This window comes from Kitasatospora sp. NPDC058184, assembly GCF_042883725.1.
GTDB lineage: Bacteria > Actinomycetota > Actinomycetes > Streptomycetales > Streptomycetaceae > Kitasatospora.
Genome location: NZ_JBHVVE010000039.1, coordinates 1 through 55,947, shown reverse-complemented (window position 1 = coordinate 55,947; position 55,947 = coordinate 1). Strand labels below are relative to the sequence as shown.

The window sequence follows — 55,947 nt, the reverse complement described above, 5'->3', positions numbered from 1 at the left end:
TTCAGGTCACCGGATGAGACTCCGCAGGACAGGAATGCTGCCGCCCGCGCTCATCAACCCGGCGATGGGAGCCGCGGCTATGGGAGCGCCGGTGAGTGCTGTCAGCCCTCCGATGATGAGGCCGATGACGAGCGCGGCGAGCAGGACCACCGTTGTGTGCAGCGACAGAAAGGGCGGTTCGGGCGGGCCTGGCTCGTCCGGGGCCGGCGAAGTGACGGGCGGTCGATGCTGAGTACTCATGCCCCAAATATTTCTGGATGCTCTGACCTGACGCCCCCTCAGTAAACCCGTTGCCCCTGAAAACCTCGACGGGGCGAGAGCACCACCTTGGCGGGGCGAAACTCACCGGCCGGGCGTGACCTTGATGGCGCTGGTGAGTTCACCGGTCATGACGAACCTGACTCCCCTGCCCGGCGGCCAGCACCACCGCGACGAACACGTTGGCGGTGGTGGCGCGGTGTCGGTCTTCGCCGCCGAGCGGGCCGCCTTCGAGGCCGCCCGCGCCGCCCGGGCGCAGCAGGACGCGGCGGAGGCGGCCGAGGCCGAGCGGGTCGAGGCGCAGTACCGGGCGCAGGTCGCGGCCGCGGTGGGGATCGCGGCGGCCGCGGCCGGGCGGGCGGCGGCGTGGGTGGAGGGGCTTGCCGCCCGTACTGGCAGTCGGCGCCTGGCCGAGTACGCGGCCGCGGTGCTCGCTTGCGGCCGGGACCTGGACCCCGAGGACGATGAGGACGGCGGTGTGGACGAGGACCTCGTCTTCGTGCTCAGCGGGCTGGTGCTGGTCCACGAGAACAGCCTGACCACCGACGAGGGCCTCGCCCTGGCGGCGGTGGGCGCGATCGCCTTGGCGATGCCCCGCACCATCACCGTCGACAGCGACCCGATCGGGCAACTGCCCGAACTCGCCCACCACCTCGACCGGGCCGTCGCCGCCGGACGGCGCGCCGCGGCATAGCGCGCCCGGACCGCTGACGGCCCGCTCCCTCGGTTGGGGGCGGGCCGTTGCCGTGACCTGCGGTGGGGCATTCGGCGGGGCAAAACTCCCCGGCCGTACGCCGGTGGCCGCCGAGCCCGCCGCCGAGAACGAGGACCAGGAGCAGCGGGAGCAGCAGGCGGTGAACGAGGTGCTCGCCAAAGCGTCGGAGGCGGGGCGCCGCGTCGGATGTCTCCGGGTCGACGGCGAGCAGCACGCGGCCGCCGTAGGCGGCGACGATCTCGGCGACCGCGACCAGGTCCACGACGGCGGGGACCTAGTCGACTTGGTCGAGTCGGTCGACCGGCACGCGGCGCAGCAGCTGCTCGGCGAGTTCGGCGTCCGGGCGCTCGGCGTCGCCGGGGTAGCCGTAGCCGGCCCGCAGCGCGGCTCGCAGTTGTGGCTGCGCTGGCCGGCGGCCCGGTGGCCTCGCCCTGGTCAACGATGACGTCCAGGCGGCCTTCCCCTCGTGGCCGGTCAGGACCGGTGGCCGGGTCGGCGGAGACCCTGTCGAACGCTCGGCGTACCCGTCGCAGACGGTTTGAGCCGCTTGGGAAGCCGGATACGGGTGCGCCCGGGTGTCGCGGGCGCACCCGAACCGGTCACCTCTGGATGAGTAGGACGATGGCGCCGATGAGGGCGGTGCCCGCCGCGGTGGCGGCTCCACGGACAAGCCCGAGGACGGCCGTTCGACGGATGGCGCGCAGCATCCGCGCACGTCGCCGCCGGGTGCCGCAGCTGTCGGCTTCCTTCGTGATGGTTTTCCCCGTAGTCTCGGAGTAGGTGCTGATGGTTGCTCCCTTGTGAGGCACTGTCGGACATGACGATGACGGCTCCCTGTTGGCGCAGGGGGCCGTCGCCTTTTTCGGCGACGACCCATGCCGTCGGTTCAACGTTAGCGGACGGGTACCCGGAAATTTTTTGTCATGGGACATCAGCTCCGTGGAGCGCGCTGACCTGTGACGATGGGCCAGACAGTCGCCGGTATCTAGCCTGTCGGCATGCCCGCGCGCCGGAAGCCCCTCCAGACCGACGACCCGAGGATGGTCGCCTTCGTCCGTCTGCTCCGCGAGGTGGTGGCGAGTACCGGGCTCCCGGTCGCGGAGCTCGCTGAGCGCGTGCGGCTCCCGCGTTCGACCATCTACCGGGCCCTCGGTGGGACCCTGCCCAAAACAGAATTCCTCGCCTGCCTGCTGGACCGGGTAGGCCCCCTCAGCTCCTGGAGCCCCGGTGCACTCCGTTCTGCCCAGATACAGCTGGAGCAGCTGAGGGGCGCGATCGCGGAACGGCGGCGCGCCGTCCCCCGAGCTCGGGCGCCTCGTGTGCGGGTGCCGCCGGTCCCGGAGCAGGTTGACTTCGCCCTCCGCTTCGCCGCCTACCTCGACACCCTGGAGCGGCGAGGTGTGGACCTGGGCTCCGTCGGATCCGAGGCCTGGCTGAGGCGGTACGCCAGCGGAGCAAGCCTTCCCGGCCCTGAGATCCTGGAAAGCCTGAGCTGGATGCTGTCCCGCGTCTACCGCATCGACGACCGGGAGGTACTCGCTGAACTTGTCCGACTCGCCGAAGGGGCTTGCCGGGCACGCACCGAAGCCCGCCGCTGGGATCGAGTCCTGCGGGGCGGGTCCCCTTGAGCGGAAGGCTCACCACTTGCCCGCCGCCGCGGGCACGGCTCGGCTGGGGCCGGGGAGCCAGCCGGGGCGGCTTCCGAGCGGCGTCGCCAGTGGGTGCCGCCCCGGAACGCGGCGCCGCTCCGCTCGGCCGCCCGGCGGCGCCGAAGATCCCCTCGACCGAGCTGCGCCAGCGCCCCTACGGCGGGACGGCAGCCACCGGGGTGCCAGCCGCCCGGACCGCGAGCTCGGTCACGCACGCCCCGTCCGGCGGGCGTGCTCCAGGACGGCGGTGCGCTGGGCGGGCGCGTGCCGCCACTCGGCGGTGGCCGAGCCGACCTCGTCGAAGGCGCCGGCCAGCAGCAGCACCAGCACCGCGGCCAGGGTGTCCGGGTCGGCGAGGGCCAGCACCGGCAGCGGCTCGGCGTCCTCGTCGTCCCCCAGCGGGTCGCTCTGCTCGTCGAGCGGCAGATAGCCCCAGCCGCGCTCGGTCCAGGACAGCTGGAGTCCGTACTGCCAGTGCTCCAGGTCGGGGGTGAGCGGCACGGTGCCGTCGGGCCGGGGCACGGGCTGGTAGGGGCGGAAGTAGTAGTCAGCCCGCAGCCCGCGGGTGTCCTCCGCGATGTACCACTCGACAGGTTCGGCGTTGGCGGCGACCAGGGCCTGGTGGACGGCATGGGCGTACTGGACGTGCGGCAGCGGCTCGGCGCCGGCGGTCGGCGGGGAGAAGTAGTTCATCGGCAGTCCTACCTCAGCAGGGTCATGGGATCGGTAGTCGGGGTGGTCGGCCCGGTGGAGGCGGGCGGATAGGCCGCACGAGGCCGTCGATGGGCCCGGAGTCGGCTCCCTCGGGGCGGGCCGCCCTAGGCCCGCCTCGCGGTGCGGCGGGGCGCAGGGACGGCGGTGGTGGAGGCGAAGTGCATCTCCTTCCCGCTCTCCAGGACGTCAGCGATGATGCGTTCCATTACGGCGGCGCGTCGCTCGGCCGGCAGCTGCTCGGACATCCGCTCCGCGGTCAGGAAGTACCCGTTCAGCACGGGCTGGTTGAAGAACTGGTTCAGCTGCTGCAAGGCGCGCTCGTAGGTCTGCATGTAGGTACGGCTGAGGTAGGCCGCGAAGGCAGTACCAATCGCGGCCGCCGAGCCCACGAAGATCCGGTCGGCAGAGCCCTGGAAGTTCCAGCCGGCCAGCACCGCGGCCACCAGGATCGCCAGGCCCACGGCCATGGCCACCTGGCTGCTGCGGTAGGCCTTCGTGGCCTGCTCGGTGGCGATCCCGTGGTACCGGTCCAGCAGAACACGGTTGAAGTTGACCAGGCTGGCCAGCTCCATCTTCTCGCGCAGCCGTTCAGCAGCCGTCTCCAGGGCCTCGCGCTCCATGGCAGCTTGTTCCCTGGCAGCACGCCGCTCCCAGGAGAGAGCCAGGACGAGCGTAGAAACCGCAAGGGCGGTCAGCCCACCGGCCACTGGCAGGCCCCACCACGGCACCCTCTTGTCCCCGTCCGATGTGCCAACACCTAACACGCCAGCAGCCACAACGCCGAAAACAAGTACGAACACGGGGTAGCCCGGGCGGTCACCGGGCCCCAGCCGACGGCCGACGGGCCTGGGCATCCGTCCGTGCCTGTCCGCCCTCTTCCTGGGGTCGTCCCCCGCTGCTGCTCTCGCCTCCGAACCCCCAGACCCGCCGTGGCCAGCACGCAGCGCGGCGCGCAGTTCCTGCACCGTTTCCATCGACGGCGGGCCCGGACGGTCCCTCTCGTGTCCGTGTTCAGCGGGCTGGGCGCCCATCCTCAACCGTCCCCTCTCCGTGTCGACCCCTTGGTACTGGGCCGAGCCCTTGTGGCGTCGACGGTAGCGACCCCGGATCCGGCCGTGGGCCGTTCAGGTGGTACTGCCTCCGGCGACCGGGGAGTGACACCGAAACCCTGGGTCGGTCCGGAGGCATGGCTGGTCGCGGACAACCTGCCCGGGCGGTCAGCCAGCGGTCGAGGCGACCTGGGCGCAGAAGGAGGTGCTGGTGTGCCGGTACCGGAGTTGACTGTCGTCCGTCTCACCGGGCGGGGGCATGGCGGACACCCAGTGGCCGGTGGTCGGCAGGCCGCGCCGCCGCCCCCCACCCGCCGGTTCAGCGCCCGGCGCCCTGAAGAACGCCGGCCTCGGCGACGGCCGGGCCGGTGCGGTCGGGCCGCGGGCAGACGCGTGCCTCCAACTGCTCCAGCTGCTGCGCGCTGTCCCGGCACTCGGCGGCGTCGTCGCCAAGGCCTCGCGCGTCCAGCTCGCGGCCGATCGCGAGGACGCCGCCGCGCAGGCGCAGCAGCGCGCCGCTGGTGCGGGCCGGCTCGCGGGCCGGGGCGGGGTTCTTCTTGGTGGCGGGGAAGGTCTTGGTGTCGAGGTGGTCGACCGCGTCCTGCACGCTCTCCCAGGCATCCAGGAGGAGGGTCTGCTGGGTGCTGAGCTGGGGGAGCAGGGTGACGGGAGTGCCGTCGGCGGTGTGGCTGACCGCGCCGTCGATGCCAAGGGCCATGCTTCCGTGGACGGCGGCCAGGGTCTGGACGGCGGTCAGCAGCGTGTCGGCGGCCTCGCGCAGGGCGGTGCGCGCCTTCCGGGCCCGGCGTCCCTCGGGCGTGTCCTCCTTCTCGGCCGCCAGCAGGGACAGCGCCTCGTCGCCGAGCTGGTCGTGGCACGCCAGCAGCGCGGTCACGGCTTCGGCGAGATGGCTCCCGTGGGTGGTCTGCTGGTCGGTCACCGGACTCCTTCGCTCTTCGATGTCTCAGGTCCGGGCGCGATTCGCTGTGGCCTGGGAAAATGGCCTGGGACTGTCCCAGCAAACCGGACATAGCAGGCGCGGTGGGACAGTACTGGGACAGGGGTGTCCCAAGCCTGTCCCAGCCCCCCGGGCGGCCGGGGCCGGCCCGCTGCTGGCGACGCTATCGGCCCGCGCCGCGGCCTGGGGGCCGTTCCGGTCGACATCACCCCGCCGACGCGGGCACGGCGCCGCCGGTCGCACGGGCGTGCGACCTACGATGGCCGCATGTCCGACTCCTCCGGTTTTCCCGAAGACCTGCTCGCCCTCCAGCGCCGCTGGTACGCCGCCGAGACCGCCTGGAGCGCCGACCCGACCGAGGAGAACCGCTTCGCGCTCACCGAGATCGGCGCCGAACTGCACGCCCACCCGCACTGGGCCAAGACCGGCAACCGGCACGAGGCCCTCATGAAGCTGAAGAAGGCCGCCCGGCCGGACACCGCGCAGGAGCCGGCGGTCTGACCGTCCGCGGCCGGGTTCCGGCGCCCGGCCCGGGGAAGGGGTCGGGTATGGGCGCGCGCGACCAGCACCAGGAGGTCGGCCCGGTCTCGCAGGCCGAGGCCCGGCGGCTGACCGGGGAGCTGCGGGATGCGATCGAGGAGGTCCGCTCCGCCGTCCTGGTCCTGGCCGCGCGGGTGCGCGCCGCGCACCGGGCGCGGGTGTGGACCGCACTTGGGTACAGCGGCTGGGCCGCGTACGCGGGCGCCGAGTTCGGGGTGAGCCGCTCGACCGCCTACCGGCTGCTCGACCTGGCGGCCGCGGCCGAGGCGATCGAGGACGTCGTCGCCCGCCAGACGGGCCCCGAGCTGTCCCACGCGTGGGACACCGGCCTGGTGCTGCCGGTGCGGGCGGTCGTCGACCTCAAAGGCCGGCTGGCGGAGCTCACCGACCTGATCGCCGAGCGCCTGGTCGAAGCCCAGGCCGAGGTCGGCAGCGCGCCGCTGGAGCCCGGCCGGGTCGGCGAGGTCGTCGCCGGGGCCGTCGCCGAACTGCGCGAGCGGTCCGATGTGCCGATCGCCGAGCTCGCCGTCGCCGGCGGGCCGGACGGGTACGACACCGAGGCATGGCGGCGCCACGTCACCACCGGCCGGACCCTGGCCGCCGAGCAGCAGCGCAGCGACCGGGCACTGGGGGAGATCGCCCTGCGCCTCGCGCCCGCGCACCTCTCCGACCGCAGCGCCCTGACCGTCTTCGCGGTCTACGCCGACGATGTCGGGGAGGACCCGGAGCTGTTCCTGGCCTGCCGCCGGTACGTCATCACCGGCGACTGGCGCGCCGTCGAGGACGACTACCGCGCCCGCCAGGCCCGCAACTTCCTCGCCCGGCACAGCGGGCAACGGTGAGCACCGCGGGGCGTCGGGCACAGCCGCCGGTCCCGGCCGCGGGGCGGTCAGGGTGCCGGGACGGTTCGGACGTCGTAGGCCCAGCCGCGCGGTATCGGCCTTCCCTCGTCGGCGAGCAGCGCTTCGTAGATGTCGCATTCGAGGCGCTCGGCGGCGTCGGCCGCGGTGATCAGGTCGATCGGGTAGGGGCCGACGACCAGGACGGGGCGCTGCCGGCCGTGGTCGCCGCTGTCCCGGCGGAAGTCGATGCTGAAGTGCTGGGCCTGCTCCTCATCGGGCACCCGCAGCCGGGGGCGGACGGGCTGCTGGAGCCGGCCCGTGCCTTGGGTGTACTCGTCGAAGTGCTCGATGACGTCCCGGGCCTCCTTGCCGCCGGGAACGGCGGCGGTGAACGCGGCCAGGCCCTCGTCGAGGATCGCCCGGCCCTCGGCGGTGGTCAGGTGCTTGCGGCTCATCTGGGCGCCGCGCAGGACCATCCGCAGCGCCATCACCAGCTGGCGGGCGTCGATGATGCCGCTCTCGCCGTCGTCCTCGTGCAGGATCCTGCGCAGCTGCAGCCGCACGGTGCGCCCCCAGCACCACGCCTCGGTGTGCCCGATGGTGGCGCCGTGCTCGGTGCGCAGCCACGGCCGCTGCTCGGCGCCGGCGGTGTCGGTCGTCATCTTCCCCCCTGGTCCGCGGATCGGTGAGCGGCAGCGTAGAGGCCCGGCCCGCTGCCCGGCGACCGGATTCCGCTGCGAACGCCCGCCCGGGCGGGCGCGGGGCGCAGCGCGGCCGGGTCCCGGGGAGACAGGGGATGGTCCGCGGGGCCCGGCCGGTGGGAGGCCAGCAGCGCCGGGGTGGCGTGGCGCGGCTGCTCTGCTCGGCGGCCCGATGGTGCTGTGGTGGGGCCGCCGTGGCGGGAATGCTAGACCCGCCGGTCGGCGGGTGGCCAGGGCTTTGACCTGGGTTTTTTCGGCTGCGGACATGCCATCTCGGTCCAGGTGTCCCGGCGCGGCGGGACTTGGGCGAGGCAGCTGCGGTCGGGTGGGCCGCCGCTCAGGCGGTCGCCGCTTCGGCCTCGCCGAGGCGCTTGTGCAGCGCGGTCAGGAACTTCGGGTACCGGCCGGCGGCCCTGGCCTCGCCGAAGGCCGGATGCTCACCCGCCTTCGTCCAGGCGGTGCCGGCGTCCTCCCGCAGCTGCCGCAGCCGCTCGGTGAGCTCCGGCGGCCAGAACGAAGCGGCGGGCCCGTCCTGCAAACCACCCGCCGGCGGATCTGCCGGCCAGCACAGCCGCTCCAGCCACTGCTCCGGAGCAGGGAATCTTGTACGGGCCTCCGCCGCGATCTCGGCGGTGAACTCCTCGACCGCGCGCTGCGCGGCCCGGGCCGCCAGCTGCAGAGCGATCAGGTCGTCGGGAACAAGGATGTCATCAGGCACAGGAAAGGAGCCTACGGGGCAGGAAGCCCCACCGGACAAGACCGCAGGGTCAGCCCGGCTACTGGACCTGGCGGCCGCCACCGAGCGTGTCGACGGCGGCCGACGGCGATCATGCGGTCCGCCGCCGGCTCGCACCCGACCTCGGCCGGCGCATCGGTCCGGTCGGGCAGCACCTACTGGTGCGGGCCGATCACCAGCACCGTGATGACCGAGACCGGCTCGCCCTGGTCGGTCTTCTCGTCCGGCCCGTACATCCAGTAGATCCGCCAGGCGGACGCGTTGTGGTTCTCCACGTAGGAGTCCCAGACCTTCTCCGCGGTGTGCCCGGGGAAGGCCTCGTACTGGTGGGAGTGCAGGCCGGGGTAGCGCGGGTCAGCCTGGAGCAGGGCGAGGGCCTTGCGGACCTTCCTCAGCTTGACCGGGTCGGCCTTGGCGCCCGCCGCCAGGCGCCGCAGCGTCTCGGCGGCGTCTTCGGTGAACCGCAGAACGTGCACCGTGCTCTATTCCTCACCGTCTTCGTGGTCGAGGTACTTCGAGAAGTCGCCGAGATCGACGGTCTCGCCGCGCTGCGCCTGCTCGATGCCGGCGCGGATGCGTTCGGCGAGCAGCGGGTCGGTCCACACCTGCATCTCGCGCTCCGGGATGGAGACGACGGGGGTCAGCAGCAGGACTCCGTCCGGGTTGGACTCGACCCGGTAGCGGCGGCCCGGCTTGGCGCCGGCCCGGCCGAGGGACACCCGGCCGCGGCTGTCGACTTCGGTCTCGGCGACTGTCTCGAACTCCTCACTCTGCATGATCGTCATAAAGCCCTGGCTCCCTGGTGGGCCCCCTGGGCGTAGAGCTAAAGGGGGTCGGTTCGTTGTCGGTAGAACCCACAGTACCCACTCCGGGCAAGTGGGTAAATCCCACTTACCCCAACTCGACCATAGCGGACCCAGCGGCAGACTCGGCCGGTCAGCGGTGCGGGCCGATCAGCAGCACCGTGAGCACCGCGCCGTTGTCCTGGCCGCCGGCCCCACGGTGGCCGGCGCCAGCGTCCTCGCCCCAGGTCCAGTAGATCCGCCAGGCGTCAGCGCCGGTCTCCACGTAGGAGTCGAAGACCCGCCGTCCGACGTGGCCGGGCAGGGCGTGGTAGCGGTGGGTGCGCAGGCCGGGGTGGCGCGGGTCGGCGGCGAGTTGGTCGAGCGCGCGCCGGACCCGGCGCAGCTTCGCCGCACCGGTGCGGCGGCGTTCCAGGCAGTGCAGGGTGCGGGCGGCGGCGGGGGCGTAGTGCAGTGTCGGCAGTGTGGTCTCCTTCGTCGGGGCATGCGGAAGGGCCCACCCCTCCGCGGGGACGGGCCCTTACCTCGGCAAGCCAGTTACTGGGCGGAGCGGCCTGGCCGTTTGCCCTGGAAGTCGATTCCTTCTTCTTCAGGTCCGGACCGGCTGGCCTTCGCGCCGCGCTCGGCGTCCGGCTGGCCTGCGAGATCGGCCAGTACGGTGCACAGCCCGCTGGCTGGCGCCGGGCCCGTGCCGGGTGCCGCGCGCGGTGCCCGCTCGTCCTGGACCACGGCGATGCCGCGTGGCGGGTGGTGACGGCACCGGGCCAGGACGGCCGGGACGCCGTTCTGGTCGCGGTGTACACGGACCAGGAACGACTGCTCGCCGTCACCGGGGGTGTGCTGCTCGTTTCAGGAATTTCCTCCATTCGAATTCCGGAAATTCGGGCGGCCGATACATAAAAGCTCCGGCCGCCCCTTTCGGGGCGGCCGGAGCCGGTATTTCGGCGACACGGGGTCGCCGCGGGGTGGTCAGCGGGGTGCCGGGCGGGCGCCGCGGCCCCGGTTCCAAGGCTGGCCGGTGCAGCCGGTCGCGGCGCAGAGCCGGGCGGTGCCGACCTCGTCGGCGAAGAGCAGCCCGTCCTCGGCCAGGCGGTTCGCCCGGCCGCAGCCGGCCCACGGCGCGCTGCTGCGGCCGATCAGGACGGCCAGGTGCAGCACGGCGGTGCGGCCGCCGATGGCGGGCGCGTACACGCGCTGACCGTCGACCAGGTACGGCGAAGTCAACGCAGCCTCCAGGAAGTCGGGGAGGCACCGGTCGGTCGGCCTTCGCCGGTGCCGGTGCCGGTGCCGGAAGCAGGACTACAGCCCCTCCAGGTCCATCCAGGCGATGTCGTTGAGCTCGACGTCGAGGCCGCGGCCGCGGCGGCCGCCGTCCTTGAAGTATTCGTCGCGCAGGGCCTCGGCGAGGATCGCTTCCTGCTGGGCCTGGGTCGCTCCGGCGTCGCGGGCCTCGTAGAGGCGCTGGGCGACGGAGCCGGGCATCTTCTGCGTGATCATGCGCTCGCGCGGGTCGTCGGTCGAGCCGCCGGCCGCCGAGTAGCCGAAGGTCGCCTGGATGTGGAGCATGAACCCCTTCGTCTCGGCGTCGCGGCGCACCCGCTGCCTGACCCGCGGCTGCCAGGCCGCCCGGACCGCTTTCTCGATCTTCGCGGCGTTGGCCTTCGTCATGGGGATGTCGCCGGTCAGCTCGCCCTCGGCGAGGGCGGTCAGGGCGTGGGCCCAGCGCTGGGCGGTGCGCACGGAGACGCCGGCGGCCTGGGCAAGCAGTTTGGTGTCGTTCTTGGCGACCTTCTCCCACAGGAACCGCACGCGGGTGTTCAGGTGCACCGGGATGGGGCGGGTGCGCTCGGCGCGCTCCAGGCCCTCGTCGATCTCCCCCATCGGGCTGTCCTTCCTCGGGGTGGTGGTGGTGGTGGTGGGGCCGCCCGGTGCCGGGCGGCCCAGGGTTCAGCGGGTCCAGCCGATGAGGGTGAGGCGGTGGCCGCGGTCTTCGAGGTCGCGGCGGGAGACGGCTTCCTCGTGGGCGGTCACCAGCGGCAGTGCCAGGTCGCCGCCGGCGCTGGTCGGGACGTCGTTCCACACGCCGCCCTGGTCGTCCAGCCACAGGGCGGTGTGGTCCTCGCTCGGCGCGGCGGCCGGCGCCACGATGCCCGCTGACAGGGCGGCGCGCAGCCAGGTGTCGGCCTGTCCGGTCAGCTCGGCCCGGACCTCCGGCTTCAGGCGGCTCCAGGCGGCCGAGTTCGTCCGGGTGTGGTTCCAGTAGGCGGCGGCGAGCTGTTCGGCGCGCGGGTCGTGCTCCATCGGGTCCTCCCCATTTGTCCGGCCGCCGGTCCTGGCGGCCCGCTGCTGACGGGTCGTGCGGTGCGCGGGGCCCGGCCGGGGCCGCGTGGCGCGGGCCCGGCCGGGGTGCCGGCTACTCGTCGGCGGAGACGATCCCGCCGGTCTTGATGTGCCGGGCCGGGTTCGTGTCGTCGGCGAGCAGCTCGGTGATCTCCGGCATCGGCCGGGAGCCCTCGAACTTCACCAGGCCGGGCGACACGCCGAGGCGCAGCGAGGTGGTGAGGGTGCCGTCCTGCTTGGTGAGGATGTCGAGGGCGCCGGGGCCGGGGGAGGCGAAGACGGCGCAGTCGGACAGGACGGCGAAGCAGTGCAGGCCGGTGTCGCCGGCCATCTTGCGGAGCTTGCGGTGGAGGTTGACGGTGGCGGTGTCGACGATCAGAGCGCGCATCAGGGGGTCCCAGGTCGGGCGCTCCAGGGCGGCCCAGCGCTCGCCGGGTTTGTAGCCGTGGCCGCGGGGGCGTTCGCGCATCTTGCCGATGGTGCCCTTCGCGGTTTGCTTGATCGCGTGCAGGACCGCGAGCTCCGCCGGGTCGCCGGTCGCCTTGAGGTTCGCCATGGCGTCCAGGAACGCCACCGGATCGGTGTCCGCCATGTTCAGCGGGACGCCGAGGGCGGCCATCGTGTCCAGGTAGGCCTTGCGCAGGTGCTTGTGCCACGGGTCCAGGTACGGGCCGTGCTCGTAGCGCAGGTACGCCTCGGTCGGCCGCACGGTGGCGCCGAGTTCCACCGCGTACGCCACCTTGGCGGTGGAGTACCAGGCCGGCCCCGTCGGCCGAGACCCGTCCGCGGTGAAGGGCGAGGGGAGCAGCGGGTCGGTGGCCACGCCGGACAGGTCGACCAGCCAGGACCCGGGGATCTTCGGGTCGAAGGCGGGGCCCCGCTCGTGCACCGGGCCGGACAGCGGCAGGGTGAGGCGGCCGGCGGCGGCGAGGAACGCCATGTTGACGTCCAGGCCGACCGCGAACGGTGCCGCCTGCTCCTGCTCGGTGAGCTCGCGGTACCAGTCCCACGCCTCGGTGACCAGCGCCCCGCCCGGCTCGCGGCCCTGGGCGAGCGGATGCATGTCCGGAACCTCCGAAGGCGCCGGATCGAACGCCGTCTTGGGCCGGGAGCCCTCCACCGGCCCGGACGTCCAGCCGGCGTCGGTGCGCACCGCGCGGGTGGGCGGACGCTGGGCGCCGACGAGGTCGAGGCCCGTCACGGCGGTGGAACCACGGGGGGTGATAACACGCTTCGCGTAGGTGCCGAGCAGGCGGGCCAGGCCGGGGTCGGCGAGGCCGTCGGGCATCTGCCAGCCCCCGGAGGCGAGCGCGCCCCAGCCGGGGATGCACAGCTGCACGCACTGGCGCTTGCCGTCCTCGGGGGTGCGGTAGACCCGGGCCCACGGCCCGAGGCCGCGCTGGGTGAGCAGCCAGCCGGCCTTCTCGATCTGCTTGACGGCCTTGTGAGTCTTCGGGAGCCGGCCCAGGCGGGGGACGAACTCCTTCTTCTCGTCCCGGCCCATCGGCGGCAGGCCGATCTCCGCGAGCGCGGCGTCGGTGAGCACGACCAGGGCGTCGCCGTCCTTGCCGTGCCGGTGCAGGCGCGGCGAGCCGAACCGCTGCTCCAGCGCCCACTCGACGACGTCGACCAGCCTGCGCCCCACCGGCGCGGTCGACGCCTGGGTGCCGTCGGCGAGGTAGGCGACCAGGCCCTTGCCGGACGGAGCGATGTCCACCACCGCGAGAGGCCCGGCCGGGAACCTGGCGGCCGCCGCGGCCTCCCAGTCGGACGGCCCGGCTTCGGCGGCCGGCTTCCTCGCCGCCGCCTTCCGCCCCCGCGACACCGCGCCGGAGGCCGGGCGCGACGGCGTACCACCCCGCGCCGCCGACGACGGCGTCGCCGCGGGGACTGCAGGGACGGCCTGGCGGGGCGCAGCGACCGAAGCGACCGGGGCGGCCAGCTCCGGCGCAACGGCTGCGGCGGCCTGGTCGACGGGGGCGGGCTCCTGCGGGGCGGCCGGGACCTGGACGACGGGCTGCTCCGCGACGGGGACGGCGGCCGCCGGCTGCCCGACGGGGGCGGGGGCGGGGGCGCACCAGCCGCCCATGTGCACCGGGCGGCCCTGCGAGCGGTACGGCGTCGGCCGGCCGCACCGCACACACGGCGCGGGCTCGGCGGCGACCAGGTCCCCGGCCGTCGTCCGGTCGAGCTCCACCACGGCCTGATCCGGCTGCCCGCCGCCGAACGCGGCCGGCGCCACCGGCGTCGACTGCCCGGCCACCGCGGCGGCGGTGAACACCCCGGGCTCCGGCGGCGGGGCCACTGCAGCGGCGGCGGACTCCGGGGCAGCCGGCTGCCGCGCCGTCTCGGCGGGTACGGCGGCCGCGGCCGGGGCGGTCGGCGGCTGGTCGAGGGGCCGCACGAGGCCGGCGGCCTGCGCGCGGCGCAGCCACTCGGTGGGCTCGACCGTGCCGTGCTGCAGCGCCAGCGTCGCGAGGAAGGCGATGTACACCTCGCGCTTGGGCGGGCGGGGCTCGCTCGTCCCGGCCTCCCAGCGCACGATCGTCTCCCGCCGGGTCTTCAGCGCCGCGGCCAGCTCCTCCTGGGTGTAGTCGCCGGCCTTGCGCAGCCGCTCCCGCTCGGCCGGGACCGGCAGGTCTTCCACCGGCTTCGGCCGGGCCAGCAGCGCGTCGATCGACGCGAACAGGTCCTCACTCATCGACACCTCACCTCCACCACACACCCTAGCGTGAAAGTAACTTCTGGATCGCACATTTCAAACGAACGTCACTGATTCGGGGCATGCCGAGGGCACGCTGCTGACGGCAGGGGGTCTGGTCACCAGCCGGACGGGGGTCTACCCACCACGCGGACGGGGGTCTACCCACCAGCCGGACACCCTTAAGAGAAGTAGTAGAGAAGTCGCGGCGAGCCCCTCCCGGACGCCGAAGGCCACCTGCAGGTGGTCTTCGCGCGCGAGGCAGACGGCGCCGCGGCCGACTCGTTCAGGCGGCAGGGGTGGCCGCACCACGCGGACACCATTAAGAGCAGTTGGCAGAGAAGTGACGCGAGCCCTCCCGGACGCCGAAGGCCACCTACAGGTGGCCTTCATGCGCGGCGCGTACCCGGCCGGGCGCGCGCCCGCTACACCGTGATCACCGTCTGGGTGCCACCGACGACGGCGCGGCGCTTGTCCGGCAGCAGCTTCAACGCGTGGGTCGGGCCGACCACGAGGTCGACCACGGCGATGCCGTAGTGCACCGAGAGCCGGTCGAGGTCGGCCACGGCCCAGCCGTGCCGGCCGGACAGCTTCCGGCTGACCTGCGCCTGGCTGAGCCCGAGCCCGTAACGGGCCTTCCGACGGCGGCACCGCCCGTGGGCCCGTCAGCTTCCGGACGGGAGCGGGCGCGGCTCGGTCGGCTTGTCGGCGGCGAGGTAGGCGCCGGCGAGCTCGGCCAGGTCCCGCGCGAGCTCGTCCGCCGCGGCCCGGTCCGCGTCCTGGCCGGCGCTCGTGCCAGCCAGGGCGATCGCGGTGTCGAGGTCGGCGGCGTAGCGCACCACGGAGTCGTAGATGCGGGCGGTGGTCATCAGGTCCAGCGGCACCTCGCCCCGCACGCGCCACATCCGCACGGTCTCGGCGACGTGGCGCAGCAGGGCGGTGACGTGGGTAGCGGGCAGCATGAGTTCGCCGTCGTGCCGGTACAGCACCAGCGGGAACCGGCCGCCGTGGGTTCCGTCCGGTGCGTTGCCGTTGTGGTCGGTGGTGCTGGTCAAGGCCGGTCTTCCTCTCGGTGGGTAGGGGAGCGGGTGCGGCCGGGTCAGCAGCCGGTGCTGACCACTGCGGCGACCGCGGCCTGCTCGGTGAGGGTGTAGGCGCGCCGGTCGCCGGTGCGGGTGGTCGGGACGGCGGCGAGGTCGCGGCCCGGAGGCCGCTTGGCTACGGCCGGATACCGGCTGCTGCCGCGAGCTGGTGGACGTTCATCACCGGCTGGAGCGGGCCGGGCTTCCAGCCGATCGCGTCCTGGATGAAGCCGTACCCGGCATCCTGGCCGCCGGTCTGCCAGCGCCGGTCGACGACGGGAAGGCGCAGCCAGTTGGCGCGCTCTCCGGTGACGCTGTGGACCGGGTGGGTGTAGTGGGTCAGGAAGTCTTCCGGGTCGGGCAGGGACTTCTGGAAGGGGCCGCGCTCGTGGTGCGGGGCGTACTCGGCGATGCCGATTGAGGTCGGTGTGCTGATGGTCCAGGTGATGTGGACGTCGCCAGTCTGGTACCGGGCCGGGTCGTCGGCGTGGAGGTCGTCGGCCACGTGGTCCGCCCACTGGCGCCACAGCGTCAGCGCGTCGATGTCCGTCGGCGCGTTGTCGCGAAACTGCCGCTCACCGTGGGCTTCCCACCGCAGGACGAGTTCGAAGGTATTCGGGTAGTTGTTCCTCACCGCGTTGAACAGCCAGGTGGTACCGGCCGGGTACGGGTGGGGTTGTGCCTTCTGCACGGGCGCTCCGTTTGGGTGGTCCGGGATCATTTCGTGTGCTGCACTTCGAGCAGGATCGCGCGGTATCCGCCGTTCCGTCCGGCGAACCGCCAGATCGCCCTCGCCGAGGTGGGCGAGGGGCCAGCGGGCGCGGGCGGCGTCCAGTCGGCCAGCGACGACGTGGTCCAGGACCTCCAGGACGGCCGGCACCTCGATCAGGACGCCCCCACCCCGGCAGGTGCCCGCGCTCGGGACGCCAGTCCTCATGGACGTCCCCGCGGCGCAGCCGGATGTTGCCGATCGGCTGGCCGTCGATGTCCAGGTCTGCGTGCACTGCGGCTCCTTGCCGGAGGGCGTCGTGGGGCGGGACGGCTACGGTGCCGAGCTGGCCGGGGCGGCCGGGTCAGAGGCCGGTGGTGACCGCTGCGGCGGCCGCGGCCTGCTTGGTGAGGGTGTAGGCGCGGCGGTCGCCGTTGCGGGCGGCCGGGACGGCGTCGAGGTGGATCAGCAGCACGCCGGCCGGGATGGTCCGAGGTGCGGGTCCGGCCCAGCGCAGCCAGATCGCGATGTGGCCGCTGGCGGCGGCGCGGGCGAGTTTGTCGACGGTGGCGCGGCGGTTGCCGCGCTCGATCTCGATGACCAGATCGGGCAGGGCCGGGTGGCGGCACAGGAGGTCGTGCTCGCCGTCCTCGGGGCGTTCGGCCGGTGCTTCCCGCTCGGGCTGCCAGCCGTTGCGGGTGGCCCACTGGCCGACGACGCGGGACAGGTACTCCCGGACCCGGTCGGCCGGCAGGCTGCGGAAGTGGACGTGCTCGCGCAGGTCGACCGCCAGTGACTCGGCGATGCCCTCCCCCGGGACCTGGCCGTCCACCGGTTGGAGGCGGGCGTCGGGCTGGGGCGCCGGCTGTACGGCCCGGGGCCCGGGCGCCGGCAGCCAGCCCTTGGAGCGCAGCCGGGTGACCGCCTGGTGGTGTGCCAGTCGCAGCCGGTGCTGCTGGGCGTCGGTGCTCACCGCTTCGGTGTCCCTGGTGACGAACGCGACCGGGCCGCGGAGCCGGATCTTGCGCAGGTCCGGGTCGAGCGCGGTGGCGTCCCGCGGGTCGGTCGGCGCGGTGAGTTCCCAGTACATGCTGTCCGCGGTGGTGTTCACGCGCCGGGCGTCCCGGTCGTAGGGCACGAAGTGGTAGACCGCGATCGGGTAGCCGGCGCCGGGGAGGTACTCGAAGCCGGCCTCCCCGATCCCGGCGCCTTCCTCCAGGCGTCGGCGGATCTCCCGGAGCGGGGCGACGCCGCACGTCAGTTCCCCGTCCGGGGTGACGAGGAGGTAGTGCCGGGCGGGGTGCGCGGACTCGTGCACGGTGTGTCCGATCGGTCGGGGGGGCCGCGGTGTGGCGGTAGGCCGCCGCCTGCAAGGCGATCAACGACCCGGTCGCGGGATTCGACGCGGGTGGGGCCGTTGATCGCCCTGACGGGCCTTCAGTGCCCTTCTCGGCCCTGCTACAGGCCGAGGTCCGAGGCCAGGTTGGCAGCGGGGCCCTGTCCGGTGCTGCCCGGGCCCGGCGGGAGGTGGGCGCCGATCGGGGTGAAGTCGGGCTCGTACGCGTCGCCGTCATCGTCGGGGAAGCGCCGGCCGACTTCGTCGTCGCGGGTCATGTCGATGAAGCGGCTGTAGTGGCCCTGGAAGGCGACGGTGACGGTGGCGGTGGGGCCGTTGCGGTGTTTGGCGACGATCAGGTCGGCCTCGCCCGCGCGGGGGGATTCCTTGTCGTAGGCGTCCTCGCGGTGCAGCAGGATGACCATGTCGGCGTCCTGCTCGATGGAGCCGGACTCGCGCAGGTCGGAGATCATCGGCCGCTTGTCGGTGCGCTGCTCGGGGCCGCGGTTCAGCTGGGACAGGGCGATCACGGGCACGCCGAGCTGCTTGGCGAGCAGTTTGAGGTTGCGGGACATGTCGGAGACCTCCTGCTGGCGGTTCTCGGCGCGGCGGCCGGAGCCCTGCAGGAGCTGGAGGTAGTCGACGACGATCAGGTCCAGGCCCCGGCGCTGCTTGATCTTGCGGCAGCGGGCGGCGATGGACAGCGCGGACTGCACCGGGTTGTCGTCGATCAGCAACGGCGCCTCGGGCATCCGGGCCACCGCCCGACTGGCGCGCAGCCAGTCGTCGTCGGTCATGTCGCCGGAGCGCAGGTGGTGCAGGGCGACGCGACCCTCGGCGGAGACGGCGCGCAGCTGGATCTCCTGGCGCCCCATCTCCAGGGAGAAGAACGCGGTGGTCAGGCCGTGGGTGATGCTGGCGGAGCGGGCGATGTCCAGGGCCAGCGTGGACTTCCCGATGGCCGGGCGGGCGGCGATGACGATCATCTGGCCGCCCTGGAGGCCCTGGGTGAGCTGGTCGAGGTCGGCGAAGCCGGTCGGCACGCCGGTGATCCGGCCGCGGTTGTGCTTGCGGTCCTCCACGTCGCCCAGGGTGATGTCCATGCCGTCGATCAGCGGGGCGCAGTTGTCCTCGCCGCGCTGGTCGGCGAGCGCCATCACCTCGGCCTGGGCGGCGTTGACCAGCTCGTCGACGTCGCCCTCGGCGGCGTAGCCCATGCCGGCGATCCGGGTGCCGGCCTCGACCATGCGGCGCAGCACGGCGCGCTCGTGGACGATCTGGGCGTAGTACTCGGCGTTCGCGGCGGTCGGGACGGAGTTGACCAGGGTGTGCAGGTAGGCGGCCCCGCCCACCCGGACGAGTTCGCCGCGCTTGGTCAGCTCGCCCGCGACGGTGATCGGGTCGGCCGGCTCGCCGCGCCCGTACAGGTCGAGGATCGCCGCGTGGATCATCTCGTGCGCGGGCCGGTAGTAGTCGACCGGCTTGAGCACCTCGACCACGTCGCCGATGGCGTCCTTCGACAGCATCATGCCGCCCAGGACGGACTTCTCCGCGTCCAGGTCCTGCGGGGGCACCCGCTCGAACCCGTCGCCGGCCTCGGCCTCGGCCTTGCCGCGCCGGGACCGACCGGAGCGGGGAGCCGGCTCGGAGTCGGCGTCGTCGGGTTCCCGGCAGTCGGGCTCCTCATCGCTCCAGGCGTAGTCGTCCGGCCCGGCCTGGATCGTGGCCGGGGCGTCGGAGCCGGTGCTGTTCTGACTGGGTACGCTCATAGTGATCTCTCCAACGGGATCGGACGGCCGCCGGGCCTGGCGAGGTACACCGGCGGCCGTCGTGCTGTTCAGAGGGAGGATGGTCAGCCGGCCAGGAACCCGGCCCGCTTGGCGGACTGCCGGCGGGCCTCCTCGGCCTGCCGCTGCGCCGCGTCGCGTCGACGGTCGGCAGGGGTCCGGGGCTGGCGGGCCTGGGCGAGGAACTCGGCCATGAACCGGCGGCTGGACTCGTCGTCGATGCCCATCTGCTCGTCCAGGGCCCGACGCTGCCGGTCCACGACGGCATCCGCTGCGCAGTGTCGGCAGCCGGCCGCTTCCAGGTTCGGATGCGACGGGCACGGATCGGCCACCGTCCGGGGGGCAGGACGCTTGGTGAACGGCTTCTTCGACTTCGCGCAGTGCTTCTCGAGGTCCTCGCCCCACTGCGGCAGCTCACCGGCCCGCTCGACCAGCCACCACAGCGGCCGCACCCGCAGCAGCTCGGTCGCCTGGCCCAGCAGCCGGGCCCGCACACCCGGCAGCGCCGGCCCGCCCAACGCCGCCTCGTACGCCGCCAACACCTCCTGCGCCTCCGGGCCCGGCTGCCCTCCGGTCTCCCGCTGCGCCGGGACGTCCACGGACGCCGGGGTAAGGGTGGCCGCACAGGTGTGGTCACCTCCCGCGCCAGCGGTTGATTCCTGCGGCGCAGCCTGACTCTCTCTCTCGTCCGGTGCCTGAGTGGCAGCAGCGGTACGGGTGCCCGCGCGGGTGGAGAGAGAAGAGGGAGAAGAAGAGGGAAGGAGAAGGGGGTCGGATTCCGACCCTGCACCCCCGGCGGATTCCGACCCCCCCGGGTCGGATTCCGACCCCCCCGGGTCGGAATCCGCCGGGGGGTCTGCGAGGGTGTGCCCCACCCCCAGGTCGGATTCCGACCCGGGGTCTGAACTGGGCGTTTCGTGCGGATCGGCGAAGGTCAGCTCCTCCACGAGGGACGGCCCGTAGTCCGTGCGGGCGCGCTTCATGCTGGCGAGCAGCGGGAGGTTCACCCGGTACAGGTCGGCGATCTGGGCGCCGTTCTTCGGGCTGTACCGCTGCTTCGCCGCCAGCAGCCCGCGCTTGATCAGCTTCTGCTTGTTGGACTTGGCGGCCGTCTCCTTCATGTGCGCCTCGTCCGCCAGTTGGCGCATGGAGGCGATCACGTAGCCGCGGTCGTCGGTGTGGTTGCAGCACGCGAGCAGGAACGCGCCCTCCCCCGTCGACAGGCCGTCGGCCATGAAGACCATGTTCATATGCTGGATCACCGCGTACCGCCCCGCGCTGCGTTGTCGGCCTGCGGGGCCCGGCGGGCGGCGCAGCCGGCGGGCACCCGGGTCGGCCCGGCCTGGGCGGCCGGACGGTGGGAGGGACGGATCTGGGCATGGGTGTGGTTCTGCATGCCCATAGAGGTGAGGAGGCCGGGCGCGGTGTGACCCAAGAAGAGGTGACGTGCGTCACCGATGGGCGGCGCGGCCGGAAGGGCACGGCGACGCCGGGGAGCGGGGCGGTGCAACGAGTGCTCTCTTTCCCGCTGTTGCCAGTCCGACGGCACCAGGTGATCGCCCGGCCGGGCGAGGAGACAGGTGTCTCTCGCCGGGAGCCGGGTACGACTGGTACCGTCGGACCGACAACAGCTAATTGGTTAGGTCAACGAGAGCGGCCCAGTTTCTTGGCGGAATCGGGGGCCGCTTTCGCATGTCCATGTTCGGTTGTGGTGGTACAGCTCGTCAGGAGCCTAGACGCCAGGCGAGACCGTCCCCGCATCGATGACGGCATCGGGCGTGTCCGCCGCCAGCAGCACCAGGGCCTGCTCGACGGTTAGGGCCGTGTCCTTCGCCGAGTTCCAGCGTCTGAGCGTGTCCGCTATGGCGCGCAGCACCTCGTCCGGCAGCCCCGCTGCCTGGAGGGTATCGGCGGCCTCTTCCAGCTCTGGTGCCCACCTCCAGGCCCTGGCTGCGGTCTTCGGGATGTAGTCGGTCTCGACCAGGTAACTGGCCTGCCGCTTGCCGGCCACCTCCAGCAGCGCCTGGTCGACTTGGTGGTGCTGCGCCAGACCGTAGGAGAGCGCGGCCAACACGCGGCTGGCCTTCTGGTAGGCCGTGTAGGAGATTTTCAGCGCGGAGGCCTGCCCGACCTCCTCCCCTAGGACGGTCGGCGCCACCGCGGTGCTGGCGAACAACGCTTCCACCAGTGTGGTGGCTCCGGACAGGCCGGAGAGGTACAGCCGGGCCGTCTTGCCAGCGATCGGCGGGGAGCCGATCACCGAGCCGTCGACCACCGCCCGAGCGCTCCGACCCACCAGGTCGGCGATCCGCTGCGCCCTGTCCGGGCTGATCGCGTTGCCCTCGACGTAGACGCCGGTGAACCGGTGCTCGGCGACATCGCGGGCGACGTCCTCGGCGGCGTCGGGCGGGCACAGGCTCAGCACGACGTCGGACTGCTCCAGCAGCCGGGCGAGCTCGGCTACCGGTTCCAGCCCGGCCTGCTCGGCGCGGTCCCTGGTTGCTGTGCTGCGTCCGATCGGGCACCACAGCACCCGGGCCCCGGCCGAGACCGCGCAGGCCGCCACGGCCGCCCCCATGCTTCCTGGGTGGAGCACCCCGAGAACCAGTTGATTCGATGTCACCGTGCACCGCCGTGGACGTGAGCGAGCGCCTCGACGATGGTCTCGGTGATGAGGTCCGGCTTCGGCCCGTCAGGCCAGGGACGGCCGTGTGAGATCCAGATGGTGCGCAGCCCGGCGTCCCTGCCGCCGACGACGTCGAGGGCCGCGTTGTCCCCGATCATCCACCCGCCCAGGGCCAAGTCCCGACCGACGGCGGCGGCCGCCGCCTCGAAGATCTGGCGGCCGGGCTTCCTGACGCCGGCTTCCTCGGAGATGCACACGGCGTCGACCATGTCAGCGATGCCGGAGGCCATGAGCTTGGCCCGCTGGATTTGCGTGCCACCGTTGGTGACGACGACCACCTGGTGGCCAGCCTCCCGTACGGCGGTCAGGGCCTCGACGACGCCGGGGAAGGGTTGCACCAGAGCGGCGAGCTCCGGCTCGTACCGGGACCAGAACTCGTCAGGTGAGTCGGGAAGGCTGAGGTCCGAGCAGAGGCTCTCGACGACGTCCCGGTCGGCCCGGATGCGCATGGCCTCAAGCATCCGTTGCTCGACGTCCGGCGCGAGGCCGTGGTCGGCGCAGTATCGGGAGACCCAGGCCGTCACGGCGGTACGTCGGTCGATCAGCGTGTCGTCGAAGTCAAGCAGCACCAGCTGCTGTTCGCGCTCGGCGAGTGCCTGGCGAATCCGCTCGGCGGCCTCCTCGGGCGAGACGGCGTCGGTGCGGATCACCAGATCGAATCGGAAACCGGCATTGGTCTGCAGGTCCGTCAGTGTCGCATCCCACGCGGAGAGCCGGGCCTGCGTGTCGCTGTCCCCGCGGCCTGCCGATCGGATGGCCGTGATCTCGCGCGGGCACCACAGCAGGACGGTGAGCCACTGCGCCGGGTATCCCTCGATCAGGGCCCGGACGCCGTCGACCTGGCCGAGGTGGACGACCGGCACGCCAGCGGCGACCGCATCGTCCAGTCCCGGTCGGTCGACCACGTAGGTGCTGTCGTACCTGCTGTTCTCGTAGATGACCGCGCCGGCGGCGCGCAGATCTTCGAGCTGCTGCTGGGAGCCCATCCGGTAGCCGGCCGACCGGCCCCGGCCGACCTTCACCCTGGAGAACAGCGCGAAGGCGGGGTCGAGCGCGGTCAGGGCGGCCGCCACCGTGTCCTTCCCGGTGGCCGGCGGCCCGTAGAGGATCACTCCGCGCCGCGTCACCTGCGTACCGACCCGAGAGCGAGTCGGGCCTGGTCGGCCATCGCCACCGCGGCGCCGAACCGGTTGTCCACCACCAGGTGCGGCACGACCGGCCGCAGGTCCATGTCCAGCCCCGCCACGTACTGCTCCCAGTTATCCAGTTTCCAGGTGTCCCGGGCCGCCGAGCGGTGGCCGATGTAGTCCCTCATCGACTCCACGTCGCACTTCACCCACACCGGAGCCACCTTCACCTTGCGGGCGTCGCAGCGGCTCTGGAGCCGCCGCATCCAGCCCTCGTCACGGAGCTCGGCGACCAGCGGAGCCGTCACGATCGAGGAGATCCCGCAGTCGATGTTGGCGTTGGCCGCGGCCAGCAGCGACTCGTACTCCAGCGGCCGGACCTTCGATACGTAGGTCTCGGTGTGCCGGTCGTTGCGGTCTGAGCCGAGAGCGGTCAGCAGCGACTCCACCAGCGGGCGGCACATTGGGTCTTTGTCCAGCAGCGGCCACCCGCTGATCTCGGAGAGGAAGCGCGCGAATTCGGTTTTTCCCGAGCCCGCGTAGCCGCCCACCAGCACCAGCGTGGGCCGGTGCGGGTCACCTCCGGTGTGGCGGCGACGCCAGGCATCCATGATCCGCTGCTGGATCCCGAGATGATCAGCACTGGTCGTGCCCGGCGCGATCTGGAGGAGGGCGCGCTCGACGGCGAGGGCGTGAGCTCCGGTGTGCTGGTCGGTCGACGGTGTCAGCCCGAGCTTGCGCGGCTCGTCGCTGGGCAGCGGGTTGCGGAAACCGAGTTCCCAGTCTGCGGCGCCGTACATCAGGCAGTACGCCCGCTGGTAGGCCACGCCCGGGTAGACCTCGCCCTGCTCGTGCTGCCACAAAGTCTGTGGATTCGCAGCCGGGACATCCTTCAACCTTGCGGTGGTTGCGACCCCGCGCAGCTTGTCGCCGGCCTGCTCAAGTGTCAGGCCATGGGCTTCACGTTGCTCCCGCAACTTGTCAGGGCGCCAGCCCGGACGCGCCTTCGCCATGGCCTCTACCTCGGCTTTCGTCATATTTGGGAGCCTACGGTTCAAGCTCCGGAACCCATGTGTATGGGGATGTTGAAAACGTGTTGATAGATCTGAGTACGGATCTCACCACGGGGATGTGATGGCCCGTCACCGCAGGGTCGGATTTGATCTGAGTGTCGAAATCCGACCGAGGGAGTGCCCCATGGATCACGTGCGGAGCAATGCCTGCTCGACCTTCTCGAGGCGGTTGCTCAGCGCCTTGAGCTGCTCCCTTAGCTCTTGGATCTCGGGCGCCGTCGAAGGGGTGTCCAAGGGCGGCTGTTTCACGAAGGAGCCCTTGCCCTGATGCGAGTAGATCACCCCGGCCGCTCTCAGCTCGGCGAGGGCCCTCTGCACGGTCCCGGGGGCTACGCCGTAGTGAGTGGCTAGCTCCCGCGTGGTGCCCAGCTTGTCGCCCGGTTGGAGCCGGCCTAGTCGGACCTGATCTTTCACGTCCTGCACGATCCGCTGGTAGGGCTGGGCGTGTGGATCAGTCATGAGCCACATCGTAGGACCACCTCCTCGTCAAAGACAGCTTCACCAGCTTAGTTGACACAGCAGTGACTGTATCAGTTAAGCTGGCTAAGCCAACACGGAAGCGCTCGTGAAAACGGCGAACCCCGGTGCGCCTGGACAGCAACCACCGGGGTTCCCACGGACCAAGGGAGATCCGTAGTGAACAGCATCTCGCACACCCTCAGGCTCAGGCCCCAGGGGATGGCCAGCCTTGAGATCGTCAACAAGGTCGCCGGCCACCGCGCCGAGGGCTCCTCCGCCTCCACCGGCCTGGTGGACGGTGACGAGTACGGCGCCGGCCTCCAGGGCCAGTACGAGGAGCAGGTCGTCGCGCTCGTGATCCGGGACCTGACGGCCGCCGATCCGGCCGCCACCGTGGGGGCGGTGAACGCGGTCGTCGCCCAGGTCTGGGCGCAGGCCGCGGAGCACGTCCGGCGGGCCGGCACCACCTGGACCCACATCAGCTGGTTCGTCCAGAACGCCATCACCGAGTTCGTCGGCGGCGCGCGGCCGCAGATGGCGGGGTGCTGACGATGTCGCAGCCCGACGCGGTGCAGGCCGCGGCCCTGGACGCGGTGATCGCGGAGCGCCTGCGCTCCGCCCAGGAGGCCGCCGCGGCCGCGGAGCGGGCCCGCCAGGAGGCGGACCGGCTGCGCGGGCAGATGGCGCAGCAGGCGGGGGGTCGGTCCTGATGGCCCTGTCCTTCCGCCGGTCCGAGTCCCGGCCCGCCACCCGTACGGACACGCCCGACCACGTCGCCGCCGACGGCCGCTCGTGGGCCGGTCCGGACTACGACGAGGCCCGCGCCAACGGCCGACCGGTCCTCGCTCCCCGGACCACGGGCAGCGCGGACGGGTTCGGCCGGTCCTGCGACCTGCACGACGACGGGGGTGCGCGGTGACGATCGCCCCCCTCTGCCGCAGCTACGCCGGCGGCGGCACCCCCACCCCGCCGAAGACCCCGCCCCCCGCCCCGAAGGGAGGCAGTCGGTGACCGCCGAGGAAGCCCAGCGCCAGCAGCAGGACGAGCAGCTCCGGCGGGCCCGCGAGGCCCACGCCAGGGCGCAGGCCGCGAAGGCCGGCGGCTCCGGCAAGTAGCCCCTCCTCCTCTCTCCCCTCTCTACGCAGTTCGGCAGTCTCCCGCCGCCTGCCTCTCGGAACCGTTCTGGCATGCCCATGTCGGAATGGCGCCGGGAGTGGTGCGGCGGGCCCCAGGGCCCAACACCAATCCCGTTCCCCGCCCGATCCAGGAGGCACCCGTATGTCCCGCACGCTGACCGGCCGCCGCCAGGCCGAGCACGTCGCCCAGATCACCAGCACGACGTCGACGTCGGCCTGGGCCTGGGTCGCCGAGGCCCAGGGCCCCGAGCGCGTCCGCCGGGCGGCCGCCCGCCGCCTGGCCCGCCTGACCGGCACCACCCTGGTCCGCTGGGACGGCGTCCTCTCGGACTCGGACTGGGACACCCTGCTGTCCGCCGGCGCCGACGCGCTGCTCGCCCAGGCCGCCACCGCCGACGACGAGGATCGGCCGTACAGCCTGGGCCTGGTCGACGCCGCCGCCGAACTCGCGGCCGAGGCCGCCGCCGCGGACGACGGCGTGATCGAGCGCACCACCGTCCTGCCCGACCTGCCGGCGCCCGGCCAGTTCGTCGACGCTGCCGCCGCCGAACCCGAGCGCCTGCCCGACGAGCAGCAGGCGGTCGAGCGCTGGTCGCCGTTCGAGGGCGGCCCCCGCCACATCGTGCGCTGCGCCGACGGCACCCGCCGCTACGGGACCGGCCAGCTCGCCGACTAGGCCGCCGGCCTCCACCAGCTCCACCCGTCGCCCCGCCCGGGGCCCCGTCCTTCCGGCTCCGCCCGGAGCTGCTCTGACCGTACGGCCGCCCGCTCGGCGCCCGCATCGGCCCCGTTCCACCGGCTCCGTCCGGAGCCACCCGCCAAGACCCGTTCACCACCGCACAGACGAGGAGGCCTCGATGGCCGACCCGAAGTTCCCGATGACGCCCGCCGAGTACGACGCCTGGCAGGCCGACCTCGACCGTATGCACGCCGCGTACGAGGCGGCCGACGAGGCCGAGTACGAGGCCTACCTCGACGGGCTCGACGCCCGGGACGGCTGACCCTTCGCCTGTCCGGGAGCCGCCCGCCACGGCGGCGCGGCTCCCGGACAGGCCACCACCCCTCGCACCACCACCCAGTCCCGCATGGAGCCGGAGGCCCACGATGAAGCACCGCGCCCGCACCTCCTCCCCCGCCCGCCGCGCGTACTACGAGGCGGACAGCACCCGCCGCTGGATCGCCCGCGCGATCGGCCCGCGCCGCGTCGGCGGCACCTACCGCGGCGCCTACCGCGGCGACACCCCCTACGAGGTCCTGGCGATCGACCCGGGCCCGCGCGAGGGCTGGCCGGTCTGGCAGATCACCGTGCGCACCGTCGGCGAGGACCAGGTCCGCCCGCACTGCACCGCGTGGGACCACGAGCGCGACGTCGTCGTCGCGCAGCCCGAGGACGAGGACTACGCCCAGGCCTGGGCGGCCTGGCAGCTGACCCACTCCCCGGCCCCGTGGACCCGGCGCGAGTCGGACAGCCCGGCCTGGCAGCACGTCCTGGACGAGATCGCCCACCCGGTGACCACCGCCGCGTTCCAGCACCTCGCCGCCCGGATCAGCTGACCGTTCGACCGGAGGTCGTCCATGGACCAGTTCTTCTTCACCTTCTTCGCCGGCAGCGCCGCCACCGCCTTCCTGGTGCTGGTCGCCGAGGCCGCCACCGCCTTCCTGAACCCGACCGAGGAGGAGGACTCCGATGGCTGACCAGCCGATCGAGCCGACCCGCGTCGTCCTGGCCGGCGAGCGCGACGGCGCCACCCCGCCGCCCCCGCCGCCCCCCGAGCCGCCGACCGTCGGCATGCCGGACGCGTTCCTGCCGCCGCCCAGGCGCGGCGGCGCCCCTCCGCCCCCGCCGCCGTCGGGCCCGCCGCCGGGCTTCGGTGGGCCGGCCGGGGGAGCACCGGAGCCGTGGGAGCCCTGGCGCAAGCCCGGCGGCGGGCGCGGTGGCGGGGTGGCGACGGCCCCGGCCCCGGTGTACGCGCCGCCGGTCGAGGTCCACCACCACTACTACCCGGCCGCCCCCGCGCCGGCCGCCCCCGCCGCGCCGCGGTTCGATGTCCGGCGGATCCACCCGGTCGCCAACGGCCTCGCGGCCGCGACCGGAGTGGTCCTCGCCCGCGGGCCGGTGAACGAGGCCTTCCACTGGGTCTCCGACCCGATCGGCCTGCCCGTGTGCGGCCTGGTCGTCGCCGGTGTCCTGGAGTGGTGCTGGCACCGCTACCGGGGCCTGTGCTGGCTGGCGCGGGTCTTCACCTTCTCGATGGTCGCCTCGACGGTCATCACCCCGGCCGGGCAGCAGCTGATCGGCTATCTCATGACGCGGGCCGCCTGGTGAGCCCGGCCCAGCTCTCCCTCGGCGGCCTGGCCCTGGCCGTCGCCGTCCTGGTCTTCACCGTCGCCCGCTGGTGGCGCCGCGGCTGCGAGATGCCCGGCGCCGCCGCCCTGGCCGGCGGACTGCTGACCGGCCTCCTCGCCGCCCTGTGCTCCGGAGGCCTGCTCGGCTGGGCCGCGCACCGCCTGGTCCGCGAGGCCACCAACCCCCTCGGCAACCGCCTCGCGGGCACCGGCTCCGCCCAGCTCCTCCCCCAGGCCGCCCCGGCCGGACTGAGCATCGGCGGCGGCGTCGCCACCACCGTGCTCCTGGCCGTCGTCGCGCTGGCCTGGCGCTGCTGCGACTACCAGCTGCGCCGCCAGCTCACCGCCGGGATCGTCTCCGGCTCCGCGCTCGGCCTCGCCGGCGGCATCTCCGGCCTGGCCGCCATCACCCTCGTCCCCGCCGTCAACTCGCTGGGCGGCCAGATCCTTGCCGCCTTCCACTGACCGTCAGGAGACCACAGTGGACCTGCACCTGCTGTCCCCCGTCCCCGTACCGGCCGGCCTGCTCCTCGCGGGCCTCGCCGCCCCCTACCTGACCAACACGGTCCGGATCCTCACCCGGCGCCCGCGCCCCGCCGACAGCGGCGCCCGCCTGCTGAGCAACGCCCCCGGGCTCGGCATGGTCGCCGGCGTCGCCACCATCTGGTCCCCGTACCTGGCCGACGACGTGCCCCTGCCGTCCGGGCCCGCCGCCGTCGCCGCCGTCTACCTGCTGGGCGCCTGCGTCAGCTCCTGGCGGATGCCGGCGCAGCCCAGCCCGGCCCGCCGGGCCGTGTACCACCGGCTCGTCACCCCGCACGCCTGGATGGTCGTCGGCACCGGCCTGCTCACCGCCTCCTACCTGGCCACCGGCCTGATCACGGCCCTGAGCGGGATGTGAGCGGCATGGACCACCTCGACCGCCTGCCCCTGGCCGTCGCCCTCGGCGCCGTGTACGGCGCCCTCCTGCACCACTTCTCCCCGCGCCCCACCTGGAAGACCACCCGCCTCGGCCGGCTGCGCCCGGTCCTGTGGGGCGCGGGCCTCGGCGCGGCGGCCGGCGTCGTGCGGTGCACGCCGGTCCTGCGGCACGCCGCCTGGGTCGTCCTGATCGACCACCCCTGGTGGATCGACCCCGCCGTCTGCGCCGTCGCCGCGGCGGCCGTCGCCGCCCTGGCCGCCCGGATCCGGCGCCGGGAGCGCGACAACCCCGAGCACACCCGCCAGCCCTGACCCTCTCGGCCCGCAGCGGCCGTCCTTCTCCTCGTCTCTCTTCTCCGGAGGTCACCACCGTGTTCGTCCCCGCCACCACGTTGACCATCGGCGGCCTGTTCGTCGGCATGGCGCTGCCGCTGTGGCACATCAGCAGGTTCGCCGTCGGCAGCATCAAGGGCAGCGCCGGCGCGACCAAGGGCGCACTCGACCTGCTGCCGCTCGGCGTCGGCATGCTCTACGGCGGCATCGCCACCGCCACCACCTCGGGTTTGATCGGATTCTCGACCGGCGCGATCACCTGGTTCGGCAACGCCGCCGGGAGTCTGACGATGTGGGGCGGCACCGGCGGCCACACCACCCTCAACGCCCGCTCCAGCCACCTGGAGCTCACGGGCATGGGCAACCTCGTCCTGCTGCTGCTCACCGTCGCGGTCCTGGGCGCCTGGAAAGCCGTCCCGAAGAAGGCCAAGCCGAAGATGCGCCTCGGCATCATCAGCGGGATCCTCCTCGGCCTGTCCGCCACCCTCGGCGGCCTGGTCATGGCCACCGTCATCCCGCTGGTCAACTCGGCCGGCGCCGCCCTCGTCGGCACCATCGCCTGACCAGGTCCGGACGCCACCAGTCGCCCACGCCCCGCACCGCGCCCCCAAGCGCGGCCGGCGGTGCGCGGGCGGCCGCAACCGCCCGGACCGAACCCGCCCAGCAGAGCGCCCTGGAGACGCACCATGACGATCTATCCGCCCGAACGCGTCATCATCGACCTCGCCGACGAGGGCGAGTTCCTCGGCCCCGACGACCCGGGCCCGGACACCCGCACCGGCGCGGGCACCGACAGTCCGACCGCCGAGAAGGCCGGCTCCGGCCGGGCCGCCCGCCTCACCAAGACCATCGGCGCGGCCGTCACCGCGCAGGCCCGGCGCGAGTACGCCGCGTTCCGTGAGGGCTTGACCGTCCTCAAGGACGAGACCGGTGCTTGGGCGGCCGCCTCCCAGGAGACGCCCGCCCACCTGCGCGCCGCCCTGCTCAACCGCCGCTACTCCACCTGGCAGGTCAAGCGCAGCTCCGAGATCGAGGCCTTGGAGGAGAAGGCCGCCGAGTTGGGGAAGCAGGCCCGCCGCGCCGCGGCCGCCGGCCAGGTCGACGACGCCACCGCCGCCGACCACAAGCAGGCAGCCACCGCCGCCGCCGTGCTGCGGGACGAGGCCGCGGCCTGGCGCCAGCGGGTCCGCGAGATCCACCAGCAGCCCTACACCGGCCACATCGACCCCAGCGACGACGAACTCGAAGGGCAGCGCCGCCGCACCGCCAACCGCCGCTGGGCCGCGCTCGCCACCCTCGGCCTCGCCGTCGGCGGATTCGAACTGGCCGTCGGCAGCCTGCTCCTCCCGGCGCTCACCACCACCGGCATCCTCCTCACCGGCTGGGCGAAGGGCCGCCTCCCCGGCTGGCGCCGGGCCCTCCCGGACGTCCCCGCGCTCGCGTACGAGACCGAGACCGACAAAAAGAAGGAGAAGAAGAACAAGATGGAGAAGACCGAGCAGGCCGAGCAGACCGCGAGCGTTGGCACCGACGCCCAGCCCCTGCGGATCGGCCAGGCCACGACCGAGGAGGAGGCCGGCACCGCCATCCTGCGCGCCCTGATCGGGGAGGGCCTGGCCATCGGGTCGGTCACCGACGTCACCCGCGAGAAGTGGGGCTGGAAGGCCACCGCCCACCTCACCAAGGGCAAGCCCGCCGACCTGGTCCTGCGCCTGCCGCAGCTGGACGTCGCCCTCGGCGTGCGCCACGGCGGCGTGATGGCGCAGCCGCAGATGGCCGCCGCCGGATCGGTGGTGCTCCGCATCCTGCTGGGCGACCCGTTCGACCCGATGCCGCCGCACCCGCTCTACGCCCCGCACTCGAACTCGATCCTCAAGCCGTTCTCGCTCGGCCCGTCCATGGACGGCAGCCCCACCCAGGTCACCATCGCCGGGCAGAACATCATGGTCATCGCCGTCCCCGGCGGGGGTAAGTCCGCGATCGTGCGCACGCTCGCGGACTACATCACCAGCTGCACCGACGCGATCGTGGTCGACGTCGACCCCACCGGCCGCGGGCTCGGGCCGCTGCGGCACCTGGCCGCGATGACCGCCTACGACGCGCCGCGGATCGACGACGTCCTCGACTGGGCGATCCGTGAGGCCGAGATCCGCACCGAGCGGATGGGCGACGACGTCGACAACTGGCAGGTGACGGACGACTCGCCGGCGGTGTTCGTCATCGTCGACGAGCACCCGCAGCTGACCAAGACGCAGAAGGCCAAGGTCATCAGGCTCGGCCGGATCGGCCGCAAGGCCCGCGTCACCGTGGTCCTGCTCAGCCAGGACGCGACCAGCGACGTCGTCGGCGACGCCATCGCCGACGTCTTCGGCATCCGGATCATGCTGCCGTGCCGGAAGGCCGACGTGCCGTTGGTGGTCGGCTCGGACACCGCGATCTCCGAGGGCTGGATGCCGCACCGCCTGGTCCCCAGCCCCGGTGACTGGGACCTCGCCGACGCCGGGGCGTTCTACATCATCGCCCCCGGCCTGCGTGACCCGATCCTGCGGAAGGCCACCTTCCTCGACGCCCCGACCGCCACGCTCCGTACACAGGAACGGCTCGCCGCCGGCGCCGTCACCATCACCCCGGAGCCCGCCGACGGAGGCGACGACGAGAACCTGCCGCCGGTGCTGATGTCGATCCGGGCCGCGTTCGAGAAGCACGGCGACCCGGACTTCCTGCTCACCGACCAGATCCTGGACCACCTCGCCACCACCGGAGACGAGTGGCGGCAGTGGGACGACAGCGAGCCGGAGCACCGCCGCCGGGAGGTCAAGAAGAAGATCGCCAGGGATCTCAAGAAGGCCGGCCTTCCTCCGCTCAAGACGGTGCGCCGGAGCGACCTGAACAAGGACAACCCGCCCTCCGGAACCTGGCGCTCCGATGTCGAGGCCGCCTTCGAGGGCCTGCCGGAATGACACGCAACGTCACCAGCAGCGGCCTCCCGCGATCCGTCGCCTGATCCGTCCGCGATCCGTCGCCGATCCGTCCTGATCCGTCCCCGCGACAGATCGGCGACGGATCAGGAAACGGATCGTGAGCTGCGAAAACAGATCAGACGGATCAGATCCCCCGCACCCCCGGAAACGGCCCCGACACCCCCGGTCGGGGCCGTTTCCACCCCCTGGCCGCCCCCCGCCGCCGGGCCCCTTCCCTGGCCGCTCAGGCCGCCACGCACCGTCACCACGACAGACAGGAGCCTGCCGCCATGTCCCCGGCCAGCCGCACCCGCGGCACCACCAAGAAGGCCACCCAGGCGTCCTCCGGCCGCGCCCGCACTCGGGCCGGCGCCGCGCCGAAGACTCTCGCCCCGCCCACCCTGGCGACCCCTGCCGACCCGGCCCCGACCCTCCCGGCCGAGCGGTCGGCCGACGAGATCCGGGCCGACGCCGCCGACCGCGCCGCCGACATCCGCGGCCTGGCCGAGGAGGCCGCCGCCGCCCTGCTGACCGCCGCCACCGAGGAGGCCGGCCGCGAGCTGGCGACCGCCGAGCGGTGGGCGGCGGAGGCCGAGCAGCTGCGTGCGGACGCCGCCGCCGAGGCCGAGACGGTCACGCAGCGTGCCGATCTGGCGGTCCGGCGGATCCTCGACCTGGCCACCGACCAGGCCGACCTGATCCGCCAGGCCGCCGCCGAGGACGCCCAGGCGCGGCGCGAGGAGGCCGACACCGACGCCCACACGGCGGCCGACCGGCTGCTGGAGGACGCCACCGCGAGGGCCGGCCGACTGCTGGCCGACGCCGAGCGGCGCGCCACCGCCGTCCGTACCCAGGCGCAGCAGGACGCGACGCGGATCGTCGCCGACGCCGAGGACCGCGCCCAGGCCGCGGCGGCCGGCATCACCGCCACCGCTGAGGAACAGGCCGCCAAACTCCACGGCGACGCCGAGCGCGCCGCCGCCTCGACACTGCGCCGCGCCGCCACCGACCTCACCGACATCCAGGAACAGACCGCCGACGCCCGCCACCAGCTGGCGCGCACCCGGGAGAAGGCCACCACCGACCGCGCCCGGGCCGAGCACGAGCTGACCGGCGCCCGGGAACTCGCCGCCACCGTCCAGCGCGACGCCGCCTCGGCCGCCGACCGGACCCTGACCGAGGCCGCCACCGAGGCCGAGGCGATCCGCACCCGCGCCGCCGCCACCGCCCGACAGATCCTCAAGACGGCCGAGGACCGGGCCGAGGAGACCCGCGAGGACGCCGAGGCGACGGCCGGGCGCGTCACCGAGGCCGCCCGAGCCGAGGCCGACACCGTCCGCGGTGACGCCCAGGACGAGGCCCGCCGACTGCGGGAGGCGGCCGAGGTCGACGCGCGGGAACTGCGCGAGGAAGGCGCCCGGCAGGCCGCCGAACTGCGCGAGCGCGGCCAGGAAGCCGTGCAGCGGCTGCGCCAGGACGCCCAGGCCGCCATCGACGAGGCCCGGGAGACCACCGGCGAGGAACTGCGCCAGGCCAGCTCGAAGCGAGGCAAAGCGGAGGCCGACGCCCAGCGAATCCTCAACACGGCCCGCAAGGAAGCCGACCAGGTCACCGCCGACGCCCTCGCCGAACTCGCCGAGACCGAACAGCACGTCGCCGACCTGCGCGCCGAGCAGCAGCAGCTGGAACAGAAGCGGGCCGACCGGCAGAAGAGCCGGCTCCGCCAGGCCTGGCGCCGGTGGGAGGCCAACATCCCGACGTTGCTGCCGAAAATCGCACTGTGGGCGGGCGTCGCCTACACCGCGGCCGGCGAGCACCGTCTCGCCGTGATGGCCGGCATTGACACCAGCTTGGCCTGGTTGTTCCCCGTCGCGGTGGACGTGTGGGTCGTCGCCGCCACCCGCGCCCACGCCAAGGCCCGCACCGAGGAGAGGCGTAAGCGGATCACCCAGGAAGTGATCGCCGCGCTGGCGGTGATGATGGCCTGCCAGGTGGCCGCGCTGCTCGCCGAGCTGCACCTGGCCGGGGTCGAACTGCGTAACGGACAGTGGCGGGTGGAAGGGTGGCTCGCCGTCCCGCTCGCGATGGTGGTGCCGGTGGTCATCTGGCGCGTGCACGCGCTCATGGGCCACGGCCCCTCCGCGCACGCCGATTCCGATGCGCAGCCGGACGCGCCCGCCGCGCCCGCCGAGCAGCCGGACGGCGCCCACGACCACCCCGGCCCGCGCCCGCCGCACGGCGGCCACCCCCTGCCCACCGCACACGGTGCCCTGCTCCCCGCGCAGGCCACACCCGCCGAGCGCTCACACGAGCGCGGGATCACCGCAGGTCGCGGAACGAATGGCGCGCACCGCGCTCTCCCGCCCGCGCGCCCGCAGGACGCCGACGCTCACCCGTCCCCGGCCCCGACCGGCGCCGCGCTCCTCTACGCCCGCAAGGCGCTCGTCCGCCCGCTGTACGACGCCCTCGGCCGCCGCCCCCGCGTCGCCGAGATCCACGCCGCGCTCACCGCCAAGGGCCTGCTGACCGGCGACGAGAAGACCACGCGCAGCACCTGCCAGCGCGTGCGCGACGCGGTCGAGGAAGCCGAGCCCACACTCAAGCCCGCCGTTCGCTCTGCGTAACCGAGCGCTCAACGCGAGCGGCCTCCGGGATGAAGAACGCACCCCGGAGGCCATGGCACCCCGAGGGCGCCGGCGGGCCGGTCTCGCCACCGGCCCGCCCCCATCCTCCCGCACCACCAACCCGCTCACCGAACCGATCCCGGAAGAGGCCACCCTGTTCGCCATAGACCGTGACGCCCGCATCGCCAACCTGCGCGAGCTCCTCCACGAGCGCAGCCAGACCCTCGCCAACATCCCGCCCGGCTCCCGCTCCCACACCCGGCTGCTGGCCGAGTGCGAGGCGATCAGCGACGAGATCGCCCGCCTCCAGCACTGCATCAACATCCCGCGCCCCGTCGCCATGGCCGTGCCCACGCTGCTCGCCGTCCTGCTGCTCGCCCTCATCAGCCGCTGACCGGAAGGGAATTCCATGCGCTTCGTCTACCTGCTCGCACGCTGACCGGACGACCGGCCTCGCCCCCGGACCGCACCCGCCCGCCCGGCACCCAGCCCGGCGGGCGGCGCGCTTCCGGGGACGGGGCCGGCCGACCGGCCGACCTTCGACACCCCCTCAGGGAGCACCCACTGCACGCGGCCGGCATCCACACCGAGACCGGCGACGCCCCGGACGGCGAGGCCCGCTACCGCGACCGCGAGGGCCGGGAGCTGGAGCGACACGACACCGTCCTGCTGCCCGGGCCGGACCCGGTGCCGCACTACAACCGCGGCCGCACCCGCCTGACCCCGAGCAGCTGAACAACCCGCCGCCCCCGCCCGCCAGCAGAGAAGGAGAAGCCGCCGTGCGCGCACCCGATCTCGACCCGACCGGAGAACACCACGGCGGCCTGCCGACCTGGCCCTGGCGCTACGCCGACCCCGGCCTGCACACCCGCCGCCAGCTGCGCGCGATGGGCCTGCGCCCCGGCGGCCAGGAGCCGGCCGCGTGACCGCCACCGACCGCGCCGCCCGCTTCGCCACCTCCTACGCCCTCCTGCGGGCCGCCGGAGCGATCGGTGACATGTGGGTCCAGACGGACACCTGCGCCCGGATCAAGGGCGCCACCGACACCAACCCCGTCGTCGACCGCGACGAGGAGACCGGCGCCGAGAGCGTGCACGGAACCCGCGAGGGCCGGCTCGCCTGCGCCCACCACTGCGCGACCTACACCGCCACCCAGGCCGGCGCCCTCCTGATCGGCTCGCGCCTGCTGGGCCTGCGCTTGAGGCCCAGCCGCGTCGCCGCCGCGCTGGCCCTGTCCTTCGCGACCCACTACATCGCGGACAGGCGCCAGCCCTTGGCCCGCCTGGCCAACGCCACCGGCAAGGGCGCCTTCTACGAGCGCCTTTCCCCGGTGTGCGGGTCCTTCGAGCTCGACCAGGCCTGGCACCACGGCTGGGAAACCGCAGCCGCCCTGTTCCTGGCCCGCTGACCGCGCCGGGCGCTCACGCTGCCCACCACGACGCTCCGCCCCCGGCCACCCAGGCCGGGCGGTCGCAGCGCCGTGGTGCGCGGCGCGGCTGTCCGGCCGGACCCAACACCGAGAAGGGAACCGATCACCGTGTCGGTCTCGAACTGCGCCTTCTGCGCCATCGTCAGGGGCCATGCGCCCGCCGACGTCGTCCGCGAGTGGAGCGACGCCATCGCGATCCGTCCGCGCAGCGGTGGTGTCGCCGACGGGCACCTGCTGGTGATCCCTCGACAGCACGTGGCGGACGTCGGCACCAACCCGCTCGTCTCCGCGGCCACCATGTCGCGCGCCGCCGAGCTGCCCGCCGCCAACGTCCTCACGAGCCGGGGCGCGGCGGCCACGCAGACGGTCTTCCACCTACACCTGCACGTCGTCCCCCGCACCGACGGGGACGGCCTGCCCCTGCCCTGGGCCCCGCAGCACGCCGCCCGGAACGGAGCCACCGCGTGAACCTCCACCTCGTCATGGCCCGCGAGCCCATGCCCACCCGCGGCCCGTCCGTGTTCCTCGCCGGCCCCACCCCCAGGCTCGGCGGCCCCGTTGACTCCTGGAGGCCGGCCGCCTACGCGGAGCTGGGTACCCAATGGGCCGGCCCCGGCCCGCTGACCGTGCTCTCCCCCGAGTCCCGGGGCGGGCGCCGAGCCGCGCACTACGACGACCAGGTCGACTGGGAGACCGCCGCCCGGGCCAGTGCCGACGCGATCCTCTTCTGGATCCCCCGCGACCTCGAGCACATGCCCGGCTTCACCACCAACGTCGAATTCGGGTTGGACATCCCGACCGGCCGCGTGGTGCTCGGCTGCCCGCCCGACTGCGCCGCCCCCGAGCGCAACCGCTACCTGGTCTGGGTCGCACACCGCCACAGCGCCCCCGTGCGCGACACCCTCAGCGAAACCGTCGCCGCCGCACTCGCCCTCGCCTCCAGCCGCACGCCCAGCCAGCCCGGCCCCGCCGACAACCCGGTGCCCGACGACCCCACCGGCGCCTGGCTCTGACCACCCACCACACCACCTCGGAGGCCCTCGCGATGACGACCACCACCAGTCCCGCCGACACCACGGCCTGACGACGCCCACTACCGAACCCCGTCCCCTACACCGGCCAGGCCGGGACGGCAGCGCGCGGTGGTGAGCGGCGCGCCCACCCCGGCCCACCCTTCCTCGATCCGAAAGGCACCACCCGTGAACACCACCTTCGTCCCCGTCCCCGGTTCGCTGATCGTCCTGGTCGGCGGATCCGGCGCTGGGAAGACCACGTTCGCCGGCCGCTGGCCGACCACCTGGCGCCTGAGCCTGGACGACTACCGGCAGGTGGCCACCGACGACGAGGCCGACCAGTCCGCGACCACGGTCGCCGAGCACGTCCAGACGCTGCTGCTGGACGCCAGGCTCTCCCGCAACCTGACCACGGTGGTCGACTCGACGGCACTCCTGCCTCACGTCAGGGCCAGCCTGCTCGCCCGCGCCCGCTACTGGCAGCGCCCGGCCTGCGCGGTGCTCTTCGAGGTCCCCCTCGAAACCCGCCGCGAACTCAACGCCGGCCGGGAACGCGTCGTCCCGGACCACGTCCTCGTCGACCAGGAGCAGCAGGTACCCACCCAGGCGCAGCTGCTCGCCGAGGGTTTCGTCCGCGTCGACCGCGTCACCGTCGACCCGGCTGTGCGTGTGACCGACTCCGGCTCCACGTGCGAGCCCCGCGACAGCCTCGACCTCGCGGCCCGGGTCTGACCAGCCGCGTTCGCCGCCCGGACCACCACAGTGCGCACCGACCCGCCCCCTGGCCCGGCCGACGGCCGGCGGTGGGCGGCTCGGTGCGTGCCGCGGCCGTCCGGCCGACACCACGACATCACGGAGCCTTCGTTGACCACCGAGACCACCCCGAGCACCCAGGGCGCCGAGCAGTACTATGCCGGCCACATCCAGGACCTGCACGACTACGCGGCCCGACTCGTCACCAACGGACCGCACCCCGACCACGCCCTGGCGTTCACCCTCGTGGACGGCGGTCACTTCCTGCCGTTCCCCAGCCAGGTCCGCACCGGCACCGCGCGCGCCGCCGTCCGCAGCGCCCGCAAGCACACGGTCTACGAGTACGACACCACCGACCGCAGCGGCGCCAAGGAGCGCATCGTCTACATCCGCTACGCCGCCGGCACGTGGAGCAACGTCCGGGACGTCGTGGACATCTACGTGATCCCCCAGGAGGCGCCGGGCCACCGCACCGCCAACTGACCGCCCGCCCGACCGGCCTCGTCCCCGGCCCGCATCGCCCGCCCGGCACCCAGCCCGGCGGGCGGCGTGCGTCCCGGGGACGGGACCGGCCGTCCGGCCGACGCCACCAGCGCCACGCCCCGGGCCCTGCCGCCCGGTCCCCGCACCGCCAGCCGACCACCTGACACCCGATCGGAGAACCCGATGACCGACACCGCCACGGGCACCGTCCCGCACGAGATCCACTGCGCCGAGGGCCGCCGGATCGTCCAGGCCGAGCTCCTCACGAGCGCCCCGGGCCTCTACCTCTACGAACTGCCCGCCGACATCGACCGCGGTGGCCCGTGCCGCTGGCGCATCGGCCACCACTCCGGCCTCCTGCTCGCCGCGTTCCGCACCGAGGACGCCGCCCGCCAGGCCGCCGCCATCGGCACCTGGACCGACTGGGCCCTCCACACCGACACCCTGCGCCAGCACCACCTCGGCGACAGCCACGACCGGGACGCCCTCGACCGCCTCGTCGACGCCATCACGAAGGCCGGCGGACACCTGGAGAGCTGCGCCGCCTACGGCCCGTACGGCTGCTGACCACCCTCTCAGTCCGATCGCGCCGCCCGCCCGGCACCCGGCCCGGCGGGCGGCGCGCGTCCGGGGACAGAGGCCAGCCGTCCAGCCGACGTCAACGCGCCCGCTGTCCCCGCCACCCAGGGCGGGGCGGCCGTGCCGCCACCCGGCGCGGCCCGGGCCGCAACCCCGCCGCGACCCGACCGAGAAGGAGACACACCCCTGATGATCAAGAGCAACGAGACGGCCGTCGCCGACCTGCTCGCCTCGGGCCGGGGCTCGGGTGAGATCCGGCTGACCGGCACCGTCACGCGAATCCAGCGGCACACCACCCGCGCCGGCCACGAGTGGGCGACCCTGACGGTCGCCGACGGCACCGGGCGGATCGAGGCCCGGGCCCTTCCGCGGGCCTGGGCCTCGTCGGACCGGGATGCCGTGGCGGTCGGGCGGGCGGTGACGGTCACCGGCCTGATCAACGCCGCCGGCGGCGACGGCCCGGTGGAGATCTACTGCACCGGCCTCGCCCCGGCCCCCACCGTCCCTGCCGCGGCGGCGGCCACGCCGTGCGGACCCGTGGCCGTGGACCCGCCTGTTACTTGGTACGCCGACGTTGACCTCGACGGCGCCGTCTACCCGACCCGTACCCGGGTGGACGGGCCCGAGTGGGCCGTACCCGACAGCGCCCACTTGCTGCACGGCCTGACCCGGCGGGAGACGGTCCTGCTGGACGCGGTGCACGAGGCCGGCCACGCGGTGGCCGCGCTCGCGGTGAGCGCCCACCTGCACTACGTCCTGGTCGGCGCCGTCGCGCACAACGCCAGCGCCCGCGGGTACACCGAGGCCTGCGGCCTGGCCCGGGGCCGGGCGCTCGCGGCGTACTGCGGCGCCGGGGAGCGCGCCGCCGACCGCTGGCTGCGCGAGAACGGCCTGTGGACGCCCGTCCGCGGCGTCGCGGTCGAGCTGGAGGCCGCGGGCGACCGGCGGACGTACCGCGAGCACCACCCCGACGTGTCCTTCGGCGGCACCGGCCCGGACTACCGCGGGGTCCACGACGCCGCGGACGCCGTGCTCGACCGGTACTGGCCGGCGGTCCGCGCCGTGGCCGCCGCGCTGGTGGAGCACCGCCGCCTGGACGGCGACGCCATCGCCACGATCACGGGCCTGCCCAACGGCCCGCGCACCCACGCCGACCGGCACGACCGACGCATCCCGATCACGATCCGCCCCTACACCTAGGAGGTCCCCTCTTGACCGTCATCCCCCTCAACCCCAACTCCCCCGCCTCGCACGCGGTCGGTATCGACTTCGACCAGACCCTGGTCCGGCACGACCGCGGATGGCAGGACGGCCGCATCTACGGCTCCCCGATCCCCGGAAGCCTCAACGCCCTCCGCGAGCTGCTGGCACGCCGCGCCGTCTTCGTCTTCACCGCGCGCCCCCGCACGTACCACCCCGACATCGCAGACTGGCTGACCCGCCACGGCTTCGACGCCATCGTCGACCAGGACCCGAACCGCGCCTACTGGACCCAGCGCCGCCAGGTCCTCGTGACCAACAAGAAGCTGGGCAGCGCGCTGTACGTCGACGACCGCGCCCTGACGTTCACCGGCGACTGGGACACCGCCCTCACCGAGGCGCTGCGCCGCATCGGCGAGTCGCCCGACCTGCCGGAGCAGCCCTCCGCCGACATCCCCGCGCTGACGATCCGCCAGCCCTGGCTCGCGGCGATCCTCGCCGGCGACAAGCGCACCGAGAACCGCAGCTGGCCGACCAAGCACCGTGGCGCGGTCGTCCTCCACGCCGCCCGCGCGCTCGCGCGCGACGGCCAGGCCGACCCGCTCGTCCAGGCCGTCCTCGCTCGCCCCGGCGCCCCCGCCCTCACCACCGGCGCCCTCGTTGCTACCGCCTCCATCACCGACTGCCACCGCGACACCGGCTGCTGCCGCCCCTGGGGCCTGCCCGGCCTGTGGCACTGGACCCTCGCCGACGTCCAGGCCCTCGCCGACCCCATCCCCGCCGCCGGCCGCCTCGGCCTCTGGCGCCTCGACCCCGGCCAGCACGCCCTGCTCCACCGCCGTCAGGCCGGCACCCGGCCCTCCCTCGCACGCCACTGAGGCGTCCCGGCTGCTGACGTCCGGGCCCTGACGCCCGGTACCGCCGCACGCCGCCGCCGAGCCCGCCAGGTCCGGACGGCGGCGCGCGGCGGTACCGGGCGCGGCCGCCCGGCCGAACCCCGACCTCGTACCAGGGAGAGCACACTCATGGCCACCACCCGCACCCTCACCGCCGCCACCGCCGGCGCGACCATCGTCGACCTGTCCCTGCTCGGCATCCACGGCCGGGTCGACGTCCAGGCCGTCCCTGGCCTCGCCACCGCCGAGATCACCATCAGCACCACCGACGACACCGGCGAGGCCGCCGACGCCGTCACCAGCGCCGACCTGCGCTGGGACCCGCGCGGCGTTCTCGTCGCCCGCGTCCAGGGCCAGGGCGTCGGCGAAGGCACGACCACCATCGTCTCCCGCTCCGGACGCACCATCACGATGCAGGGCATCGGCACCGTGTACGGCTCGGTGACCGGCATGGTCATCGACGGCGACCTGACCATCGTGGGCGGCCGGGTCGTCGGCGGCCGCGGCGCCGCCCTGATCCAGGGCCCCGCCCCCGTCGTCGTCGCCGCCCGGGTCCCGGAGGACAGCTCCGTCATCGGCCGCACCCAGTCCGCCGACCTGACCACCACCGGCCGCCTGACCGCCGTCGCCGCGACCACCCAGTCCGGGGACCTGCGGGTCACCACGACGAACACCTTCGTCGACCAGGTGACCGCGACCACCCAGTCCGGCGACGTGTCCGTCGGCACGGCCAGCACCGTCAGCGCCCGCACGATGTCCGGCGACGTCGTCCTGGAGCGCGCCGTCACCGCCGAGGCGCACACGATGTCCGGCGACATCCGCGCGAGCTGGCTGGGAGCGGGCGCCGACCTGCAGACCATGTCGGGCGACATCCGGGCGCGCGCGGCGAACCCCGGCGCCGTGACCGCCGGCTCCATGTCCGGCGACGTCACCGTCACCGCCTCCCCCGACGCCCCGGCCGGCGGACCGGACGTCCGCGCCACGTCCACGACCGGCCAGGTCTCCATCCGACGCTGACGCCGCGCCAAGCGCCCACTCTTCCCGCCGCCCCCGCGCCCACCCGGTCGCGGGGGCGGCGGCACCACCGCGACCAACACCCGGATCCGATCCGCCACACCCGAAGAAGAGGACCATGAAGCTGACCATCGTCGTCCAGAACCTGCAACGCGGAGGCCTGTTCGACGCCGACGGCGGCCGCGAAGACCGATGGCCGCCGCTCGCCGAGCGCATCACCGCCGTCGACCCGGACCTGGTGCTGCTCCAGGAAGCCGAGGGCTGGGCCGACGCCGGCCACCGCCAGCTCGTCCGAGCCGAGCACGACCTCGGCATGGACGGACTCCTCGCCCCCTCCCGCTCCGGCCGCGGAACCGCCCTGCTCTACCGCCGCGACACCCTCGGCCGACGCACCGCCTGGAACACCGACTACACCGACACCGAGACGCACCACGGCTTCGGCGTCGCCGCCTTCACCATCCCCGGCCTGCCCGCGCCGCTTGCCGTCACCAGCGTGCACCTCACCCCGTACAGCGTGGACCGTGCGATCACGGAGGCGGACTTCGCAGCGTCGCGGAGCTACCGGTACGGCCCCTACTGCATCCTCGGCGGCGACATCAACTACCCGCCCGCCGCCGGCCCCGGCCCGGCCTGGGACCGCATGCGTCCCTACAACCGCGGCGCCCGTGCCACCCTCACCGACCCCGCGCTCCACCAGCAGACCGCCCCGGTGCCGGACCGCCGAGTCGCCTGGAAGCTCGCCGCCAATGGACTGGTCGACACCGCCTGGCACCTGCACGAGCAGACCGGCGACGAGGCCCTGCTGCGGCGCACCGGCAGCGACGACCGGGTCGACCAGCTCTGGGTCTCCGCCCCGCTCACCCCGGCCATCGTCTCCTACACCCTGCTCGACGCCCCGGCCGACGCCAGCGACCACCACGGCCTGGCCGTCATCCTCGACGCCGACCTCATCGACACCAGCCAGCCGTGGACCTACCGCTGACCATCCCGGTCACCGACCACGCATCCCGAACTGACCCACCCCGGCCCGGCCACCCACCCGCGTGGCCGGGCCGGACCCGTTTCAGTAGGACGAAGGAGAACAGTGGAAACCGAACAGATCGCGGCCGCCCTCACCACCGTCACCAGCGAGATCGGCAAGGCGGACAACAAGGCGAACATGTTCCTCGCGGTCGACGGCATCCTGGTCGCCGCCGTCGCGAACCTCGACAACCTCCACACCCCCGGCCGGATCCTCGCCGCCGCCGGCGTCCTCACGCTCGTGGCCGCCATCGTCGTCGCGATCCTGGTCGTCCGCCCCCGACTCGCTTCCACCCCCGGCACCACCTCGTTCGTGCACTGGGCCAAGAACGACCCCGCCATCCTCCAGGCCCGCCTCGCCCAGGAAGACCAACTCGTCCGCCTCCAGCACCTCTCCCGAATCTGCACCACCAAGATGCGACTGCTGACCGCCGCCGCCGACCTCACCCTCGCCGCCGGCACCGCCGTCGCCCTGGCGGCGCTGCTCTCGGCGATCTGAGTACAGCCAGGGTGCCGAGAAGGCCCACATCCCACCGGGGATGTGGGCCTTTGTCGTGTCTGGACTACATGCCACCGCTGGGGTGGAAACGCCGTTTCCACCCCCAACGGCCAAGCGGGGACCTGACATGCCGACACGCTGCCTCAGTTCGTGACTGATCGTCCCGCGTCAGTATGCTGACGCCATGGCATCCCCGAATTCGGGAGGTGACCGGGAAAAGCTAACGTCGAAGCTGCCCGCCTCCCTCCACCAAAGCCTCAAGGTCCGCGCCGCTCAACTGCGCATCGACCTCCAGGACGCCGTAGCCGGCGGCGTCATCGCTTGGCAGGCTCACACCGCTCCCCTGCCCACGATCGACACGTCCGGGGCCGATTCCTTCGGAACCTGGCTCCCCGAGGGTCTCTACGACGCATTCAAGGGTGACTGCATCCAGCGCGAGGTGTCCTACATCCAAGGACTCGCGCAAGCGGTGCAGCTCTGGCTCGACCAGCACACCTCCGACGAGCCGAAGGCCGGACACCAGCCCGTCCGACGGATCATCATGGCCAACCAGAAGGGAGGCGTCGGCAAGACCGCCCTCAGTGCCGGCGTCGCCCAGGCCTTCGCGGAGGACGGCCAACGGGTCCTTCTCATCGACTACGACCCGCAGGGACACCTCAGCCACCAGCTGAACATCCCCGCCATCGACGCAGGCGAAGAAAGCCTCGTCACCCACATGCTCGAGCGGGAGAAGGCCCGCCAGCTCATCCAGGACCTGGCAGTCGTCATTCCCGGCGAGCGGTTCGAAGGCCGGCTCCACGTTCTGCCAGCCGCCTTTGACGCTTTCCTCCTCGATGCGGGCCTGGCCATGTTCCGCGGACCCCGACACGCCGTCCTTGAGCGTGCCCTCAGCGCCGCCGAGGCCGACTTCGACGTCATCGTCATCGACTCCCCGCCGAGCCTCGGCCTGGCCATGGACGCGGCCCTCTACTACGGCCGACAGCGCGACGAGGAGCAGGAAGGACGCTCCGGCGTCGTGATCCCGGTGGAGGCGGAGGACAGCTCTGCGAAGGCCTACGGGATGCTCGTCAAGCAGATCAACGCCCTCATGGCCGACTACGACCTGAACCTCGAACAGCTCGGGCTCGTCGTCAACAAATACGACTCCCGCCGCGGCTTCATCGCCACCTCATCCCTTGAGAAGTGGCGAAGCCTCGGAACCCCACGAGTCCTGGCCGTCAACAAGGACCTTCGCGAGCAGCGCGAAGCCGTTCGCGTCACGCAGCCCCTGCTCGCCTACGCCCCCGACAGCGAGCAAGCCCACACCATGCGCCAGATCGTCAGGGAGCTTTCCTCGTGAGCAGTCGTAGCAAGGCCGCCATGCTCAGCGGCTCCAGCACCTTCGACGCCGTTGCGCCACAACCCGTCAGCGCCCGTGGCCGTGCACTGGCCGCCCTCGAAGGCAAGCCCACCCCCCCAGCGCCTCCGACCTCCGCGGCCCCCGGGAACGAGATCGACCTCGTGCGGCTCGCCCACAACCCGTTCAACCCACGCGAGACCCTCACCGAGATCAAGGAAATGGCCGACAGCCTCGAAACCCGAGGCATCATCCAGGTCCTGACCGTGGTGACCCGTGCCGCCTTCACAGCCGCCCACCCCGGCCACGAAAAGAAGATCGACGCCGCAGACTTCGTCGTCCTCGACGGCAACCGCCGCCTCGCCGGCGCCCGCCTCGCCGGACTGGAAAAGCTGCCCGTCCACATCGACGACACCCTGGCGCACACCGCAGACGACATGCTCGAGTCGGCACTCGTCGCCGCGGTCCAGCACGTCGAGATCGAACCGCTCGACCAGGCCAAGGCACTGAAGCGGCTCGTCAGCGTCCACGGCTCACAGCGAGAGGTCGCCAAGCGACTGGGCAAGAGCCACGTCTGGGTCTCCCAACGGCTCGCTCTGCTCAACCTGACCCCTGAACTGCAAGAAGCCGTCGAGACCAGGCAACTGCCGGTCGAAATCGCCCGCTCGGCAGGACGACTTCCCCAGGATCAGCAGAAGCCCGCCGTCGAGAAGGCGATTGAGCAGAGAGCAACGCCCAAGCGCCCCCGCAGCGGCACACGTGGAAACGCCGTTTCCACCTCCGAAGCAGCTGACTCCGCACCGCCAGTGGCAGCGGACAGTGGAAACGGCGTTTCCACCCCACCCCTGCCAGACCAGCGAGACCCTCAGAGTACCGAGTCCGCGGAGGTCACGGTCCGCCTGGTTCCGTCGGACCCCCGGGCGTCCGCCCAACTGCTTCTTGACGCGCTGGACCACCGTCAGGCCGTCCAGGTGGCGGCTGAACTGCTTGAGCTCCTGAAGCGCGAGGCCGAGGCCGAGCCCCAGACTCGATGAACACTAGATCAGCGGTGCGGCGTCCGGCTCCAGCCGGGCGCCGCGCGCTTCCAAGATTCCACCCCCACCGTCGACAGATCACCGGCCCGGATAGCGCCACTCCCGCCGGGGCATAACCCGAACCGGACCTACCAGGGGAAGGGAGACCAGCACGGTGTCGTGGCGGGATGCGGTACAGCCGGCGTTGCGGGTGATGTTGCAGGAGGGGGACTATCCGGACCCGTACCTGGAGTTGCTGCGCGTCGGTGTGGAGCACCAGGACGTCGCCGAGGGCGTCGTCGTGACGCTGGCGGTGGACGGGGTGCTCGTTACGGGGACCCTGATCCCGACCGTGGTGTGGGAGGACCTGTACTTCCGTCAGGTCGCGGAGGCCGACTACTACGGGATGCGGAAGGTCGTGCGGGAGGTGCTCGGGCACCTGGACCAGGCCGTCGAGGACGGGCGTCGCCGTCGGGTGTCCGACCCGCGGTTCCTGCACCTGAAGGATGTCACCGTCCGCTCGGGCCGGACTGCCCGGAGGCTGCCGGTCTGGCGCGGGCCGGTCGCGGCGGTCAGCGGCTGGAGCCTGGGCGAGCCGGACGAGCGCTGAGAGCACGGCTGGCCCGCACACCCGGCGGGGACTGACGTCGTGCGGGCGGCCGTCGGCGCCGGGCTGTCAGCTGCGACCGCCGTGGCCCGGCGGCACCTCGGGAGCCCGGTGACTGGGCAGGTGGACGGTGGGCGGATACGCCGGTCGGGGAGGGATCAGCGCGGGTCGGACCGGAGAGTCGGTGGGCGCGGGCGGGGCGAGGGGGTAGTCCTCCTCGGGGCCGGTGCGGTCGGCTGCCGACGCTTCGGCCGGGCCGGGCTGCGCCGTTGTGGTCGTCGGTACGGCGCGGGGCGGTGGTGGAACCGCGCTGATGGTGGGAGTCGGCGTCTGCGGAATGGCGTGGTGCTCGGCCCGGGTCGGGGCCGGCGCCGGTTCGGTCTGTCCGACGCCCTGCGACGGCGTAGGTGGTTCCGGAAGAGGGATGCTGGCGGGGGCGAGTTGCGCGGGCAGGGGCGGCTGGTGGCGGTTCTGGTAGAGCGCGGCGGCTGCCCGCTGTCGGGCGTTCCACCGCCCGGTCTGGACTCGTTCCAGGGTGCGCATCAGGTCCCGGGCGGCGGTGAGGGTGAACACGCCGCGGGTGTGGGTGAGCTCGTCGAACGTGGTCGGGGCGAGGCCCCAGCGGGTCGCGTCCGGCGCCGGGACCGGGTGGCTGATCCACCAGTCGTGGCGCCAGTTGCGGCGGCCGCCGGTGAAATTCCAGTCCTCGCCGGGCTTGGGCTCATGGGTGAAGTCGTGCACGCCGTAGGGGATGAGGACCTTGGCGCCGTCGAGGAAGTACACGCCGCCGCCCGCGGCGACGACGGCGAGCTGCTGCTCGGTCGGTGCGATCGTCATGTGGTCGACCAGCGGGCCGCCTCGGCCCTGCGGGGCGACCTGCAGATCGGCGAGCCGGCCTGCGGACGCCGCGTCGGCCGCCCAGAACCACACGTGCCGGGCGCCGGCGCCGTAGCGGGCCTGCACCGTGCGGATCCGCTCCTGGACCTCGCCGATGTCGACCGGACGGCGGGGCCGCTCCACCACCGACACGTCCCGGCCGTCCGGGCCGCTGCGGACCACGACCGCCGGTGGCAGCACCCCCAGGGGCCCCTCGGCGCCGCCCTCGTCCAGGCCACCGGGGAACTCCAGCACGCAGTGCGCGCCGGGCCACGCCCGGGTGATCCGCTGCTGGAACTCGATGACGATCCGGTCGTCCAGCTCCAGCTGCTTGCGCACCGCCGGCGCGGCGGAGCAGTCCGTGCCGCGCCGGTGGGAGAAGTGTGGCCTGTTCACAGCGCCGGGCCTGACGCTGCGCAGCATCAGGTGCTCCCGGCACGCCCGGCACACGTACCGGCCGTTGGCCTCGCCGGGTTCCAGGCCAACCGTGCCCTGCGAGAGGTCGACCCACCACTTCGTCACCCGGTCGTACACCCACGGGGCCGTCGTCTTGTCACCCATGAGGGGATCATGCCCTCTGCGCAGGGTGGTGTCCGGGGCTTTCGCCAACCCCGCGTCAGGCTTCCGGGTAGGGCTCTTCGACCATGGCCCGGGCCTGGTCGGGTGGGAGGTAGCGGACCTGGGCGTTGTCCCCCAGTAACGCCTTGGCCCAGCCGGGCCGGTGCGGAGTGCGGGCCCGGCTGCCGGAGCCCGTGGCTCGCGTCAACCCGGGCGCAGGGCCGGGTCGGGCCGTCCTACCGCAGAGTCTCCCGTGGGGGCGGGGTTTCGGCGGAACCGCCCGCCGGACACCACCGGGCCGGGAGACTCGGCGCCGTGACAGCAAAATTCTCGGCGGGCCTGGAGCTGCCCCGGATCCTGCCCGGTGACCCGGCGTGGATCCGGCGCGCCGCCTACCTCTCGGAGGTCTTCGGCCTGGTCGCCCGTGCGGCTGACGTCCGCCCGCACGCCTACCCCCTCCCTGCTCTGACTTTGGAGGTGGCGAGCGAGGCCGTCGGGGACATCGATGTCGCCCTCACCGCCGCCGCAGCAGCAGACGTTCCGCCCCGGGTCGTCCTCTACACCCTCCCCGCCTGGGTCCTGAAGGCCCTGCAGGACGTCCTCACGGCGCTGCGCGCCGCAGCGGTGGAGGGGCCTGCGGACGACTCCAGGTTGCGGGGCACGCTGGTGCTACTGGGGGAGGACCTGGACTACCCCAGGTGTCGGACGCCGGCGGAGATGGCGGCGGACCTGGAGCTGGTGGTGGCGGTGCTGGAACTTGACGGTCCGGCGGTACGGGCGGCGGCCACCGACCTGGCCCTGGGGCGCCTGCGGGCCGACAGCGGTGCGGCGCTCACCGAGGTCTTCGCGCAGTGGGTCGTTCTCGGGGTGCCGCTGTAGGCCGAGCGGTACCCGGCGGCCCGCATCGTTCGCCGGTGGCCACCGTGGCGTCAGCGGGGAGGCGCCGCCGCCGTCGGCCTCGCAGGCCCGGGCACTGGCGGCACGGCCCTTCACCGTGGGGGTGGCGGAGGTGTCGGCCCAGGAGGCTGGCTGGGCGCGTGCCCTATCCGGGAAAGGAAGGCGAGCCTACCCATCCTTGGGTCGATCGACACCTTCCGTGCATCTGCGGTGAACGTGATGTACATCACCCTGTATCGGAATCGCCCCAGGTCAGAGGACTCTAAGTCACCGGACGATCACATTCCGCTAAATATGGCGCCTTGATCCGGTGACGATCGCCTTCCCCCGAACGGTGGAAGGGGTGGAACGCAAGTTCCGCCCGGTTCGAACAACGGGCCCCTGTACCTGTACATCGGAAGGAGCGCCTTGTGGGGCACCACAGGCCCTGGCTCCCGCTGGCAATAGCCGCCGGACCCAGGATGACCGCGAGCACCCGCGCCGCGCGCACAACCGCTCGCACCGCCTCGCAGGCCACGACGGGCCGACAGCCCGTTCCCCGCGTCCCCGCGGAGCCTGACGTGCACGACTCGCAGCCGCACACCCCGTACGGCACCGAGCCCTCGACCCCGGAGCCCGCGCGGCCGGCTCCCCACACCTCCGCGGAGACCTGGTGAACGACCCCTGGGACCAGCAGATCGGACCCGACCCGGTCGAGGCCCTCCCGCGGGACTTCGAGGGCTTCTTCATCGCCTGGCAGAAGAAGTTCCTCAAGTACGCCGACTCCCGGCTGCGCTCCCGAGAAGACGCCGAGGACGTCGTCCTCCGCGCGGCCGCGATCATCCACCGCAAGTGGGACCGGATCCTCACCCACAAGAACCCCATCGCCTTCGCCTTCTACATCCTCCAGCGCCTGATCATCGACTACTGGCGCGACCAGACCCGCCAGGCCAAGGTCGACCACGCCGCCCGCCTCCTCGCCCGCGACAACCCGGTCCACCACCCCAGCGCCGACCTCGCCCAGTTCAACCGCCTCGCCGAATACGAACAGCTCGACCAGGCCCTCGACGAACTCGACGAACACTCCCCCGTCCAGGCCGCCTGCGTCCGGCTGCGCCACCTGGTGGGCATGTCCCACGACGAGATCGCCGTCCTGCTCGACATCACCTCCAGCAAAGCCAAGAACGAGACCTGGATGGGGATGCGCTTCCTCAAGGACAGGCTCGACCGCCCCGCCGGGGCGAAGGGAGAACAGCACCGTGACGACCTTCGAGGGAACCCTCGCGGCTGAAGCCGACCGCCTCGAACAGAAGTACGCGGACCACGACACCGACGCCTTCACCCGCCGTCTCGCCCGACGGATCGCGGAGGAGAGCGCGACGCCGCCCGCCGAGCCCGAACCGGACTGGACGACGCCCGTCGACCAGTCCGCCGCCAGCCGGCCGACCCCGTTGCGCCCGCCTCGGCCGCCCCGCCCGCCGCGGCCCACCCGCCGCAGCATGCGCCGGCGCCGGGCGATCCTGCGGGGAACGCCGCACGCAGCCGCGCTGCCCGGCCGCCCGCGAGCCAGCACGAACCTGGCCGGCGAGCTGACCCGTCTGTGCGAGGACGTCCTGAAGTCCGACCAGATCCTCACCCTGGCCGACTTCGTCGAGGACTACGACGACGTCGGCGCGCGCACCTTCGCCTGCCTCCTCTACGCCCTCGGCAAGATCGACAGCGCGCTGTACTGGTGGAAGTTCGCCGCCGGGGCAGGCGACGGCCTGGCAGCGCACTGCCTGGCCGTGCACCACGCCGCCCTCGGCACCCCCACCGACGCGCGGGTCTGGCGCACCTTCGCCCGGCTGGTCGGATTCAACCCTCTCCACCACCTGCCCCGGCCGGTACGCGCCGGGACGGAGCCCGCCCGCAACCTCGCAGCCACCGTCACCCACAACTCCCAACTCGAACAGTTCCTCGCCCAGCCCGCAGGCCTGCCCCAGGAACTGGTTCTTCGGTAGCGCCGGCTGGTGGTGCCGCTCGCCACACGGCACCACCAGCCGCACGACTGCACCGTCCCGACCACCAGGAGAACGACCGTGTCCCCCGCCCTGCACAACGCCGCGCTCATCACCGCCGCCAGCACCGCCTGGTACGCCGTGGCGATCACCGCTGCGGCCATCACTGCCGTCGCCGCCCGCAACGCCGACCGCCGCCGCGACGCCCGGGAGGTCCTCAAGGTTCTCCTCGTCCGCCGCAACACTCGTTAGTCCCCGGCCATAGCAGGCGTTGGAGGCCGTCGCCCATGGGCGACGGCCTCCAACGCCTTGGGTCGGAGTTGCAAAAGGAAGTCCGGTGACACCGCCTGTTCCGGAGGAGGACGATGTCTCCCACCCGGCCTGCGGAGAGGAAACTGCCCTGTGATCATTTTCGACACGAACGCGCTGAACAACATTCAGCTCGGAAGTCCGCGCGCGGACATCCTGCGCAAGTTCCGGGCCTCGGCCCAGCACAGGGTTGCGGTGCCGTGGATGGTCCTGGAGGAACTGGCCGCGCACCAGGCGAAGGCCTACATGGCCGCGCGGGAGACGGCGCGTTCCGCTCTCAACGCGCTACGCAGGGCAGCGCCGTGGCAGACCGCCGACGACTTCGCCCCGCCGGCCCTGGAACTGCAGCAGTGCCAGGAGTACTGGCGCGAACAGTACGGCGCGCTCTTCGACGACATCGTCGAGACCGGTGCCGAGGCGGCCCGCCAGGCACTCGTACGGGAAGCACTCGCGCTGCCTCCGGCCGAGCGCTGGAAAGAGAAGTCCATAGGCGGCCGTGACGCTGCGATCTGGTTCTCCATCCTGGACTTCCTGCGGGCCAACCCCGAGGAGGAGGTCTGGTTCGTGACCGAAGACGGCGACTTCGGGGACGGCCGCGCCTACCCCTACCCGATGAACCAGGACCTCGACGACATGGCCAGCCGCCTGCACAGGATTTCCGGCTTCGACGAGGTTATCTCCCGCTTCACCGAGACCATGGACGACCAGCAGGCCGACGCCGAGAGCGAGGCCTTCCTGCGCTCCTCCCTGGCCGTGGAGACCATCGCTCAGGCGGCGGCCGACCTGCTGCACTCCCTGTTCGGATTCGCCGGGACCGGGAGCGGCGATCGGGAAACCCGGTGGCAGAGCTTCGCCATCCCTCCCCAGAACGGCCTCCTGAGTTTCGGGAACGCGAAGGGGCACCAGATCGGCGAAGACGTCTGGTACACCGCAGAGACCACCTGGCTCCTTCACGGGATTGCGCTGGAGGCCGAGCAGGACGGCATGGACAACGTCACGTGCATCTGGAAGGTGAAGCTGCTGTTCTCCACCGCCGAGGCCCAGAAGGCACCGACGATCCTGTACACCGAGGCGCCGGCTGCCGCAGACACCGCCGACGAGTCGGTCAGCGCTATGCTCGCGACGCTCGAGGAAGCGCTTCTGCGGGAGACAGAAGAGAGGGCACGAGGCCGAGACCACAAGCGGCTGACCGTCAGCGAGGTAGCGGCCTTGACGGGCATGTCGTCAGCCCAGGGCGTCCTTGGGTACAACATCGTCGCAGGGGCCACGATCGCGAAGGCGCTCACCTCTTCCCCCAGCATCGACGTTGCGGGTACGGTGCCAGCCTGGCGGCAGTCATTCCTCAGTACCTCTGTCTCCAAAGAGATTCTCCGGGGTATGGGAACTGCCGCCTCCGATGCGATCATCCGGAGTATCGGAACTGCCGCCTCCGATGCGATCATCCGGAACCTGGCGAAGCCGTAGACCGTCCCGGAAGACAACCCGGATACCCAACTGGGCAATCGGCCCACCGACCGGGACGGGGTGGACCAAGGCGGTCACGACGGTGGCCGCCCCGGTCCGACCGGCGCTCAGCTCAGGAGCGTGTAGACATCCCCGGCCACGGAGGAACCCTTGGTGGGCCAGGCACATGAAGGTCGAAAGGCCGCCACCCGCAGGTGACGGCCTCCAGTGCTTTCTCAGGGCCCCGGCAGCCCACCGCCGACCAACGACGCCAGCCCGGCCGGGACTGCCCGCTACGCCCACTCGACGCCGTGCTCGGCGAGCTGCGCGAGCTGGCCCGGGGTCAGCTTGGCCCGGCGTGCCTTCTGGTTGTTGAGCCAGGCGCCCAGCGCGAAGTGCGACACCACCACCTGCTCCTCGCCACCGGGGCCGACCTCCGCGGCCTCCACCGGCTCCTTGTGCGGGCGGGGCACCCGGGGATGACGCTCCCGCTCGACGAACTGGGCGAGCGCGGCGACGCCCTGGGCAAACCGGTCCGCGCGGGAGACCTTCGGCTTCGCCGCAGCCGCCGCCCGTGCGGCGGCCAGCTCCTGGTCCTCCTCGACGGCGATTGCCGTCAGCAGGTCCTGCTGCTCCTGGTCGAGCCCGGCCCACCCGGCCCGCTGCGCCCGTACCCACCGCCCGAGCGCCTCGCCCTCGAACTCCGTCTCCACCGGCAGGCGCGCCCAGTCGACCCGGCCGTCGCACTCCAGCCACCACTGCCGGGCCACGGCGTAGGACCGCTGCCAGGTGATCGGCCAGCGCGGGCACCACCATGGGTCGATCTCCTCCAGCGCCGCCCTGCGCTCCGCATCCAGCGCCCCGGGCTCGCCCTCGGGCACCTCGGCCGCCGCCCGAAGGCCAGCGAGCCAGGCCCCGATCGCGTACCCGCCCACCGCCGCCCGCGCCGGCGCCGCCAACGAGCCGCCGTGCTCCTTCGCCCAGACCCGCGCCCAGTCCAACCCGGCCTCGAACCGCGCGTCCGACACGGACCAGATCATGCCGAGCTGCTCCAGCATCTCGACGCGGTGACGCGCCAATTCGCCGTTCGCGTATTCCACCCGGCGCTGTGTGAGCCATTCACCAAGCCGGAAATTCTCGTTCTCACCGACCCGCGCGGAATACGGAACATCGAGCCCGCCGGTCTCCTCGTACCACCGCCGAGCGTGCCCAAGACCCTCACGCCAGAGCTGATTCTCACCCGTCAGAACACGGGTCGAGATGAACAGCGCCAGCACGTCCGAGCCGACCGGCGACTGGAACCGCACCGGCAGCGAGAACGACGGCGAACCCTCACTCACCCCCGGCGCCACCTGCGTCTCAGCGCTACGCCCGGTGGTGCGCCTGCCGGACTTCTGGGGCACGGCCAGGGCCTCGACCACCCGCGCGTCGTGCGACCGGATCGCACTGAGGATCTTGACGAGCGGCGAATAGGAGTCCGACTCAAGAATGTTCCCGGGCGCCTCGCCGGGCTTGAGGAACACCGGCACGATCAGGCTGGCGGTCTTCCCCTCGTCCGGCTTCATGCGAAGGGCCCGGCCGATGGCCTGGACGATATCCACCATACTTCCCCGGCCTTGGAGCAAGACTGCATCTGCGTTCGGAATATCTACACCCTCGCCGAGAACCTTGCAGTTCGACAGGACGGCGTGCGCCAGTCCCTCGTTCTCCTCGGCCGTCCCGAAGTCCTCGATGATCTCCTTGCGGAAATCCACCTCGTGCTCACCGGAAAGCCACTGAGCCCAGAACTCCTCCGGGTATTTCGCCGGGTTCTCGGTGTGCAGCCGGTCCACGGCCTGGTTCAGCGTCTCCGAGAAATACCGCGCCTCGATCGTCCGGTTGTGGAACGTGATGACCCGGCGCAGTCGCCGCTCCACGATCGTCTTGACCAGCCCGGCCTGGATGGCGGCGATCCGTTCGGCCGGCACCTGGTCCTCCTCGCCGTCCTCCGCCTCGCCGACCCCCGGCCCCCACGGCACCGGCTGCCTCGATGCCGCCTCGCGGTCCGCGCCCGGGTCGCGCAGCTCCAGCACCACCACCTCGAACGGCGCCAGGAGCTTGCGGTCGATCGCCTCCGCCAGGCCCAGGGAGACGACCTGCGGCCCGTAGATCCGCTGGTCGTCCATGGAGCAGGCCAGTTCCTCCGGAAGCGGCTGGTGCGCGCCCTCACGCCGCTTCATGCCGGCCTTCGGCGGCGCCCACACGCGCGGCGTCGCCGTCATGTACAGCCGCCGCAGCGCCGGGATTCGGTCGTTGTCGTGTACGACCGTCCAGGTCTTCTCCGCGTGGCCGGAGGAGCGGTGCGCCTCGTCGCAGACCATCAGGCCCAGCGGCGGCAGCGCCGTGCCGCGCTCGGCGTAGTAGTCGTAGGCGCCCTCTACGGCCCCCGCCGAGGCGTAGGTGGCGAACAGGGTCAGCGGCCGGCGCCTGCGGGCGGCCTGCTCGATCCACCACCCGATCTGCCGTCCGCCGGTGCTCGCCCGGACGCCGAACGGCAGCTCGCCCACGGCCAGCGAGCACACCGCGTGCATCTCCCCGGCCCGCCCGCCCCGGCGCCATTCCCGGATCATCTGCACCAGCAGGTCCAGCGTGGGCACCACGACCAGGACCACGCCGCGGGGCGCCAGCTTCTGCCCGGCCGCCGCCCCCACGAAGCTCTTGCCCGAGCCCGTGGCCATCTGCGCGGTCACCCGCAGCCCCGCCGGCGCGCTCTGGCCCGGACGGAGTGTCAGGCCCCGCACGATCGCCTCCAGAGCCTCCACCTGGTGGTGGCGAAGGGTGATCTCCTCGGGCTCCTGATCCTCCGCCAGGAAAGTCTCCACGCTCACAGAAAAGTTCTCCCCTCGAATGCCCCAGGCCGGACCCGGGATCTGACAGGAACTGCTGACGGTGCGTTTCTGATACATTCACCGGCCGGGCCGAGAGGCCAGAGCGGACGGGAATCAAAGCCAATTGAGAGCGGCTTTCGGTAGCCTATCAGTCAGCCCCGAGAAAAACCGGGAAATCCCGGAAATGTCGAGGGCGGCCCCCACATCCGGCAGGATTCTCTGACAGGGCCAAACTGATACACTGGTCACCGTTGCTCACCCTCCGAGGGTAGCGCACCCCGGCCCCGTCCGGGGCCGAAATTCTGGTCTGGACCACGGTCCAGACCAATACGGGAGGAGCGAAGCTGACCCGCACGCGCCCCCGAACGTCCACTGCTCCCCCAGTCAGCCCGTCGTGAGTCCAGCCAAATGCCCAGCTCAACCGTGTGAATGAGCATCAGTCCACCGGGCATCATGGAGCGAAGCGGAGTGGTGCCGGCCCGGACGCGGAGCGTCGGGCCCACCCGGGCGGAGCCCGGGTGCGGACACGCGGAGCGGGTCCGCTGCCTGACCGAAGGTCAGGCGCGAACGGAGGGCCGAAGGCCCGTAGGGACC

64 protein-coding genes are annotated in these 55,947 nt (G+C 72.8%); 39 read left to right on the top strand and 25 right to left on the bottom strand.

Going from position 1 to position 55,947, the window contains the following annotated elements:
* Positions 1-6: 6 nt before the first annotated feature.
* The gene (locus ACFVXH_RS40225; protein ID WP_387831146.1) at positions 7-240 is read right to left on the bottom strand and encodes a hypothetical protein; all 234 of its coding nucleotides are present in this window, start codon (positions 238-240) and stop codon (positions 7-9) included.
* Between the two features lie 148 nt (positions 241-388).
* On the opposite strand from ACFVXH_RS40225, the gene ACFVXH_RS40220 reads away from it, so the two are divergent.
* The 3 genes from ACFVXH_RS40220 (at position 389) to ACFVXH_RS40210 (ending at position 2,601) form a co-directional block, all read left to right on the top strand.
* Positions 389-952, top strand: a complete 564-nt coding sequence (locus ACFVXH_RS40220) for a hypothetical protein (protein WP_387831145.1) — start codon at positions 389-391, stop codon at positions 950-952.
* A 103-nt stretch (positions 953-1,055) separates the two neighbouring features.
* Positions 1,056-1,418, top strand: a complete 363-nt coding sequence (locus ACFVXH_RS40215) for a hypothetical protein (RefSeq protein WP_387831144.1) — start codon at positions 1,056-1,058, stop codon at positions 1,416-1,418.
* A gap of 553 nt (positions 1,419-1,971) precedes the next feature.
* The gene (locus tag ACFVXH_RS40210; RefSeq protein ID WP_387831143.1) at positions 1,972-2,601 is read left to right on the top strand and encodes a hypothetical protein; all 630 of its coding nucleotides are present in this window, start codon (positions 1,972-1,974) and stop codon (positions 2,599-2,601) included.
* A gap of 228 nt (positions 2,602-2,829) precedes the next feature.
* Here the strand turns inward: ACFVXH_RS40210 and ACFVXH_RS40205 are convergent, their stop codons facing one another.
* The 3 genes from ACFVXH_RS40205 to ACFVXH_RS40195 form a co-directional block, all read right to left on the bottom strand.
* A complete protein-coding gene (locus ACFVXH_RS40205) occupies positions 2,830-3,315 on the bottom strand; it encodes a hypothetical protein (RefSeq protein ID WP_387831142.1) in 486 nt (161 codons plus the stop codon).
* A gap of 125 nt (positions 3,316-3,440) precedes the next feature.
* The gene (locus ACFVXH_RS40200) at positions 3,441-3,956 is read right to left on the bottom strand and encodes a hypothetical protein (protein WP_387831141.1); all 516 of its coding nucleotides are present in this window, start codon (positions 3,954-3,956) and stop codon (positions 3,441-3,443) included.
* Positions 3,957-4,704: 748 nt separating this feature from the next.
* Entirely contained in the window at positions 4,705-5,325 is a 621-nt protein-coding gene (locus tag ACFVXH_RS40195) for a hypothetical protein (RefSeq protein WP_387831140.1), read from the bottom strand.
* 285 nt (positions 5,326-5,610) lie between these two features.
* Here ACFVXH_RS40195 and ACFVXH_RS40190 point away from each other — a divergent pair, with 285 nt between their 5' ends.
* A complete protein-coding gene (locus ACFVXH_RS40190) occupies positions 5,611-5,844 on the top strand; it encodes a hypothetical protein (protein WP_387831139.1) in 234 nt (77 codons plus the stop codon).
* 47 nt (positions 5,845-5,891) lie between these two features.
* Positions 5,892-6,725: a hypothetical protein gene (locus tag ACFVXH_RS40185; protein WP_387831138.1), complete on the top strand. Its 834-nt coding sequence runs from the start codon at positions 5,892-5,894 to the stop codon at positions 6,723-6,725.
* Positions 6,726-6,772: 47 nt separating this feature from the next.
* Here the strand turns inward: ACFVXH_RS40185 and ACFVXH_RS40180 are convergent, their stop codons facing one another.
* The 19 genes from ACFVXH_RS40180 to ACFVXH_RS40090 form a co-directional block, all read right to left on the bottom strand.
* Positions 6,773-7,387 carry a hypothetical protein gene (locus ACFVXH_RS40180; RefSeq protein ID WP_387831137.1) on the bottom strand — a complete coding sequence of 205 codons (615 nt, stop codon included), beginning with the start codon at positions 7,385-7,387 and terminating at the stop codon, positions 6,773-6,775.
* A 376-nt stretch (positions 7,388-7,763) separates the two neighbouring features.
* The gene (locus tag ACFVXH_RS40175; RefSeq protein WP_387831136.1) at positions 7,764-8,144 is read right to left on the bottom strand and encodes a hypothetical protein; all 381 of its coding nucleotides are present in this window, start codon (positions 8,142-8,144) and stop codon (positions 7,764-7,766) included.
* 173 nt (positions 8,145-8,317) lie between these two features.
* The gene (locus tag ACFVXH_RS40170) at positions 8,318-8,638 is read right to left on the bottom strand and encodes a hypothetical protein (RefSeq protein WP_387831135.1); all 321 of its coding nucleotides are present in this window, start codon (positions 8,636-8,638) and stop codon (positions 8,318-8,320) included.
* A 6-nt stretch (positions 8,639-8,644) separates the two neighbouring features.
* Positions 8,645-8,947, bottom strand: coding sequence for a hypothetical protein (locus ACFVXH_RS40165; RefSeq protein ID WP_387831134.1), 303 nt, complete (start codon positions 8,945-8,947; stop codon positions 8,645-8,647).
* 151 nt (positions 8,948-9,098) lie between these two features.
* Positions 9,099-9,230, bottom strand: coding sequence for a hypothetical protein (locus ACFVXH_RS40160; protein WP_387831133.1), 132 nt, complete (start codon positions 9,228-9,230; stop codon positions 9,099-9,101).
* Between the two features lie 704 nt (positions 9,231-9,934).
* The gene (locus ACFVXH_RS40155; RefSeq protein ID WP_049653490.1) at positions 9,935-10,189 is read right to left on the bottom strand and encodes a hypothetical protein; all 255 of its coding nucleotides are present in this window, start codon (positions 10,187-10,189) and stop codon (positions 9,935-9,937) included.
* A 75-nt stretch (positions 10,190-10,264) separates the two neighbouring features.
* Complete coding sequence (gene tpg, locus ACFVXH_RS40150) at positions 10,265-10,846, bottom strand: telomere-protecting terminal protein Tpg (RefSeq protein WP_387831132.1); 582 nt, start codon at positions 10,844-10,846, stop codon at positions 10,265-10,267.
* A 66-nt stretch (positions 10,847-10,912) separates the two neighbouring features.
* Positions 10,913-11,266, bottom strand: a complete 354-nt coding sequence (locus ACFVXH_RS40145; protein ID WP_387831131.1) for a hypothetical protein — start codon at positions 11,264-11,266, stop codon at positions 10,913-10,915.
* A gap of 112 nt (positions 11,267-11,378) precedes the next feature.
* The gene (tap, locus tag ACFVXH_RS40140) at positions 11,379-14,006 is read right to left on the bottom strand and encodes a telomere-associated protein Tap (RefSeq protein WP_387831130.1); all 2,628 of its coding nucleotides are present in this window, start codon (positions 14,004-14,006) and stop codon (positions 11,379-11,381) included.
* Between the two features lie 425 nt (positions 14,007-14,431).
* On the bottom strand, positions 14,432-14,572 hold the full coding sequence (locus ACFVXH_RS40135) for a hypothetical protein (RefSeq protein WP_234348631.1): 141 nt from the start codon (positions 14,570-14,572) through the stop codon (positions 14,432-14,434).
* Between the two features lie 99 nt (positions 14,573-14,671).
* The gene (locus ACFVXH_RS40130; RefSeq protein WP_387831129.1) at positions 14,672-15,061 is read right to left on the bottom strand and encodes a hypothetical protein; all 390 of its coding nucleotides are present in this window, start codon (positions 15,059-15,061) and stop codon (positions 14,672-14,674) included.
* 163 nt (positions 15,062-15,224) lie between these two features.
* The gene (locus tag ACFVXH_RS40125; RefSeq protein WP_387831128.1) at positions 15,225-15,779 is read right to left on the bottom strand and encodes a hypothetical protein; all 555 of its coding nucleotides are present in this window, start codon (positions 15,777-15,779) and stop codon (positions 15,225-15,227) included.
* A gap of 382 nt (positions 15,780-16,161) precedes the next feature.
* Positions 16,162-17,115, bottom strand: coding sequence for a hypothetical protein (locus tag ACFVXH_RS40120; protein WP_387831127.1), 954 nt, complete (start codon positions 17,113-17,115; stop codon positions 16,162-16,164).
* 140 nt (positions 17,116-17,255) lie between these two features.
* On the bottom strand, positions 17,256-18,902 hold the full coding sequence (gene dnaB, locus ACFVXH_RS40115) for a replicative DNA helicase (protein WP_387831126.1): 1,647 nt from the start codon (positions 18,900-18,902) through the stop codon (positions 17,256-17,258).
* 83 nt (positions 18,903-18,985) lie between these two features.
* Complete coding sequence (locus ACFVXH_RS40110; RefSeq protein ID WP_387831125.1) at positions 18,986-20,155, bottom strand: hypothetical protein; 1,170 nt, start codon at positions 20,153-20,155, stop codon at positions 18,986-18,988.
* A 497-nt stretch (positions 20,156-20,652) separates the two neighbouring features.
* On the bottom strand, positions 20,653-21,543 hold the full coding sequence (locus ACFVXH_RS40105) for a DUF1932 domain-containing protein (RefSeq protein ID WP_387831124.1): 891 nt from the start codon (positions 21,541-21,543) through the stop codon (positions 20,653-20,655).
* Positions 21,540-22,718: an HAD hydrolase-like protein gene (locus ACFVXH_RS40100; protein ID WP_387831123.1), complete on the bottom strand. Its 1,179-nt coding sequence runs from the start codon at positions 22,716-22,718 to the stop codon at positions 21,540-21,542. Before ACFVXH_RS40100 ends, ACFVXH_RS40105 begins: the two co-directional genes overlap by 4 nt.
* Before the next feature lie 11 nt (positions 22,719-22,729).
* On the bottom strand, positions 22,730-23,770 hold the full coding sequence (locus tag ACFVXH_RS40095) for an AAA family ATPase (protein ID WP_387831122.1): 1,041 nt from the start codon (positions 23,768-23,770) through the stop codon (positions 22,730-22,732).
* A gap of 165 nt (positions 23,771-23,935) precedes the next feature.
* Entirely contained in the window at positions 23,936-24,265 is a 330-nt protein-coding gene (locus tag ACFVXH_RS40090; RefSeq protein WP_387831121.1) for a GntR family transcriptional regulator, read from the bottom strand.
* A gap of 177 nt (positions 24,266-24,442) precedes the next feature.
* Between ACFVXH_RS40090 and ACFVXH_RS40085 the strand changes: the two genes are divergently transcribed.
* From ACFVXH_RS40085 to ACFVXH_RS39945, 29 genes are all read left to right on the top strand, one after another.
* The gene (locus ACFVXH_RS40085) at positions 24,443-24,814 is read left to right on the top strand and encodes a hypothetical protein (RefSeq protein ID WP_387831120.1); all 372 of its coding nucleotides are present in this window, start codon (positions 24,443-24,445) and stop codon (positions 24,812-24,814) included.
* 2 nt (positions 24,815-24,816) lie between these two features.
* A complete protein-coding gene (locus ACFVXH_RS40080; protein ID WP_387831119.1) occupies positions 24,817-24,975 on the top strand; it encodes a hypothetical protein in 159 nt (52 codons plus the stop codon).
* The gene (locus tag ACFVXH_RS40075) at positions 24,975-25,184 is read left to right on the top strand and encodes a hypothetical protein (RefSeq protein WP_387831118.1); all 210 of its coding nucleotides are present in this window, start codon (positions 24,975-24,977) and stop codon (positions 25,182-25,184) included. Before ACFVXH_RS40080 ends, ACFVXH_RS40075 begins: the two co-directional genes overlap by 1 nt.
* A 359-nt stretch (positions 25,185-25,543) precedes the next feature.
* Positions 25,544-26,077 (top strand): hypothetical protein, encoded by a 534-nt coding sequence (locus ACFVXH_RS40070; protein ID WP_387831117.1) that lies wholly within the window; start codon positions 25,544-25,546, stop codon positions 26,075-26,077.
* A 181-nt stretch (positions 26,078-26,258) separates the two neighbouring features.
* Complete coding sequence (locus tag ACFVXH_RS40065) at positions 26,259-26,402, top strand: hypothetical protein (protein WP_387831116.1); 144 nt, start codon at positions 26,259-26,261, stop codon at positions 26,400-26,402.
* Between the two features lie 103 nt (positions 26,403-26,505).
* Positions 26,506-26,955, top strand: a complete 450-nt coding sequence (locus ACFVXH_RS40060; RefSeq protein ID WP_387831115.1) for a hypothetical protein — start codon at positions 26,506-26,508, stop codon at positions 26,953-26,955.
* A 133-nt stretch (positions 26,956-27,088) separates the two neighbouring features.
* Positions 27,089-27,727 carry a hypothetical protein gene (locus ACFVXH_RS40055; RefSeq protein WP_387831114.1) on the top strand — a complete coding sequence of 213 codons (639 nt, stop codon included), beginning with the start codon at positions 27,089-27,091 and terminating at the stop codon, positions 27,725-27,727.
* Complete coding sequence (locus ACFVXH_RS40050; RefSeq protein ID WP_387831113.1) at positions 27,724-28,212, top strand: hypothetical protein; 489 nt, start codon at positions 27,724-27,726, stop codon at positions 28,210-28,212. Before ACFVXH_RS40055 ends, ACFVXH_RS40050 begins: the two co-directional genes overlap by 4 nt.
* A 16-nt stretch (positions 28,213-28,228) precedes the next feature.
* Positions 28,229-28,648: a hypothetical protein gene (locus ACFVXH_RS40045; protein WP_387831112.1), complete on the top strand. Its 420-nt coding sequence runs from the start codon at positions 28,229-28,231 to the stop codon at positions 28,646-28,648.
* A gap of 5 nt (positions 28,649-28,653) precedes the next feature.
* Positions 28,654-28,980, top strand: a complete 327-nt coding sequence (locus ACFVXH_RS40040) for a hypothetical protein (protein WP_387831111.1) — start codon at positions 28,654-28,656, stop codon at positions 28,978-28,980.
* Between the two features lie 59 nt (positions 28,981-29,039).
* Positions 29,040-29,564, top strand: a complete 525-nt coding sequence (locus ACFVXH_RS40035) for a hypothetical protein (RefSeq protein WP_049650116.1) — start codon at positions 29,040-29,042, stop codon at positions 29,562-29,564.
* A 123-nt stretch (positions 29,565-29,687) separates the two neighbouring features.
* Positions 29,688-31,961: a hypothetical protein gene (locus tag ACFVXH_RS40030; RefSeq protein WP_387831110.1), complete on the top strand. Its 2,274-nt coding sequence runs from the start codon at positions 29,688-29,690 to the stop codon at positions 31,959-31,961.
* A gap of 290 nt (positions 31,962-32,251) precedes the next feature.
* Positions 32,252-34,585 (top strand): hypothetical protein, encoded by a 2,334-nt coding sequence (locus ACFVXH_RS40025; protein ID WP_387831109.1) that lies wholly within the window; start codon positions 32,252-32,254, stop codon positions 34,583-34,585.
* A gap of 52 nt (positions 34,586-34,637) precedes the next feature.
* Positions 34,638-34,979, top strand: a complete 342-nt coding sequence (locus tag ACFVXH_RS40020) for a hypothetical protein (protein WP_387831108.1) — start codon at positions 34,638-34,640, stop codon at positions 34,977-34,979.
* Between the two features lie 385 nt (positions 34,980-35,364).
* Complete coding sequence (locus tag ACFVXH_RS40015) at positions 35,365-35,511, top strand: hypothetical protein (RefSeq protein WP_387831107.1); 147 nt, start codon at positions 35,365-35,367, stop codon at positions 35,509-35,511.
* Positions 35,508-35,993, top strand: a complete 486-nt coding sequence (locus ACFVXH_RS40010) for a hypothetical protein (protein WP_387831106.1) — start codon at positions 35,508-35,510, stop codon at positions 35,991-35,993. The genes ACFVXH_RS40015 and ACFVXH_RS40010 overlap by 4 nt, the downstream gene beginning before the upstream one ends.
* Positions 35,994-36,122: 129 nt before the next feature.
* The gene (locus ACFVXH_RS40005) at positions 36,123-36,482 is read left to right on the top strand and encodes an HIT family protein (protein ID WP_387831105.1); all 360 of its coding nucleotides are present in this window, start codon (positions 36,123-36,125) and stop codon (positions 36,480-36,482) included.
* Positions 36,479-37,027 carry a nucleoside 2-deoxyribosyltransferase domain-containing protein gene (locus tag ACFVXH_RS40000; protein WP_387831104.1) on the top strand — a complete coding sequence of 183 codons (549 nt, stop codon included), beginning with the start codon at positions 36,479-36,481 and terminating at the stop codon, positions 37,025-37,027. The genes ACFVXH_RS40005 and ACFVXH_RS40000 overlap by 4 nt, the downstream gene beginning before the upstream one ends.
* 186 nt (positions 37,028-37,213) lie before the next feature.
* On the top strand, positions 37,214-37,759 hold the full coding sequence (locus ACFVXH_RS39995) for an AAA family ATPase (protein WP_387831103.1): 546 nt from the start codon (positions 37,214-37,216) through the stop codon (positions 37,757-37,759).
* A gap of 132 nt (positions 37,760-37,891) precedes the next feature.
* Positions 37,892-38,263: a hypothetical protein gene (locus ACFVXH_RS39990; RefSeq protein ID WP_387831102.1), complete on the top strand. Its 372-nt coding sequence runs from the start codon at positions 37,892-37,894 to the stop codon at positions 38,261-38,263.
* 183 nt (positions 38,264-38,446) lie between these two features.
* The gene (locus ACFVXH_RS39985) at positions 38,447-38,830 is read left to right on the top strand and encodes a hypothetical protein (RefSeq protein ID WP_387831101.1); all 384 of its coding nucleotides are present in this window, start codon (positions 38,447-38,449) and stop codon (positions 38,828-38,830) included.
* 201 nt (positions 38,831-39,031) lie between these two features.
* Positions 39,032-40,042 carry an OB-fold nucleic acid binding domain-containing protein gene (locus ACFVXH_RS39980; protein ID WP_387831100.1) on the top strand — a complete coding sequence of 337 codons (1,011 nt, stop codon included), beginning with the start codon at positions 39,032-39,034 and terminating at the stop codon, positions 40,040-40,042.
* Between the two features lie 11 nt (positions 40,043-40,053).
* A complete protein-coding gene (locus ACFVXH_RS39975) occupies positions 40,054-40,920 on the top strand; it encodes an ASCH domain-containing protein (RefSeq protein ID WP_387831099.1) in 867 nt (288 codons plus the stop codon).
* 147 nt (positions 40,921-41,067) lie between these two features.
* Positions 41,068-41,955, top strand: coding sequence for a DUF4097 family beta strand repeat-containing protein (locus tag ACFVXH_RS39970; RefSeq protein ID WP_387831098.1), 888 nt, complete (start codon positions 41,068-41,070; stop codon positions 41,953-41,955).
* Positions 41,956-42,070: 115 nt separating this feature from the next.
* Positions 42,071-42,934 (top strand): endonuclease/exonuclease/phosphatase family protein, encoded by an 864-nt coding sequence (locus ACFVXH_RS39965; RefSeq protein WP_387831097.1) that lies wholly within the window; start codon positions 42,071-42,073, stop codon positions 42,932-42,934.
* 102 nt (positions 42,935-43,036) lie between these two features.
* Complete coding sequence (locus ACFVXH_RS39960; RefSeq protein ID WP_387831096.1) at positions 43,037-43,471, top strand: Pycsar system effector family protein; 435 nt, start codon at positions 43,037-43,039, stop codon at positions 43,469-43,471.
* Between the two features lie 184 nt (positions 43,472-43,655).
* A complete protein-coding gene (locus tag ACFVXH_RS39955; protein WP_387831095.1) occupies positions 43,656-44,810 on the top strand; it encodes a ParA family protein in 1,155 nt (384 codons plus the stop codon).
* Entirely contained in the window at positions 44,807-45,841 is a 1,035-nt protein-coding gene (locus tag ACFVXH_RS39950; RefSeq protein ID WP_387831094.1) for a ParB/RepB/Spo0J family partition protein, read from the top strand. The genes ACFVXH_RS39955 and ACFVXH_RS39950 overlap by 4 nt, the downstream gene beginning before the upstream one ends.
* A 193-nt stretch (positions 45,842-46,034) precedes the next feature.
* Positions 46,035-46,430 carry a hypothetical protein gene (locus tag ACFVXH_RS39945; protein WP_387831093.1) on the top strand — a complete coding sequence of 132 codons (396 nt, stop codon included), beginning with the start codon at positions 46,035-46,037 and terminating at the stop codon, positions 46,428-46,430.
* Between the two features lie 66 nt (positions 46,431-46,496).
* Here the strand turns inward: ACFVXH_RS39945 and ACFVXH_RS39940 are convergent, their stop codons facing one another.
* Positions 46,497-47,864: a hypothetical protein gene (locus ACFVXH_RS39940; RefSeq protein ID WP_387831092.1), complete on the bottom strand. Its 1,368-nt coding sequence runs from the start codon at positions 47,862-47,864 to the stop codon at positions 46,497-46,499.
* 312 nt (positions 47,865-48,176) lie between these two features.
* On the opposite strand from ACFVXH_RS39940, the gene ACFVXH_RS39935 reads away from it, so the two are divergent.
* The 5 genes from ACFVXH_RS39935 to ACFVXH_RS39915 all read left to right on the top strand — a co-directional run bounded on the left by ACFVXH_RS39935 (position 48,177) and on the right by ACFVXH_RS39915 (position 52,507).
* A complete protein-coding gene (locus ACFVXH_RS39935) occupies positions 48,177-48,740 on the top strand; it encodes a hypothetical protein (RefSeq protein WP_387831091.1) in 564 nt (187 codons plus the stop codon).
* Positions 48,741-49,410: 670 nt separating this feature from the next.
* Positions 49,411-50,028: an RNA polymerase sigma factor gene (locus tag ACFVXH_RS39930; RefSeq protein WP_387831090.1), complete on the top strand. Its 618-nt coding sequence runs from the start codon at positions 49,411-49,413 to the stop codon at positions 50,026-50,028.
* Positions 49,997-50,737 (top strand): hypothetical protein, encoded by a 741-nt coding sequence (locus ACFVXH_RS39925; protein WP_387831089.1) that lies wholly within the window; start codon positions 49,997-49,999, stop codon positions 50,735-50,737. The genes ACFVXH_RS39930 and ACFVXH_RS39925 overlap by 32 nt, the downstream gene beginning before the upstream one ends.
* Before the next feature lie 78 nt (positions 50,738-50,815).
* A complete protein-coding gene (locus ACFVXH_RS39920; protein WP_387831088.1) occupies positions 50,816-50,986 on the top strand; it encodes a hypothetical protein in 171 nt (56 codons plus the stop codon).
* 150 nt (positions 50,987-51,136) lie between these two features.
* Positions 51,137-52,507, top strand: coding sequence for a PIN domain-containing protein (locus ACFVXH_RS39915; protein ID WP_387831087.1), 1,371 nt, complete (start codon positions 51,137-51,139; stop codon positions 52,505-52,507).
* A 272-nt stretch (positions 52,508-52,779) separates the two neighbouring features.
* Here ACFVXH_RS39915 and ACFVXH_RS39910 read toward each other — a convergent pair whose 3' ends face one another.
* A complete protein-coding gene (locus ACFVXH_RS39910; RefSeq protein WP_387831086.1) occupies positions 52,780-55,347 on the bottom strand; it encodes a Helicase associated domain protein in 2,568 nt (855 codons plus the stop codon).
* Positions 55,348-55,947: the final 600 nt, after the last annotated feature.

Bases quoted from the DNA above. Each gene is read 5' to 3' on its own strand.
- ACFVXH_RS40225 (WP_387831146.1), bottom strand. From the start codon at position 240: ATGAGTACTCAGCATCGACCGCCCGTCACTTCGCCGGCCCCGGACGAG.
- ACFVXH_RS40220 (WP_387831145.1), top strand. From the start codon at position 389: ATGACGAACCTGACTCCCCTGCCCGGCGGCCAGCACCACCGCGACGAA.
- ACFVXH_RS40210 (WP_387831143.1), top strand. From the start codon at position 1,972: ATGCCCGCGCGCCGGAAGCCCCTCCAGACCGACGACCCGAGGATGGTC.
- ACFVXH_RS40205 (WP_387831142.1), bottom strand. From the start codon at position 3,315: ATGAACTACTTCTCCCCGCCGACCGCCGGCGCCGAGCCGCTGCCGCAC.
- ACFVXH_RS40200 (WP_387831141.1), bottom strand. From the start codon at position 3,956: ATGGAGCGCGAGGCCCTGGAGACGGCTGCTGAACGGCTGCGCGAGAAG.
- ACFVXH_RS40190 (WP_387831139.1), top strand. From the start codon at position 5,611: ATGTCCGACTCCTCCGGTTTTCCCGAAGACCTGCTCGCCCTCCAGCGC.
- ACFVXH_RS40185 (WP_387831138.1), top strand. From the start codon at position 5,892: ATGGGCGCGCGCGACCAGCACCAGGAGGTCGGCCCGGTCTCGCAGGCC.
- ACFVXH_RS40180 (WP_387831137.1), bottom strand. From the start codon at position 7,387: ATGACGACCGACACCGCCGGCGCCGAGCAGCGGCCGTGGCTGCGCACC.
- ACFVXH_RS40165 (WP_387831134.1), bottom strand. From the start codon at position 8,947: ATGACGATCATGCAGAGTGAGGAGTTCGAGACAGTCGCCGAGACCGAA.
- tpg (WP_387831132.1), bottom strand. From the start codon at position 10,846: ATGGGGGAGATCGACGAGGGCCTGGAGCGCGCCGAGCGCACCCGCCCC.
- ACFVXH_RS40145 (WP_387831131.1), bottom strand. From the start codon at position 11,266: ATGGAGCACGACCCGCGCGCCGAACAGCTCGCCGCCGCCTACTGGAAC.
- tap (WP_387831130.1), bottom strand. From the start codon at position 14,006: ATGAGTGAGGACCTGTTCGCGTCGATCGACGCGCTGCTGGCCCGGCCG.
- dnaB (WP_387831126.1), bottom strand. From the start codon at position 18,902: ATGAGCGTACCCAGTCAGAACAGCACCGGCTCCGACGCCCCGGCCACG.
- ACFVXH_RS40110 (WP_387831125.1), bottom strand. From the start codon at position 20,155: ATGGCCGACGGCCTGTCGACGGGGGAGGGCGCGTTCCTGCTCGCGTGC.
- ACFVXH_RS40095 (WP_387831122.1), bottom strand. From the start codon at position 23,770: ATGACGAAAGCCGAGGTAGAGGCCATGGCGAAGGCGCGTCCGGGCTGG.
- ACFVXH_RS40090 (WP_387831121.1), bottom strand. From the start codon at position 24,265: ATGACTGATCCACACGCCCAGCCCTACCAGCGGATCGTGCAGGACGTG.
- ACFVXH_RS40080 (WP_387831119.1), top strand. From the start codon at position 24,817: ATGTCGCAGCCCGACGCGGTGCAGGCCGCGGCCCTGGACGCGGTGATC.
- ACFVXH_RS40075 (WP_387831118.1), top strand. From the start codon at position 24,975: ATGGCCCTGTCCTTCCGCCGGTCCGAGTCCCGGCCCGCCACCCGTACG.
- ACFVXH_RS40070 (WP_387831117.1), top strand. From the start codon at position 25,544: ATGTCCCGCACGCTGACCGGCCGCCGCCAGGCCGAGCACGTCGCCCAG.
- ACFVXH_RS40065 (WP_387831116.1), top strand. From the start codon at position 26,259: ATGGCCGACCCGAAGTTCCCGATGACGCCCGCCGAGTACGACGCCTGG.
- ACFVXH_RS40060 (WP_387831115.1), top strand. From the start codon at position 26,506: ATGAAGCACCGCGCCCGCACCTCCTCCCCCGCCCGCCGCGCGTACTAC.
- ACFVXH_RS40055 (WP_387831114.1), top strand. From the start codon at position 27,089: ATGGCTGACCAGCCGATCGAGCCGACCCGCGTCGTCCTGGCCGGCGAG.
- ACFVXH_RS40040 (WP_387831111.1), top strand. From the start codon at position 28,654: ATGGACCACCTCGACCGCCTGCCCCTGGCCGTCGCCCTCGGCGCCGTG.
- ACFVXH_RS40030 (WP_387831110.1), top strand. From the start codon at position 29,688: ATGACGATCTATCCGCCCGAACGCGTCATCATCGACCTCGCCGACGAG.
- ACFVXH_RS40025 (WP_387831109.1), top strand. From the start codon at position 32,252: ATGTCCCCGGCCAGCCGCACCCGCGGCACCACCAAGAAGGCCACCCAG.
- ACFVXH_RS40020 (WP_387831108.1), top strand. From the start codon at position 34,638: ATGGCACCCCGAGGGCGCCGGCGGGCCGGTCTCGCCACCGGCCCGCCC.
- ACFVXH_RS39985 (WP_387831101.1), top strand. From the start codon at position 38,447: ATGACCGACACCGCCACGGGCACCGTCCCGCACGAGATCCACTGCGCC.
- ACFVXH_RS39980 (WP_387831100.1), top strand. From the start codon at position 39,032: ATGATCAAGAGCAACGAGACGGCCGTCGCCGACCTGCTCGCCTCGGGC.
- ACFVXH_RS39970 (WP_387831098.1), top strand. From the start codon at position 41,068: ATGGCCACCACCCGCACCCTCACCGCCGCCACCGCCGGCGCGACCATC.
- ACFVXH_RS39965 (WP_387831097.1), top strand. From the start codon at position 42,071: ATGAAGCTGACCATCGTCGTCCAGAACCTGCAACGCGGAGGCCTGTTC.
- ACFVXH_RS39955 (WP_387831095.1), top strand. From the start codon at position 43,656: ATGGCATCCCCGAATTCGGGAGGTGACCGGGAAAAGCTAACGTCGAAG.
- ACFVXH_RS39945 (WP_387831093.1), top strand. From the start codon at position 46,035: ATGTTGCAGGAGGGGGACTATCCGGACCCGTACCTGGAGTTGCTGCGC.
- ACFVXH_RS39940 (WP_387831092.1), bottom strand. From the start codon at position 47,864: ATGGGTGACAAGACGACGGCCCCGTGGGTGTACGACCGGGTGACGAAG.